At 68.4% G+C, this 50563-nt stretch carries 55 protein-coding genes and 5 pseudogenes; 32 read left to right on the top strand and 28 right to left on the bottom strand.

All coding sequences use genetic code 11. The features are described from left to right. Positions 1-131: 131 nt before the first annotated feature. The 3 genes from AQJ27_RS23750 (at position 132) to AQJ27_RS23760 (ending at position 4003) form a co-directional block, all read left to right on the top strand. A complete protein-coding gene (locus tag AQJ27_RS23750; RefSeq protein WP_067372242.1) occupies positions 132-1520 on the top strand; it encodes a S53 family peptidase in 1389 nt (462 codons plus the stop codon). A 384-nt stretch (positions 1521-1904) separates the two neighbouring features. Next, entirely contained in the window at positions 1905-3401 is a 1497-nt protein-coding gene (locus AQJ27_RS23755) for an FAD-binding oxidoreductase (protein ID WP_067372245.1), read from the top strand. Positions 3402-3514: 113 nt separating this feature from the next. Next, the gene (locus AQJ27_RS23760; RefSeq protein WP_067372505.1) at positions 3515-4003 is read left to right on the top strand and encodes a tautomerase family protein; all 489 of its coding nucleotides are present in this window, start codon (positions 3515-3517) and stop codon (positions 4001-4003) included. Between the two features lie 62 nt (positions 4004-4065). Here AQJ27_RS23760 and AQJ27_RS23765 read toward each other — a convergent pair whose 3' ends face one another. After that, entirely contained in the window at positions 4066-4656 is a 591-nt protein-coding gene (locus AQJ27_RS23765) for a TetR/AcrR family transcriptional regulator (protein ID WP_067372247.1), read from the bottom strand. A gap of 145 nt (positions 4657-4801) precedes the next feature. Between AQJ27_RS23765 and AQJ27_RS23770 the strand changes: the two genes are divergently transcribed. From AQJ27_RS23770 to AQJ27_RS58760, 8 genes are all read left to right on the top strand, one after another. Next, positions 4802-5242 carry a tautomerase family protein gene (locus AQJ27_RS23770; RefSeq protein WP_067372250.1) on the top strand — a complete coding sequence of 147 codons (441 nt, stop codon included), beginning with the start codon at positions 4802-4804 and terminating at the stop codon, positions 5240-5242. Between the two features lie 354 nt (positions 5243-5596). Continuing rightward, on the top strand, positions 5597-6220 hold the full coding sequence (locus tag AQJ27_RS23775) for a thiamine pyrophosphate-dependent enzyme (protein ID WP_067372253.1): 624 nt from the start codon (positions 5597-5599) through the stop codon (positions 6218-6220). 109 nt (positions 6221-6329) lie between these two features. Next, positions 6330-6776, top strand: coding sequence for a DUF7144 family membrane protein (locus tag AQJ27_RS23780; RefSeq protein WP_067372256.1), 447 nt, complete (start codon positions 6330-6332; stop codon positions 6774-6776). Positions 6777-7670: 894 nt separating this feature from the next. Beyond that, on the top strand, positions 7671-8294 hold the full coding sequence (locus AQJ27_RS23785; RefSeq protein ID WP_067372259.1) for a DUF6230 family protein: 624 nt from the start codon (positions 7671-7673) through the stop codon (positions 8292-8294). 110 nt (positions 8295-8404) lie between these two features. Next, on the top strand, positions 8405-8854 hold the full coding sequence (locus AQJ27_RS23790) for a DUF6114 domain-containing protein (protein WP_079065211.1): 450 nt from the start codon (positions 8405-8407) through the stop codon (positions 8852-8854). Further along, on the top strand, positions 8844-9602 hold the full coding sequence (locus tag AQJ27_RS23795; RefSeq protein ID WP_096240062.1) for a hypothetical protein: 759 nt from the start codon (positions 8844-8846) through the stop codon (positions 9600-9602). The genes AQJ27_RS23790 and AQJ27_RS23795 overlap by 11 nt, the downstream gene beginning before the upstream one ends. Before the next feature lie 241 nt (positions 9603-9843). Further along, positions 9844-10602, top strand: a complete 759-nt coding sequence (locus AQJ27_RS23800) for a DUF6928 family protein (RefSeq protein WP_067372268.1) — start codon at positions 9844-9846, stop codon at positions 10600-10602. Positions 10603-10744: 142 nt separating this feature from the next. Next, on the top strand, positions 10745-11167 hold the full coding sequence (locus AQJ27_RS58760) for a hypothetical protein (RefSeq protein ID WP_079065188.1): 423 nt from the start codon (positions 10745-10747) through the stop codon (positions 11165-11167). 184 nt (positions 11168-11351) lie between these two features. Here AQJ27_RS58760 and AQJ27_RS23810 read toward each other — a convergent pair whose 3' ends face one another. Both AQJ27_RS23810 and AQJ27_RS52410 read right to left on the bottom strand, forming a co-directional pair. Beyond that, the gene (locus tag AQJ27_RS23810) at positions 11352-11834 is read right to left on the bottom strand and encodes a GNAT family N-acetyltransferase (RefSeq protein ID WP_235613636.1); all 483 of its coding nucleotides are present in this window, start codon (positions 11832-11834) and stop codon (positions 11352-11354) included. A 332-nt stretch (positions 11835-12166) separates the two neighbouring features. Beyond that, a pseudogene (locus AQJ27_RS52410) lies at positions 12167-12348 on the bottom strand (IS5/IS1182 family transposase); the annotation flags it as partial. A gap of 158 nt (positions 12349-12506) precedes the next feature. On the opposite strand from AQJ27_RS52410, the gene AQJ27_RS23820 reads away from it, so the two are divergent. Then, complete coding sequence (locus AQJ27_RS23820) at positions 12507-13232, top strand: hypothetical protein (protein ID WP_067372508.1); 726 nt, start codon at positions 12507-12509, stop codon at positions 13230-13232. Here the strand turns inward: AQJ27_RS23820 and AQJ27_RS23825 are convergent. Both AQJ27_RS23825 and AQJ27_RS56450 read right to left on the bottom strand, forming a co-directional pair. Further along, positions 13199-13861 carry a hypothetical protein gene (locus tag AQJ27_RS23825; protein ID WP_159064387.1) on the bottom strand — a complete coding sequence of 221 codons (663 nt, stop codon included), beginning with the start codon at positions 13859-13861 and terminating at the stop codon, positions 13199-13201. The genes AQJ27_RS23820 and AQJ27_RS23825 overlap by 34 nt on opposite strands. Before the next feature lie 256 nt (positions 13862-14117). Next, a complete protein-coding gene (locus AQJ27_RS56450; protein ID WP_159064388.1) occupies positions 14118-15245 on the bottom strand; it encodes a hypothetical protein in 1128 nt (375 codons plus the stop codon). 456 nt (positions 15246-15701) lie between these two features. On the opposite strand from AQJ27_RS56450, the gene AQJ27_RS57400 reads away from it, so the two are divergent. Continuing rightward, the gene (locus AQJ27_RS57400) at positions 15702-16028 is read left to right on the top strand and encodes a hypothetical protein (RefSeq protein ID WP_162489351.1); all 327 of its coding nucleotides are present in this window, start codon (positions 15702-15704) and stop codon (positions 16026-16028) included. A 137-nt stretch (positions 16029-16165) separates the two neighbouring features. On the opposite strand, the gene AQJ27_RS23830 is transcribed toward AQJ27_RS57400, so the two are convergent. From AQJ27_RS23830 to AQJ27_RS23885, 13 genes are all read right to left on the bottom strand, one after another. Beyond that, positions 16166-16840 carry a response regulator gene (locus tag AQJ27_RS23830; RefSeq protein WP_067372282.1) on the bottom strand — a complete coding sequence of 225 codons (675 nt, stop codon included), beginning with the start codon at positions 16838-16840 and terminating at the stop codon, positions 16166-16168. A gap of 89 nt (positions 16841-16929) precedes the next feature. Continuing rightward, the gene (mslH, locus tag AQJ27_RS23835; protein WP_079065189.1) at positions 16930-18252 is read right to left on the bottom strand and encodes a lasso peptide C-terminal Trp epimerase; all 1323 of its coding nucleotides are present in this window, start codon (positions 18250-18252) and stop codon (positions 16930-16932) included. Beyond that, entirely contained in the window at positions 18249-18980 is a 732-nt protein-coding gene (locus AQJ27_RS23840) for a DsbA family protein (RefSeq protein WP_067372285.1), read from the bottom strand. The genes mslH and AQJ27_RS23840 overlap by 4 nt, the downstream gene beginning before the upstream one ends. Continuing rightward, positions 18977-19507 (bottom strand): MauE/DoxX family redox-associated membrane protein, encoded by a 531-nt coding sequence (locus AQJ27_RS23845; protein WP_201264357.1) that lies wholly within the window; start codon positions 19505-19507, stop codon positions 18977-18979. Before AQJ27_RS23845 ends, AQJ27_RS23840 begins: the two co-directional genes overlap by 4 nt. 20 nt (positions 19508-19527) lie before the next feature. Further along, a complete protein-coding gene (locus AQJ27_RS23850; RefSeq protein WP_067372288.1) occupies positions 19528-20397 on the bottom strand; it encodes an ABC transporter permease in 870 nt (289 codons plus the stop codon). Then, entirely contained in the window at positions 20394-21359 is a 966-nt protein-coding gene (locus AQJ27_RS23855; protein ID WP_067372292.1) for an ATP-binding cassette domain-containing protein, read from the bottom strand. Before AQJ27_RS23855 ends, AQJ27_RS23850 begins: the two co-directional genes overlap by 4 nt. Further along, a complete protein-coding gene (locus AQJ27_RS23860) occupies positions 21356-21826 on the bottom strand; it encodes a lasso peptide biosynthesis B2 protein (RefSeq protein WP_067372297.1) in 471 nt (156 codons plus the stop codon). Before AQJ27_RS23860 ends, AQJ27_RS23855 begins: the two co-directional genes overlap by 4 nt. After that, positions 21823-22086, bottom strand: coding sequence for a lasso peptide biosynthesis PqqD family chaperone (locus AQJ27_RS23865; protein WP_067372300.1), 264 nt, complete (start codon positions 22084-22086; stop codon positions 21823-21825). Before AQJ27_RS23865 ends, AQJ27_RS23860 begins: the two co-directional genes overlap by 4 nt. Continuing rightward, positions 22083-23924: a lasso peptide isopeptide bond-forming cyclase gene (locus AQJ27_RS23870; RefSeq protein WP_067372303.1), complete on the bottom strand. Its 1842-nt coding sequence runs from the start codon at positions 23922-23924 to the stop codon at positions 22083-22085. The genes AQJ27_RS23865 and AQJ27_RS23870 overlap by 4 nt, the downstream gene beginning before the upstream one ends. 73 nt (positions 23925-23997) lie before the next feature. Continuing rightward, a complete protein-coding gene (locus tag AQJ27_RS55690) occupies positions 23998-24126 on the bottom strand; it encodes an aborycin family tricyclic lasso peptide (RefSeq protein ID WP_103079660.1) in 129 nt (42 codons plus the stop codon). A 116-nt stretch (positions 24127-24242) separates the two neighbouring features. Beyond that, a complete protein-coding gene (locus AQJ27_RS23875) occupies positions 24243-24995 on the bottom strand; it encodes an ABC transporter permease (RefSeq protein ID WP_067372306.1) in 753 nt (250 codons plus the stop codon). Further along, on the bottom strand, positions 24988-25911 hold the full coding sequence (locus AQJ27_RS23880) for an ABC transporter ATP-binding protein (protein ID WP_067372309.1): 924 nt from the start codon (positions 25909-25911) through the stop codon (positions 24988-24990). The genes AQJ27_RS23875 and AQJ27_RS23880 overlap by 8 nt, the downstream gene beginning before the upstream one ends. Positions 25912-26057: 146 nt before the next feature. After that, the gene (locus AQJ27_RS23885; protein ID WP_067372312.1) at positions 26058-27191 is read right to left on the bottom strand and encodes a sensor histidine kinase; all 1134 of its coding nucleotides are present in this window, start codon (positions 27189-27191) and stop codon (positions 26058-26060) included. A 150-nt stretch (positions 27192-27341) separates the two neighbouring features. Between AQJ27_RS23885 and AQJ27_RS23890 the strand changes: the two genes are divergently transcribed. Further along, positions 27342-28034: a LuxR C-terminal-related transcriptional regulator gene (locus AQJ27_RS23890; protein ID WP_067372316.1), complete on the top strand. Its 693-nt coding sequence runs from the start codon at positions 27342-27344 to the stop codon at positions 28032-28034. A gap of 61 nt (positions 28035-28095) precedes the next feature. Then, entirely contained in the window at positions 28096-28422 is a 327-nt protein-coding gene (locus AQJ27_RS23895) for a hypothetical protein (protein WP_067372320.1), read from the top strand. 241 nt (positions 28423-28663) lie between these two features. On the opposite strand, the gene AQJ27_RS23900 is transcribed toward AQJ27_RS23895, so the two are convergent. Genes AQJ27_RS23900 through gad form a run of 3 tightly spaced genes read right to left on the bottom strand, consistent with a single transcriptional unit; the run spans position 28664 to position 31031 of the window. Next, positions 28664-29209 (bottom strand): hypothetical protein, encoded by a 546-nt coding sequence (locus AQJ27_RS23900; protein WP_159064389.1) that lies wholly within the window; start codon positions 29207-29209, stop codon positions 28664-28666. Beyond that, positions 29206-29742: an amidase domain-containing protein gene (locus AQJ27_RS52415; RefSeq protein ID WP_079065191.1), complete on the bottom strand. Its 537-nt coding sequence runs from the start codon at positions 29740-29742 to the stop codon at positions 29206-29208. Before AQJ27_RS52415 ends, AQJ27_RS23900 begins: the two co-directional genes overlap by 4 nt. After that, positions 29667-31031, bottom strand: coding sequence for a glutamate decarboxylase (gene gad / locus AQJ27_RS23905; protein WP_067372325.1), 1365 nt, complete (start codon positions 31029-31031; stop codon positions 29667-29669). Before gad ends, AQJ27_RS52415 begins: the two co-directional genes overlap by 76 nt. Before the next feature lie 287 nt (positions 31032-31318). On the opposite strand from gad, the pseudogene AQJ27_RS23910 reads away from it, so the two are divergent. After that, positions 31319-31654, top strand: a pseudogene (locus tag AQJ27_RS23910) (tyrosine-type recombinase/integrase); the annotation flags it as partial. A 215-nt stretch (positions 31655-31869) separates the two neighbouring features. On the opposite strand, the gene AQJ27_RS23915 reads toward AQJ27_RS23910, so the two are convergent. Then, the gene (locus AQJ27_RS23915; RefSeq protein WP_067372332.1) at positions 31870-33351 is read right to left on the bottom strand and encodes a helix-turn-helix domain-containing protein; all 1482 of its coding nucleotides are present in this window, start codon (positions 33349-33351) and stop codon (positions 31870-31872) included. A gap of 244 nt (positions 33352-33595) precedes the next feature. Between AQJ27_RS23915 and AQJ27_RS56455 the strand changes: the two genes are divergently transcribed. After that, a complete protein-coding gene (locus AQJ27_RS56455; protein ID WP_159064390.1) occupies positions 33596-33748 on the top strand; it encodes a hypothetical protein in 153 nt (50 codons plus the stop codon). 433 nt (positions 33749-34181) lie between these two features. After that, positions 34182-34640: a hypothetical protein gene (locus tag AQJ27_RS23920; RefSeq protein WP_067372335.1), complete on the top strand. Its 459-nt coding sequence runs from the start codon at positions 34182-34184 to the stop codon at positions 34638-34640. Here the strand turns inward: AQJ27_RS23920 and AQJ27_RS52420 are convergent, their stop codons facing one another. Beyond that, entirely contained in the window at positions 34641-34811 is a 171-nt protein-coding gene (locus AQJ27_RS52420) for a glycosyl hydrolase-related protein (RefSeq protein ID WP_159064391.1), read from the bottom strand. It lies immediately after the preceding gene. 343 nt (positions 34812-35154) lie between these two features. On the opposite strand from AQJ27_RS52420, the gene AQJ27_RS58765 reads away from it, so the two are divergent. Then, positions 35155-35685: a transposase family protein gene (locus AQJ27_RS58765; protein ID WP_235613647.1), complete on the top strand. Its 531-nt coding sequence runs from the start codon at positions 35155-35157 to the stop codon at positions 35683-35685. Here AQJ27_RS58765 and AQJ27_RS23930 read toward each other — a convergent pair. Then, the gene (locus AQJ27_RS23930; RefSeq protein ID WP_067372338.1) at positions 35630-36007 is read right to left on the bottom strand and encodes a hypothetical protein; all 378 of its coding nucleotides are present in this window, start codon (positions 36005-36007) and stop codon (positions 35630-35632) included. The two genes, AQJ27_RS58765 and AQJ27_RS23930, sit on opposite strands and share 56 nt — an antisense overlap. A gap of 783 nt (positions 36008-36790) precedes the next feature. Here AQJ27_RS23930 and AQJ27_RS23935 point away from each other — a divergent pair. From AQJ27_RS23935 to AQJ27_RS23975, 8 genes are all read left to right on the top strand, one after another. After that, complete coding sequence (locus AQJ27_RS23935) at positions 36791-37102, top strand: hypothetical protein (protein WP_067372342.1); 312 nt, start codon at positions 36791-36793, stop codon at positions 37100-37102. Then, positions 37099-37740 carry a DUF5819 family protein gene (locus AQJ27_RS23940; RefSeq protein ID WP_067372345.1) on the top strand — a complete coding sequence of 214 codons (642 nt, stop codon included), beginning with the start codon at positions 37099-37101 and terminating at the stop codon, positions 37738-37740. Before AQJ27_RS23935 ends, AQJ27_RS23940 begins: the two co-directional genes overlap by 4 nt. Next, a complete protein-coding gene (locus AQJ27_RS23945; RefSeq protein WP_067372348.1) occupies positions 37737-38732 on the top strand; it encodes an HTTM domain-containing protein in 996 nt (331 codons plus the stop codon). The genes AQJ27_RS23940 and AQJ27_RS23945 overlap by 4 nt, the downstream gene beginning before the upstream one ends. 163 nt (positions 38733-38895) lie before the next feature. Next, complete coding sequence (locus tag AQJ27_RS23950) at positions 38896-39432, top strand: hypothetical protein (RefSeq protein ID WP_067372351.1); 537 nt, start codon at positions 38896-38898, stop codon at positions 39430-39432. 64 nt (positions 39433-39496) lie between these two features. Further along, complete coding sequence (locus AQJ27_RS23955) at positions 39497-39907, top strand: thiol-disulfide oxidoreductase DCC family protein (protein ID WP_067372354.1); 411 nt, start codon at positions 39497-39499, stop codon at positions 39905-39907. Beyond that, the gene (locus tag AQJ27_RS23960; protein WP_235613635.1) at positions 39880-40758 is read left to right on the top strand and encodes a serine hydrolase domain-containing protein; all 879 of its coding nucleotides are present in this window, start codon (positions 39880-39882) and stop codon (positions 40756-40758) included. The genes AQJ27_RS23955 and AQJ27_RS23960 overlap by 28 nt, the downstream gene beginning before the upstream one ends. A gap of 1012 nt (positions 40759-41770) precedes the next feature. Then, complete coding sequence (locus tag AQJ27_RS52430; RefSeq protein ID WP_079065192.1) at positions 41771-42394, top strand: MmpS family transport accessory protein; 624 nt, start codon at positions 41771-41773, stop codon at positions 42392-42394. Positions 42395-42454: 60 nt separating this feature from the next. Then, positions 42455-42985 (top strand): hypothetical protein, encoded by a 531-nt coding sequence (locus AQJ27_RS23975; protein WP_079065193.1) that lies wholly within the window; start codon positions 42455-42457, stop codon positions 42983-42985. A gap of 998 nt (positions 42986-43983) precedes the next feature. Here AQJ27_RS23975 and AQJ27_RS23980 read toward each other — a convergent pair. Continuing rightward, positions 43984-44298, bottom strand: coding sequence for a CPCC family cysteine-rich protein (locus AQJ27_RS23980; RefSeq protein ID WP_067372525.1), 315 nt, complete (start codon positions 44296-44298; stop codon positions 43984-43986). 257 nt (positions 44299-44555) lie between these two features. Between AQJ27_RS23980 and AQJ27_RS23985 the strand changes: the two genes are divergently transcribed. Then, positions 44556-45056 carry a YfbM family protein gene (locus AQJ27_RS23985; protein ID WP_067372363.1) on the top strand — a complete coding sequence of 167 codons (501 nt, stop codon included), beginning with the start codon at positions 44556-44558 and terminating at the stop codon, positions 45054-45056. Positions 45057-45292: 236 nt separating this feature from the next. On the opposite strand, the gene AQJ27_RS23990 is transcribed toward AQJ27_RS23985, so the two are convergent. Then, positions 45293-45640: a hypothetical protein gene (locus tag AQJ27_RS23990; RefSeq protein WP_060897031.1), complete on the bottom strand. Its 348-nt coding sequence runs from the start codon at positions 45638-45640 to the stop codon at positions 45293-45295. A gap of 36 nt (positions 45641-45676) precedes the next feature. Between AQJ27_RS23990 and AQJ27_RS23995 the strand changes: the two are divergent. After that, positions 45677-46810, top strand: a pseudogene (locus AQJ27_RS23995) (trypsin-like serine protease); the annotation flags it as partial. A 308-nt stretch (positions 46811-47118) separates the two neighbouring features. On the opposite strand, the gene AQJ27_RS24000 reads toward AQJ27_RS23995, so the two are convergent. Next, entirely contained in the window at positions 47119-47433 is a 315-nt protein-coding gene (locus tag AQJ27_RS24000; protein WP_067372528.1) for a CPCC family cysteine-rich protein, read from the bottom strand. Between the two features lie 1168 nt (positions 47434-48601). Between AQJ27_RS24000 and AQJ27_RS24005 the strand changes: the two genes are divergently transcribed. The 3 genes and pseudogenes from AQJ27_RS24005 to AQJ27_RS52435 form a co-directional block, all read left to right on the top strand. Then, a complete protein-coding gene (locus AQJ27_RS24005) occupies positions 48602-49372 on the top strand; it encodes a hypothetical protein (protein WP_159064392.1) in 771 nt (256 codons plus the stop codon). Positions 49373-49416: 44 nt separating this feature from the next. After that, positions 49417-49692 carry a hypothetical protein gene (locus tag AQJ27_RS24010; protein ID WP_067372369.1) on the top strand — a complete coding sequence of 92 codons (276 nt, stop codon included), beginning with the start codon at positions 49417-49419 and terminating at the stop codon, positions 49690-49692. A gap of 45 nt (positions 49693-49737) precedes the next feature. Further along, positions 49738-50106: pseudogene (locus AQJ27_RS52435) on the top strand (tyrosine-type recombinase/integrase); the annotation flags it as partial. Positions 50107-50266: 160 nt separating this feature from the next. On the opposite strand, the pseudogene AQJ27_RS57935 reads toward AQJ27_RS52435, so the two are convergent. Next, positions 50267-50563, bottom strand: a pseudogene (locus AQJ27_RS57935) (hypothetical protein); the annotation flags it as partial.

Here is a 50563-nt window from a genome sequence, read left to right on the forward strand (position 1 = left end):
GTTCGCGCCGCAGGTGCTGTTTGGGTAAAGGGTTCGGCATCGACAGTTCAATGCTCTTGTCCTGTGCATGTCTCACTCGATGAGATGCACGGAGACCACTTCGTGCAACTCAGGACCACCCAGGGGGATTCATGTACATATCCCGTACCGGGCGCGGCGTCGCGGCTTCCACGGCCGCCACCGCCGCCCTCGCCGTCGCCGCGCTGGCGACCGCTCCGCTGGCCGGCGTCACCACCGCCGCGCCCGCCGCCGTACCGCACACCAAGGCCGTCCCGGCCATCGCCGGGCACACCCTCGTCCGCGACGTGGCCAGCCCGCTCTCCAGCGAGCAGTGCCAGGCCAAGTGGCACATCGCCTGTTACAACCCGCTCCAGTACCGCACCGCGTACAACCTCAACGCGCTGTACCGGAAGGGCATCACGGGCAAGGGGCGCACCATCGTCATCGTCGACTCGTACGGCTCCCCGACCGTCCAGCACGATCTCGACGTCTACAGCAAGCAGTTCGGCCTGCGCAGCACCAAGGTCAACGTGGTCAAGTGGGGCAAGGTTCCCGTCTTCGATCCCAAGAACGCCGACATGACCGGCTGGGCGGGCGAGACCACCCTGGACGTCGAGATGGCCCACGCCGTGGCGCCGGACGCCAAGATCGTCCTGGTGGAGACGGCGGTCGCCGAGACCGAGGGCACCACCGGTCTGCCGGAGATGATGGACGCCGAGAAGCACCTGATCGACCATGGCGTCGGCGACGTCATCAGCCAGAGCTTCGGCGCCACCGAGGACACCTTCCCCGGTTTCGGCAAGGGCGACTTCTCCAGCATCAAGAAGCTGCGCTACGCCTTCGAGGCCGCGAACCGCAAGCACGTGACCGTCCTCGCCTCCTCGGGTGACGGCGGCGCCACCGACCTGAAGGCGGACGGCAAGACCTACTACGACAAGCGCGTCAACTCCTGGCCCTCCTCGGACCCGTTGGTCACCTCCATCGGCGGCACCCAGCTCCACCTGAACGACAAGGGTCAGCGCGTCAAGCCCGACAGCGTCTACAACGACTACGGCTCGGGCGGCGGCGGCCAGTCCCACGTCTTCTCCCGCCCGGCCTTCCAGAACGGCGTGAAGAACGTCGTCGGCGCCCGCCGCGGCACCCCGGACGTGTCGCTGGCCGCCGCGGTCAACGGCGGTGCCTGGATCTACTCCAGCTTCGACCCGACCGCCACCGGCTGGGACGTCACCGGCGGCACCAGCGAGGCCAGTCCGCTCTTCTCGGGCATCGTCGCCCTCGCCGACCAGGCGGCCGGCCACCGGGTGGGCAACATCAACGAGGCGCTGTACGCCCTCTCCAAGCGTTCCGCCCACCACGACAAGAGCGCCGGCGTCGTCGACGTCAACGACGGTACGAACAACACCTACGAAGGCGTCACCGGCTACAAGGCCGTCAACGGCTACGACATGGCCACCGGCGTGGGAACCGTCGACGCCCTCCGCTTCGTGCCCGCACTCGCCCGAGCCAGCCACCGCGGCTGAGTCGCCCCTGCGGGTTGGCTCCCGAGAGTTTCCCCTGAGAGTTGCCCCTGAGACGGCCCGGGTTTCCGCACCCGGGCCGTCCGTCTGTTTATCTGCAGAAATCAAGTCGGTGGATTCATGCCGCGAGGAACGAAATAATCGAAATCGTCGGCAGACTGATTCATGCCGGCTTGCACATATCCTCCATCAGTGTGCCGTCATCTTCCTCGATTAGCGTGTTGGACAAAACGGCCACGGTCACCCTTGTTACTGTGCGGGCCTCAAGGGCTGTCCATACAAGGGCTGTCCATGCAGGGGCTGTCCATAAAAGATGTCACGCGCCGGCCTGCGGACAGATTCGCCTTTGTCGAATACTGGCGCAGTCCGGTCGAGAGGAAACGGACCATGCACGATTATTCTCGTCGCGGCCTGCTCAAGGCGACGGCGGCCGCGGGCGCCGGCGCGGTGGTTCTCCCGGGTGTCGCGGCCGCGGAAGCCCCGGGCGCGAGTGCCGCGATCGCAGGGGCCGAGGACGCGAAATGCAAGCCGGCGAAGCTGACCGGCCGCATCGTCCGTCCCGCGGATCCCGGGTACGCGGATGCGAGCCTCGGCTGGGACGAGCTCTTCGCTCACTATCCGCTGGTCATCGTCTACGCCCAGAACACCCAGGACGTGGTCAACGCCCTCACGTGGGCGCGGCAGAACAACGTCGCGCTGCGGGTGCGGAGCGGCGGCCACAGCCTTGAGGGCTGGTCGAACGTGGACAACGGCATCGTGATCGACGTCAGCGAGTTGAAGTCGGTCCACATCGACACCGCCACTCGTACCGCGGTCCTCGGCGCCGGGCTCAACCAGTTGGAAGGGGTGACCGCACTCGCGAAGAAGGACCTCGCGGTGACGACCGGAACGGAGGGCACCGTAGGCCTGTCCGGTGCGACGCTCGGCGGCGGCCTCGGCTTCCTCGTCCGCTACCTCGGCATGGCCTGCGACAGCCTGACGGGGGCTGAGGTCGTCGTGCCGTCGGGTGCCGACTGCGCCAAGGTGATCAAGGCGGATCTGAAGAACAACTCGGACCTGCTCTGGGCGCTCCGCGGAGCGGGAAACGGCAACTTCGGCATCGTCACCTCACTCACCTATAAGGCGTCTCCACTGAAGAGCGTCGCCTATCTGCAGGCGACATGGGAAGGCATCGGGGACCTTCATGGGGTCTTCGACGCATGGCAGCGTACGGCGCTGTTCGCCGACAAGCGCCTCGGAACCCAGCTCGAGATCCACAGAAACCAGACCCTGCTGTTCGGTGTTCTCGCGGAAGGGTCGGCGGAAGAGGTGAAGGCGCTGCTGGCTCCGATCCTTTCGGTCGGCAGTCCCAGTGTCTCGGTACAGGTCGGCAACTGGGGCGACGTATACGCGGGATTCCAGATTCCGACCAGCGCCGAGCCAGGGAGCTGGAAGTTCTTCTCGCAGTTCTCCAGCAAACCGTTCCCGAAGAAGGCGATCAGTATTGTCGCCTCATTCATGCGAGACGCCCCCACGGACGACAGCAACTTCTTCACCCAGGCCTTCGGCGGGGCGGTGCGGAAGGAGCCCCGCGGCGGCTCGTCGTTCCCGCACCGCGACACGCTTTTCTATTCCGAGCAAGGCGCCGGCTGGGGGCCTCGTACAGGACAACCAGGCGTCTGCGACCCACTCACCCCGCAGGCCCAGGCCTGGATCGCCGAGTTCAGCCAGGCGATGCGGCCTTACGTGGACGGCGCCTACGTCAACGTGCCGAACATCGGAATGCAGGACTGGGAGACCGCCTACTGGGGGTCCAACTTCGACCGGCTGCGCAAGATCAAGGCGAAGTACGACCCCCGCAACGTCTTCCAGTACGAGCAGAGCATCCCGCCCGCGTTCTGCTGACCGAACCGACGCGAAGGGCCGGCCCGGGAGGAAACCCCTCCCGGGCCGGCCTCTATGACGATCGTTATAGTGCGGGTGGAGTCCCGTTATGACGAACGTTATAGGAGGTGGTCGTGACCATCATCACCGTGAACTCACCCACGGGGCGTCTGGGCCTGGAGCAGCGCCGCACGCTGGCCGAGACGCTGACGGACGCGGTGCTCGTGCCCGAGGTCGGCCGGTTCGCGCCGGCCGCGCGAGTCGGTTTCCAGGTGCACTTCGTGGAGCGCGAGCCGGACATGATGGCCATCGGCGGCCGTCTGTTGGCGGACGCCGGTCAGGGGCTCGACGTCATGGTGATCGACGTGGCGGTCATGGACGGGGACTGGCGCCGGGAGGTCCGGGCCGAGGTCGTCGAGCGCGTCCTGGCCGCGATGGCCGAAGGCTGCGGCCTGTCGAAGCCGTCGCCGGCCTGGTGGGTCAACTTCCGGGTCATCGACGAGGGCAGCTGGGGCTCCAGCGGCGGCGTCCTCTCCGTCCTCTCCCTCCTCGGCAGCGGCGTGTTCACCGAGGAGAAGATCAAGGCGATCCGCGCGGCGGTCGGGGCCTCGGACAGGTCCTAGGGGCCGTCAGTGCCCAGGGCCTGTCCGGGCAGGCATCCTGAATCTCCGGACCGGGACGCCTGTCACGCCGGCCCGTCGAGCGCGCCGAGGATCAGGGCTTCGAGTTGCCGTGCGACCTGGTCCAGGGGCTCCATGGTGCGCTTGGCGCGGCACATGGCGATGGCGCCCTCGACGGATGCCACGATGAGGGTCGCGAGCCCAGGAGCCTGGTCGGGGGCGGCGCCGTGCTCGCGCAGCGCCTCGGCGAGCAACTGCTCCCAGCGGTCGAACGCCTCGGCGGTGGCGACGAGGGCGGGCGGGGTCTCGTCGGCCGGCGGCTCCTCGACGGCGACGGCCAGCACGGGGCATCCCGCGCGGAAGTCGCTCGCGAGGACGATGCCGCGCCACAGTGCGAGGAAGGCGTGCAGCCCGGCGACCGGGCCCGCGTCCAGCTCCTTGCGCAGTACGCGGGCGACTGCCGCATCCGCGTACTGCACCGCCTCGGTGGCCAGTTGCTGCTTGCCCTCGGGGAAGTAGTGGTACGTCGAGCCGAGTGGCGCTTCGGCGTGTTTGGCCAGGTCGCGGATGCTGGTGCCGTTCAGGCCGCGTCTGCTGATCATGTCGGCCGCACCGGCCACGATGCGCTCGCGTGACGGTGCGCTGGGTTTGGCCAAGACCGTGCTCCCTCTGGTTATAACGCTCGTCTTAGTCTAGCGTGGCCTCCGGTTATAACGAGTGTTATAGACGGTTCGCGATCCGCTGATGGATGGTGCGTAAGGCCCACATGGATTGTGCCTAAGACCCAAGGGAGACTTCGTCATGCCGCTGATCCGACTCACCGTTCCGGCCGGTTCGCTCACCGAGGAGGGACGCGAGAGCGTCCGGAGCGACCTCGCCGCCGTACTGCTGCGCTGGGAGGGAGCCCCCGACACGGCGTTCTTCCGGGCCCAGGCGTGGAGCTACCTGGTCGAGCTGCCCGCAGGGGCGCAGACCACCGCCGAGGACGACGAACCCCGCTTCCTCGTGGACGTCACGGTTCCGCAGGGTGCCCTGTCCGAACGACGCAAGGCCGGACTGGTCGAGGACGCCACCAGGACCGTGCTCGAGGCCGCCGGGCTCTCCCGGGCGGAAGCGCTGCGGGTGTGGGTGCTGGTGCACGAGCAGCCCGACGGCACCTGGGGCGCCGGCGGCTCGGTCATCCGCCACGCCGACCTGGTGGCACTGGCCCGGGAGCACCGGGGGCAGCGCGCCGACGCGTGAACCGACGTACGTCGTCCCCTGGTTCATCACCTGCGGCACCTGCGGCACCTGCGGCATCTGCGGCATCTGCCGCTCCGAGTGAACGACTCGTACGCCGTACGCCGCTCACCAACGCGCACTCGCCCGCGATCCTCGTCGACATCGACGCGGACCGCTTCGACGTGACCGGCGAACTGATGTCGCTGGCGGGCAGGATGCAACTGCCGATCGCCGCCGTCAACACCGTCAAGGGGCTCATCGACGAGACCAGCCCGGGAACTGCTCCGCCGGGTCGCCGGCAAGGCTCCGGTCAGGGCCTCCGGACAGTCCCGGCAGCCGCAGGCCGAGACGCCGCGGGAGCCGAGTGCGGGCGTGATGTACGGCCCGCTCACCCAGGCGGCGTACTGGAGCATGGTGCAGGGCTTCATCCGCGAGGGCGACGTACTCGTCGCCGAGGACGGCACCTCCGAGGCAGGCTGCCGGGGGCTGCAACTTCCCTCGAAGTGCTCCATCGTCACCCAGGCCGTCTGGGGCTCGATCGGCTACAGCGTGGGATCGGTCCTCGGCACACTTCTGGCCGCCCCGGAGCGGCGGCACCTGCTCTTCGTGGGTGACGGGTCCTTCCAGCTCACGGCGCAGGAGGTCTCCTCGATGCTCCGGCACGACCTCAAGCCCATCATCTTTCTGATCGACAACGGCGGCTATACGGTCGAGCGCACCATCTGTGGCAAGCAGGGGCAGTTCAACGACGTCGCCAACTGGGCCTATGCCGAGCTGCCGAAGGTCCTGCACCCGGGGACGACCGCCCGGACCTTCGTCGTGAGGACGCCGGCCGAACTGAAGGAGGCGCTGGCGGCCCCGCACGACAACATGATCTTCATCGAGGCGGTCATGGACAAGTACGACGCCCCACAGCTCGTCATCGACTCGGGCCACGGAATGGCGGAGCTCGACTACGGCCCCCGCGGCCCCCAGCACCGGCCCGGTGTCCAGCTCTGACAGGGATCGCTTCGAAATGCCGACGGAGTGCCGTGGTGCCAGGCTGAGAGGTCCCACGCCGCTCCGGGAGCTCGGCTGACCGGATGGCCTGCCCCCCAAGGAGACCGACATGGCCGGTGACGCCGTCCGATCCGGAACGGCCGATGCCAACCCTCGTCCGTGGCATGCGCCCACATCGAACACCACCGTCTTCGCGGCAGCACTGATGATCTTCGGTGGTGCGATGGCGATCTTCGAAGGAATCGCGGCCATCGCCAAGGACGGCCTGTTCATCGCGACGCGCCACTACGCGTTCGAGTTCAGTCTGGTGGGCTGGGGCTGGGTGCACCTCATTCTGGGCATCGTCATCGTCCTTGCGGGGTGCGCCGTGCTCAGCGGAGCGCTGTGGGCGCGCTTCTTCGGCGTGTCCGTGGCAGGGCTAGGCGCGATCGCCAACTTCCTGTGGGTGCCGTACTACCCCCTATGGGCCCTGACACTGGTCGCCGTCAACATCTTCGTCGTCTGGGCCCTGTGCACGGGTATGCGCAGAGAGGCCGACGACGACCGGGAGACCTGAGCCACGTTTCTGTGGGTGTCCATTCAGAAGGCGCACTGCCACCAACGATGTGGTGAATCGCCGTACGGCACGGCGTCGGGACGTTGGAGGATCTTCAGATCGAGAGGCCGCACGATGCTGCGGAGCTCGCGCGAGCTCTTCTTGGGGAGAGCGCGGATCGCCAGCTCCAGTAGATCTCGTTCGTCCGCCGGTTCGGGGCAACAGTCCGTGACGCCGCACCGGTCGCTGAACGGCGAAGGGAGTTGATCCCTTGGTGCCCTTGCGATGGCAGCCCACCGGGTGAGCGCCTGCTCGATCAGGCCGGGCTGGAGCCGCGTCCGTTCCAACACAATGATCTGTGCTTGAGCTGGGCCGGAGAGCCGACCGATCCTTGAGTAGCTTCGATGTGCGGGAAAACGCCTGTTGTCCGCCCTGAGGCGTGAGGGGCGCCTACGCGGCATAGCCCTTTCGGTTGTGAGTCATGGCAGCAGTCTGACACGCGCCTGGTGGCGTACGCAGGTCACTCCAGGAATGGCGGACTCCCCGGTCATGAAGTAATGGCGCCTGCGGCAAGGCGTCGTCGGCCGTGACCGGCCGCACGATGTGGCACGGCGGCGGCAGCCGGTCCCTTGCCCAAGGACGCAGGCCCGCTCGACGCAGGCCCGCCGAACGCAGGCCCGCTGGATCTCATGGGTCTGGTCCACTCGGTGATGCTCGGCAGATCGGGGACACCGACGGCGTCACGGTGTCGTATGTCATCCGGATGCCGCAACGGAAACCGTTTCACCCGTCCGGCCGACCTGGCGTGCCGTCGGCTGACGGGCCGGGAAGCCTAGGATCCGCCACTAGGGAGAGGGGCGTCGCCCACCCCTGTCTGGCATCGGCGAGCCCACGTCATGACCGGAAGGAGACGGGATGCTGCACCGCGCAGGCAGGACCTCCTGGAAACGCTTCGCCGCCGTTCTCGCCCCGAGTGTCATGGCCGCCGCCGCTCTCGGCGTCGGCATGGCCCAAGGAGCACTGGCCGCGTCGTTCCTCATCTCCGGCCAGAAGTTCCAGGTGGCCCTGGACACTTTGGACGTCCGTGGTCTGAGCATCTACAGCCTGGTGGACGTGACCAGGAACGGCACCCTCGTGCCGGTCTTCGTCACCGGGGCCAGCCATGCGGAGATCGGCGGGCTGTGCCAGTCCGTGGTGGTCACGATCCCGGTCCTGGGCCCGTACACGCTGAGGGTCACCGGCGGCGAGCGGAGACGGGTCGAGGCGAAGAACCTGTTCCTCGACGCGACATCGTTGTCGAGCACACAGGCGAACTTCGACGACCTCGACATCGGTGTGGCGGCGGGAGCGGTCAGCAAGGGCCCGATCAGCCGGGAGGACAGGAAGTCCCGGTTCTTCGATCCCAACGGCTTTGCCCAACAGGCGGATTCGGCCTTCCTGACCAACGTGCACTTCACCACGGTCGCAGTCTCGGCCGCCACGTTCAACGTCCCGGACCTCGATGTGCGGCTCAGACAGGGCCACCACGAGTGCTTCTGACCCACCGGCACGAAACACGCACCCTCCGCGCCCGCTCGCCGCGTACTCCCGCCCGCCGAACATCACGGAAAGCCCACGTGTTCTTCGAACGATTCGGCAGGCGCCGGAACTTGCGCGTCGCCGCCACCGCCGCCCGACGCGGATTCAGGACCTGGCGGGACGAACGTCCCTTCTGGGCAGGGCTGTTCACCTTCGCAGCTGGCTTGCCCATCATCTACTTTCCGTACGCGCACCTGAAGTTCGACGCCATCCCACTGGCACTGTCGACCTCGGCCGGCGCGGGGTCGCTGATCATCGGAGTTCTGCTCGTGGCCCTGGCCATCTCCCTCTGGTTCCACCAGCAGGTGCGCGTGTTCGCAGGGATCGCGGTCATTCTGCTTGCCCTCGTCTCGTTCCCCGTCGCCAATTTCGGGGGCCTCCTCATCGGGTTGATTTCCGGACTGATCGGCGGATCCCTGGCCTGTGCCTGGATCCCTCCGACGGGCGCCGCCGAGTCGCAGCCCGCGGCGAACCCCGCGTCGACGACCATTCCCGCGGGCGAGGACCACGGTGGCGAGTGACGCCCTGACCGGCTGTGCGGCAGGCGGGCCGGAGCCCGATCCCTGCCATCCGAGCGGTGCGGTGAAGAGCCGCCCGGAGCCCGATCCCCGCCATCCGAGCGGTGCGGTGAAGAGCCGCCCGGCCGGTCAACTGCTGTGGCCTCTCGTCTGCGCGCTGGCCGTGGCCGGTCTCCCCTTGGTCCTGCAGCTCGCCACCCCAGCGGCCTCGAAGGCGTTGCTCGCCCCCGGCGACATCCGCACGTCCAAGGCACCAGCAGCTTCTGGCACGCCGGTCGCCCGACTGCCGGGCCGTCCGGCGAACGCCCCCTGGGTGTTGCGCGCCGACAGACTCGTACTCCACGGCAGTGCCTTCCGCGGCGTGGTCACCGTCCGGACTGCGGCCGGGTCCACGCGGGTACTGAAGTTCACCGCACGGTCGCTGGACTTCGGCGACCTCGACCTGACGGCGGGCCGCGGCCGGGCGGCGATCCGTCTGCGGACCAAGCCCGCGACCACATCCACGGTCAAGGGCAAGGACGTGGTGACTCTGTACGCCCAGAAGCTGTCCGGCACGCTCGTCGGACTGGGCGGCGCCCCGCTCCCGGCGGACCGCAGTGTCACCGTCACCCCCGACGCGCTGCCCCCGTGGCTCTCCCACCCCGCTGTTCCCACCCGCACCGTCACCTTCGAGAAGGTGACCGTTTCACAGGTCGCCCAGCTCAGCGGCGACATGTCCATCGCCGGACCGGCCCTCAGCGCGAGGCCGTGAGTCCGGCCGTACCCCTGTCCGGCGATCCCGCCGACGGACCCTTTTGCCTGGGCGTGGGCATCATGGCCGGCGGCAACCCGGCCACCACGGAGGACTTCCGTATCGGTGAGGCGGGCCGCCGAGCGATCTCGCGCGGCCCAGGGACGGCCCGGCACGGCACTCTGTCCGAGCCCCGTGGCGCTGTCAGTGCCAGTGGTTATGGTGCGACGGCCATCGAGCGCGACTCATCGGGGGAGGGGCTGTGGGAGCCAAAACGGGACTGCTCGTCTATGCCGACGGCGAGGTGCCGGGCCTGCTGCGACAGGTGAAGGCGGCAGATCTACTGCGGACGTCCGAAATGATGCGGCGCCTATACCCGGGCTGGGGGATCGAGCAGCTCGCAGGCACGGCACTGGGGAGCGGCGTGTACCCCCCGAAAGGAACGGCGTACGCCGCGAGCTGGCCGGGCGTGGAGATGGTCTGCGACCAACGGGTAATGATCGACTTCCCGTCCCGGCTTCCCGAGCACCTCGTCGCGGCAAGCGCCGGCCGACGGCTCGTTCTGCACGCCATGCACAGTGTCGTCGACTGGCTCGCGTTCGCTGTGTGGGAGGACGGGCGCCTGGTCCGCTCCCTGAGTCTGTCGCCGGACAGCGGCATCATCGAGAACATCGGCGAACCGCTCCCCTTCGAGCTGCCCTACTGGGCGGGGGACCGCCCCGCCGACGTCGTCCCCTGGCCGGACGAGGACGAAGAGCCGTACCCGCTGCCCTTCCACCCCCTGGAGCTGGGTGAAGACGCGCTACGCGCGCTCTGCGGCTTCGTCCAGGAGGGCCGCCCCGAACCTGACGACATCGACGCATACGCCATCGACCTCCACGGATTCCACGTGCGGTTCCCCCACGGGCCTGACCCCGCGGAGGAAGAAGCGGAGTCGCAGAGGATCACGGAAATCATGGGCCCGCCGCGCTTCTACGAGCTGGGCCCCGATGGCTCGCTGATCGAGTCCGACGGCCCGTAGCGCACGACCTCCTCGTCCGGGGAGATCTGCCCCGCCACGCAGCGAGCCGGATGCCGGAAGGTCCTCACCCCGAGACCCGCGTCATCCGTCCACAACCTCCCGAACCTCCCGAGACAGAGCGACCAGCGGGCAGGATGGCCTCATGACAAAACTGTCCGTACGGTCGGTCCGTCGCGCCTCCTCTGGTTCAGTGCTGTCGTTGTGGTCACAGGACTCTGTGCTGTCGATCGGCTCAGTGGGTTCGGTGCTGTCCGTGGGGTCCGTCGGTTCGGCCTTGTCGGTGGGCTCGATCGGAAGCGCCCTGTCGGTCGGCTCGATCGGTTCCTCCCTGTCGCTGATCTCGACCGGGTCGTGGCTGAGTACAGGATCGTTGTTTTCCGCGCAGTCGCGGTGGTCGGTGCTGTCCTGGCGTTCCTCTCGCGGTTTCCTGGCCGCGGGAGCGGTAGGGGCAGCGACCGGAGGCGTCCTGCTGTTGGCCCAGATGCTGTACGGAACGTCAGCTTGGGACGCTGTGACCATTCAGGACCGTTTCGGCTGTTGTCCTGGGCGAACAGCTCGGGCGTGACCTCGTCGCGCAGGGCCGCTTCACCGTGATTCCCCGCTGCTCCGTGACAAGGGCGGCAGGGTCGGGTACCGACGACGACCATGAGTGGACTGAGGTCTTGGCGTGGGCCTACGGCCTGATAGCACCGGACCCCGCTGAGCGCGCTGCTGCCCTTGGACGAGCTGCGAGACAGGCTCCACAGGGCTCATCGCTCGGAGAGCCCTGCGGGGAAAGTGAGCCGCAGAACGATCTCACCGTCGTCCATCTCCCCGGTGGGCTCGAACCCGAACTTCTGGTAGAAGGGCCACGGTTCACCGTCGCCGGGTTCGTAGCTGGTCAACAACTCGGTGGCACCGTCCGCGCGAACCAGAGCGGCGATCTGCGCGAGCGCCTCTTCGCCGATACCTCGTCGCTGGTACCGCTTGTCGACGAGGAGGCGCCAGATGAAGTGCCGTCCTTTGAAAAGACCGGTCGGGGGCTTCCACGACAGCATCACGAAGCCGACTGGCTCGTCGCCGCGGTACACGGCGCGGTACCAGGGATTGGCCTCCGGTTTCTTTGCCGCGTCCTTGAGCGACTTGGACACGGAGGCGACGAACTGCTTCTGATCACGTCGGACCCGGAGGGCACGTACGGCATCCCGGTTTACGTCGGTGATCTCCCGTAGGTGCACACCTGAGGACCTCATGCCACACCCCTTCCGCGTCCGGCAGCCGCGCCATCCGAACCGATGCGAACCAGGCTGGACGTCTTCGCAGCGTATGCGACACGACCGATCCGGAGCGGGACAGGCACGCCGGACTGCGCCCGCGTCCGAGGCAGCTCCTGGTGGAGAGCAATTCGGCCTGACGTGGCGATGCTCGTGCCCAGAGCCCAGAGCCCCTTGCCAGGGGTGGGACACCGCACCAGTTTGGAAGATCGCGTACGCGGATCGGGGCTGACCTGGCGAGGGCCCCTATGGTCTCTGGGCTGCCCCGGACGTGGTGGGCCGCGAGGGATCCTGGCCTATCCAGCGAGCTAAGTGCCCAGACAACCGCCGTCGGCGACGGTCGTGGTCTTGCCGACGTGGCCTTCGCGCCGGACTCCTCCCGCGCCATGCAGTCGTTGCGGTTGCCAGGCAGGGGGCGCCCGACCACCACGACCAGGCGGGTGTCGGCGTCGATGACGACCTGGTGGTTGGTGGAGTACCGATAGCTTGCCGAACAAGCGAGGACTCAGCCCGGTGAACGGGGCTATCCAGACGGCTCCGACGCCGTGATCACACCAGCCACATCAAGACCATCTCGTCCGCGACCAGCTGTCACAGGACAGTTATTAGGCTGAGAGGGTGTTCGAACGCAATACGAGGAGGATGCGGACGGTGCTGCCTGCGTACACGGTCGAGGTTGGAACCGAACCGCTGGTCCGTCCGGCGCGGAACTCGGTGGGAGGCTGGCCCTTCCTCGACCAGGCCCAGGACTGGCCCGAGTGCTTCTGTGGTGAGCGGATGGCTCTGTTCTTCCAGTTCGACATCCCCTGGGATCTGGAGCCTTTCGGCGGAGACCACCTCCTTGTCTTTCACTGCCGTGCGCACAACGACGCGTCCGACCCCCAGCTTGCTGATGGCCGGCTCGTACCGAAGTACTGGGACGCTCCGCAGCCGCCCTACCCGGCTCCGTTCTGGCGTGTACTGATCCAGAGCCGCGCGGCGCTGCCGCACCCGGAAGCCGAGCCGTCCTTGTGCGCGCTGCCGCTGGATCTGCGGCCCTTCGTGGATACCCCCGACGGGGAGGACATAGGGGCCCAGACTTTCAAGGTGGGCGGTACCCCGTCCTGGGCGCAGTATCCCGAGTACTACAGGTGCGCGTGCGGCGCGGACTTGGTGTACGTCTGCCAGGTTCCTGAGGGTATGGACTTCGCTGTCCACCCCGGCCGGCCAGAACAGCCCTACAGCGTCAGGGCCGACACCTACTTGCTGTTCCTGGGCAACGAGGTCTACCTGCTTGCGTGCCCGGCCCGCTGCGATCCGGCGGCCATCTGGCCGGTTAACCAGCACCGACGCGTCAGCAGCACTCAGGCGGCTTGTTCAAGTGCCACATGGCTGTGAATGGGAGTGGCCCGCCACATGGCTGCCAGCTGTGGGTACGACTCCACGAAGCGTCGCATCTTCCCCAGTGCGATAGTCCTGGGTATGCCAATCTCGTCATAGTCGAACCCGGTGTCTTGAAAGCCGAGACTGTCGACGTCGGACCACGCCGGATCGTCTGCGAAGCACAACTGGAGCTCCACCTTCCAGTACTCCGGCTGCCAGTGTGGATCGTCGCGTTCTTGGCCACCATTGACGGCGAGCAGTCGACCGAAGGACAGAGCCGGCCGCTCTTCGTCGCAACTCCATCTCCCCCACTCGACGATGAAGCCGTCGCCGTCGTTCTCGGGGCCCTCCGCACCTTCGATTTCGTTCTGAAGAAACTCACCGAACGCGTCCCACGCCGCAGTGACGTCACGTACGGCATCCGGTTCGACACCTTGCTGTCGCAAGGCCTGCTTGAACGCCTCGGCGCTGGACCGCCATGGGATGGGCATGCGGGATGCTAGCGCGTTGTCGGGGGTGAGGGTACGGAGGCGTACGACAATGCCATGGCTGAGGTGCTCAACAGCATCTTCCATGGTGGCTTCAACGCCGGTTGCGTCGGCGTGGGCGCCACGGAAGCCAGTTGGCAGCCGCTTCCAAGACATCCACGATGTCCCGTCTGTCAGCACGAAGCAATGCGATCACTACGGTCACCAACAAAGTGGAGAGGAAGAGCAGAAAGGCGATGCCCAGCCATGGCATCGCATTCGTTGGAAGCTGTAACAGGCTGCTGACCACGGCCGGATTCTCCAAACGAAGATCTAGGGCTGTCTGCGGGCCCTCGAGAGTTGCGAATAAACGAGAAGCCATCACTCTGAGCAGGCAGAGACTCTCGCAGGATTGAGGAGGCGAGAGACTCAGTCAGGGCAGAGCGCGGTCAGCGGTCGTAGCCTGGTTCGCGGCATTGGTGATGGCTCTGAAGGCCTGACCCCTGGCGGGTCCCCGGGGAGCTGGTTCTGGGGCATGCCGGAGTGCCGACGAGACCCGGGCTCGCGGAGAGAATCGAGCAGGCACGCGGACGGCGACGCGACGATGGGCGTCGTAGGCCTGTGGGCTGGCGAGCAGCCGGGCGGAGCGCTCGGCGGATCGGCGAGGGAATCGGAGTTGTAGCTCACCGGCCTGTTCGAGTTGAGGCCGCCCGTTGAAGGTGCACTGGTTTGAGTACTCGGTCTCGCAACTACAGTGCGAGTCTGTCCAGTCGAGTCTGAGTCCCCAGACCTCATTGTTGAGGAGATGGAGGAATGTCTCGTGGTGAGACGAGGCACGCGTAGCCAGCGGCTGGTACTGCGTCTCCAGGATCCATTGCTCCCCAACATCGGCTGGGTTGGTCCACGCCGTGGTGTACAGGGGGATGCCCATGGTTCGCAGAAGCCCGATGCGCCGGAGTAGGCCGCTGGCAAGCCAAGCGGTGCTCCCGTCCGCACAGCGGTGGACGGCTCTATGACCGGGGTGCCCGGTGTAGGCGAGTTCCGCGGCGGTCCACTCGTGGGGCCGTTCGTGACTGCACAGCCGCAGTCCTGCGCGACACATCTCCTTATCCGTCTCAGCAAGGCGGCTACGCCACGCTTTTCGGTGGATGCCGGTGATGTGGATCGTGGCGTCCGTATCGAGGAGGTGCAGGACAAGCCCGTCTCGGCCCGTCTCGGTGATACGGCAACCCGGCACTCCGTAGACATCGCCGGTGGTTGGGTCGTATCGGGGTACGAGGGCGTTGGCCAACTCGGAGGCCATGTTGTCACCCTCGACTGCAATCGAGAGGCCGTCAGGTCGTGGATAGACGTACTTGATACCCCAAGGGTGGATGGGGCTGTTCGACGGCCAGCAGATCCGTCGGACCACCCATTGCTCCAACAAGCGCTGGTCGGCGTTGGCCTCCGGGATGAGGAACTCGCCTTCGCTTGAACGTACGGCCTCGTTGGCCAACTCAAGCGGCATGCCGGTAAAGAGGGAAAGAGCTTTGGCGTCACGCGCTCGACTCGTCTGCCGCACGGAGGATCCCTTTCGGCCGCAGCGCCAACCCGACCGTGACGCTCGGCGGTTGAGTGGGAGTCCCGCAAGCGCAATTCGTTTCCAGCGACGGTGTCAGTTCGACTGTCTTCTGCACCCTCTCGCGCTCCGTCGGGTCGGGGTGAGCGCTGGCGCACGGCATCCGTAATGCCTCAATGCGCATGTTACGGCAAGCAAGTCGGTCCCGGGCAACCTCGCGTGGCCTCGGCTGAGATGAGGCTGTATCGACGGCGGCGTTCCTGCTCATGCCCAGGACCCCTTCACCGAGTCCGGGGAAGGGGAGCAACTTGCGATCCTGGGCCTTCCTCTGGAGCAGGAGATCTGCGCCTGCGTGAACGGCACGGTTTCGGCGCCCTGCGGCTGTGGGACCTTGGTCGGCCTCACTGTCGAGCTGTATTCGCGAGCAAGGAGGGCGCGGAGACGGAGCGCAAGGTCGGTGTGCGCGTCGACTACGAAGGTCATCGCACCCGTGGCAGCTATGACCGGGATACGAAGCGGATCGACATCACATCGGGGCCGCTTGCGGGGCAAAGCCTCAAGACACCCACTGGGGCGGCCCGGGCGGTGGTGGCGCACTACAAGCCGGACGTCAATCCAAACCGCAACGGCACGGCACTGCCTGCTTGGTTCAGCTTCGCGCTCTTCGTGTCCGTCTTCGCTGCCGTACTGCTCTTCACTTACGGACATAACGGAGCTGCCGCTCGCATCGCTCCTGTACGTGACACGCTGAGCGTGATGCCCCATGGCGGGGGCGGGGCGTCATGATGTTGAAGCCTTCGGCTTGGAGGCGTCGCTTTCAGCCTGGGCGGCGGGTCGCGTGTCCCGGTTGCTCGGTCCCGTGCGAGCTCGTCGGCACCCGGGTCCGGGCCCGCTTCCACGGCGACGAACTGACGTCGCCGCGGTCACGTCGGCATTCCCCGCTCGGCCAGGCCGCTCTCGTACGCGATGATGACCAGTTGTGCGCGGTCCCGGGCGTGCAGTTTGGCCAGGAGGCTGCCGATGTGGGTCTTCACGGTCGGCATGCTGATGACCAGGCGTTCGGAGATCTCCGCGTTGGACAGGCCGTTGGCGATCTGGACGAGGACTTCGTGTTCCCGCTTGGTGAGACCGACGAGTCGTGGAGCGGGGCGGGGCGTTTCGCCGCGCCGGGAGAAGTTGGCGATGACGCGCCGGGTGACCGTCGGGGCCAGTACGCCCTCGCCCGTGGCGATGACCCGGATGCCGTCGACCAGGTCGGACGGCGAGGCGTCCTTCAGCATGAAGCCACTGGCGCCCGCCTGAAGGGCCGGGTAGACGTACTCGTCCATGTCGAACATGGTCAGGGCCAGCACCCGGACACCGGTCAGTGTCTCGTCGGAGCAGATCTCCCGGGTGGCCGCGATGCCGTCGAGAACCGGCATCCGGAGGTCCATCAGGACGACGTCCGGGGCGAGTTCGCGGGCGAGCCGGACCGCCGTGGCGCCGTCGCCCGCCTCGCCGACGACCTCCATGCCGGGCGTGGAGTCGACGAGGACCCGGAAGCTCCCGCGCAGCAGTGCCTGGTCGTCCGCGATCAGTACCCGGACCGACTCGGCCATGCGTGTTCCCCGGTTCCTCGTCCGCTCGAAGGTGACATATGGCATTTTAGCAAGGTCTTGTCGTCAACTCGGCTGCCACGTAGAGCACTTCACGCCCCGTCCAGAAGCAGCTCCGCCGTGCCGTCGACCCCCGCCCCGACCGTCGTACCGTACGACTCCGACAGCCGGGTGACATCGGTGAGGATCTCTTTGGCCTCGGCCTGGTCGGCCAGGCGGGGGCGGCCCCTGCGGTGCACCGGCAGGCCGAAGCCGAGGTCGACCGGGTGGAGGCGGGCCGTCACGAGGGTGCCGTCGTCGAAGGTGAGGACCGGCAGGAGCGACTGCCAGTAGCGGCGGTGCGGGGCGAACAGCCGGGTGCCGTGGCCGCCCAGTCGGTCGTAGTAGCGGCCCGGGGTGGGCGGCCGGTCGGTGGTGACCTTGGCGTAGTCCTCGGCGGAGACGCGGTCGGCCAGTTCGATCTGGCTGACGATGTTGCCGAGGCTGTAGAAGATCGGCCTGTTCCGGTACAGCTCGACGCCGCGCAGGAAATGCGGGCCGTGCCCGACCACGACGTCCGCGCCCTCGTCGATCATCCGGTGGGCGAAAGCGCGCAGGAACTCGCCCGGTGTCTCGGGCGTCGGGCCCGGCTCGTGGGAGTGCACGCTCACCACGACGAGGTCCGCGCGCAGGCGGGCCTCACCGACCCAGCGGGAGATCTCGTCGAGGTCGCGCGGATCGCACTCGGTCGTGAAGCCCGGTTCGTCCGCCGTCAGGAAGCGGGTGCCGAAGAGACTGAGCCGGTCGGGTCCGAGGATGGCGGGGTCGATCCCGAGGAGGGTGCGGGCCTCGGCCCGGCGGGCGCGCAGGCCCGTCTCGGCGTCGATCGTCCGCAGCACGTCCATCTGAGGAGCCGTCACCCGCAGGGTTGCCGAGTGGCGCAGCGGGTTGAGGCCCGGTCGGCCAGGCAGTTCCGGCGACGGGTCGGCCGCCTCCTGGCCGGGCAGGAACGTCGTGGTGCAGGCGAGCAGCGCCAGGCTGCCGCCCGGCCGGTCGACGTAGACGGGCCGGCGTGCGGTGGTGAGGTCGGGGCCGATGCCGGCGAACGGGATCCCCCTGGACCGGAGTTGGTCCACGGTGCCGAGGACGCCCTCCGTGCCCAGGTCCATGGCGTGGTTGTTGGCGCAGCCCAGCACGGTGAACCCGGCCGCCGTGATCTCGTCCAGTACGCCGGAGTCCGCGATCAGGCAGCCGCCGCCGGCCGCGTTGTGCACCGGGTGTCCGCGTCCGTCGTAGGGGACCACCTCCAGGTTGGTGACGGCGAAGTCGGCGCCTTGGAGGAGTTCCTGGAGCCGTCCGGCGGCCGGGTCGGAGCCGATCACCGCTCCCCGGGTCGCCATGCAGTCGCCGGAGAGCGCCACGGTCAGCCGGGTCACCGCCGGGCCTCCGTGACCGCGCGGGTCAGCGCGCCGCCCGGATCGGAGCCGGTGACGTCGACGCGGCGGCCCTCCACCATGACGGTCGGTGTCAGCGCAACCTTGCGGGAGGCGGCGATGTCGGAGACGTACCGCACCCAGGGCAGGTACGGGGCGTCCTCGACGCAGCGCGCGAAGGACGCCCCGGTGATGCCGGCGTCCCGGCCCGCCGCGATCAGCTGGGTCTCGCTGAGCCCGGGGCCCTGTTCGGCGGGCTGCTTCGAGAAGAGGACCGTGGAGTACTGCTCGAACCTCCCGGCGTCCGCCGCGCAGACCGCCGCGGAGGCCGCCCGGGTCGAGTAGCCCGCGGGTGCGCTGCGGTCGTCGAGGAAGGCGACCGGGTGGTAGACGACGCCCACCCCGCCGTGCGACCTCAGACCGTCCAGGGCGGCGGTCAGGGCCCGTTCAGTACGACGACATTCCGGGCAGAGGTAGTCGAGGTACACGTCGACCCGTACGGCGCCGGTGGAGGCGGCCACGCCCGACTTGTCGGCGGCGAGCCCGGCCGGTACGCGGCTCGGTGCCTTGCCGGGGGCCGTGTTGTTCGCCCGGACCAGGCCCGCGCCGACCAGCGCGGCGGCGGCGACCACCAGGACGGCCACCAGTGACACGATCACCGTGCGCCGTCGCCGGTGCCGTTGGTGCACCATCTCGCGCACCTCGGCGTCCATCGTCCGTGTGCCGGTCATGCTCCTCGCTCCTTCGGGTCCAGGACCCAGCTGTCCAGCGCGTATCGGGTGCGCGGATTCCGGATCAGGAGGGCGGCCGCGCCGAGCAGCACCAGGTCGCGCGCGATGTCGAGCGCGTAGCCGCGTGCGGCGCCACCGCTGAGCGTGCCCCCGCCGCCGAAACAGCCGCAGTCGATGGACATGCCCCGTGCCCACACCGAGGCGATGGCCGCCGCATACGCGACCAGCAGGACCGCCGCGCCCACCGCCGCCGCCCTGGTGGCCAGCCCGGCCACGAGCAGCAGCGCGAGCGCCACCTCGACGAACGGCAGTACACCACCCACTAGTTGGGCCGAGTCGTCGGGCACGATGCGGTAGAGCGCGACCGTCCGTCCGGCTTCCGTGAGATCTCCGATCTTCACCAGACCGGCGTAGGCCAGGACCACCGTCAGGAGCAGCCGGGCCGCGAGCCGCACCGCCCCCGCCCAGTGCCCTGACGCGGCCCGGACGGCGGCCGCTGTGGTGACCTCTGTCGTGCTCGCGTCCACCGTGCTCTGTCCTCCCCGGTTCATGAAGTACGGGAGAACCGGTAGCCGGCGAGGCCCAGTGCGACCGCCGTGAGGGCGGCCAGGAATCCGAGTTCGGCGGCCATGGGTGGGTGCCAGTCGCCGAGCATCAGCCGGGTCTGTTCCGAGGTGAGCACGCTCGGTCCTGGCAGGGTTCGGCGGACCGCGTCGACGCCGTACGTCAGCGGGTTGAGTTTGACGACGGTGTTGAGCCAGCCGGGCAGCCCGCCCGGTGGGAACATCGCGCCGGAGAAGAACATCAGCGGCATCAGGCTCAGGTTCACCACGACCTGGAAGGTGTCGACCTGTCGGATGGTGACGGCGGCGAGCAGCCCGAGCGAGGTGAACATGAGGGAGACCAGCAGGAGTTCGAGCAGGACGACCAGCAGCATCGGCGTGTAGCGGATGCTCGCGATCCCGCCGACGGACAGCACCATGAGGCCGTAGACCGCGCCGGTGGTGGCGCCGCCGAGGGCCAGTCCGAACACGATGGACGCGCGCGGGAACGGCGCCACGAGCATCTGGCGCAGCACCCCCAGCCTGCGGTCCCACACCAGCGAGATGCCCACCGCGATCGCCGGGGCCTGCACGGACATGACGAGCGTGCCGGGGAACAAGTAGGCCCGGTAGTCGTTCAGTTGGGCCTTGCCGAGGCTGGACGACGCCGCGTCGAGGCCGGTGCCGAGGACGACGAGGAACAGCAGGGGTGTCACCAGTCCCATGGCCAGGCGCACGGGGTTGTGCCGCAGCCGGGTCATCTCCCGCCGCCAGAGCAGCAGGACGGGGCGGGCCGGGTTGCGGGACCGGTCGGTCGGTGCTGGTGCGGCGGTGATGTCGCCGAGTGCGGCGGGTGCGGTGTCGGTCCGGCTCATCGCAGTCCTTCCCCGAGGTTGCCGAGCGTGCGCGGGCCGGTCGGGCTCTCCCGGATGGCGAGACCGGTGTGGTGCAGGAAGACGTCGTCGAGGGTGGGCGGGGCGATGGCGACCTCGCGTACGGTTACGCCGAGTTCGGTGCACAGGCGGGGCACCAGGGCAGCCGCCCGCTCGACCCGGAGCAGCAGCCCGTCCGGAGTGGGCTCCGCCGGGAGGCCGAACCGGTCGACGAGAGCGTCGGCGGCTCGCTGGTCGTCGTCGGTGCGCAGGACGACGAGGTCGGCCCCGATGACGGACTTGAGATCCGCGGGCGTGCCCTCCGTGACGACCTTGCCCCGGTCGATGATCGCGATCCGGTCGCAGTGCTCGGCCTCGTCCAGTTGGTGGGTGGTGACGAAGACCGTGATGCCCCGCTCCCGCCGCAGCCGCTCCAGGTGGTCCCAGACGGCGGCGCGGGTCTGGGCGTCCAGTCCGGTCGTCGGCTCGTCGAGGAACAGCACGCTGGGCTCGGCGAGCAGACCACGCGCGATCTCCAGACGACGGCGCAGTCCGGTGGAGAACTGCCGTACGGGCACCCTGCGGCGCTCGGAGAGGTCCATCAGGTCGAGCATCGAGCCGATCGCCTCGCGGGACGCGCGGCGGGACAGGCCGCACAGGTCGGCCTGGAAACGGAGGTTCTCGGCGGCGGTGAGGTCCAGGTCGAGGGTCGACTCCTGGAACACGATGCCGATACGGCGGCGGACCTCGGCGGGCTTGGCGGCGACGTCGAAGCCGGCCACCTCCGCGCGGCCCGCGGTGGGCCGCAGCAGGGTGGTCAGCATGTTGATGGTGGTGGTCTTGCCCGCGCCGTTCGGCCCGAGGAAGCCGTACACGCTGCCCGTGGGCACGGTCAGGTCGAGTCCGTTCACGGCCGGCGCGGTGCCGTAGTACGCGTAGAGGCCCTCGGCCCGGATCGCCGTCATGAGCGGCTCCCTTCGGAGGGGCGGAGGGGACGGTCGGAGGTGCTCCGGCGTGCGTCCGGGCGGCGGACCGCCAGGACCGTGCGGAACACGCTGAGTTCGCCGGGCTCGTCCACCGGCCGCCCGTCGGCCTCCACCCAGGCGTGCGCGCCGAACGGTTCGGTTCTGAATCCCGTGCACCAGTCGGCCCACCTGCCGTGGGCCCGGCACAGCAGGACGGTGGCCACGGAACGCTGGAGGCAGCCGAGGCCCGCGCAGCGGGTGCTGACCGAGACGACGGACCGGCGGGCGTACGCCACCTCGGCGTATCCGGCGGGGCGGGACCCCTTGCTGACCACGCCCAGCACGCGGTGCAGCCGGGCCGGGGGCAGCCGGACCAGCAGCCGGGCCGCCCCGGCGGCGCACCGAGGAGCGAGCTGTCGGTACCAGGGCAGCCGCGGGGCCTGTTCGGCCACGGCGGGGGTGGTCACGAGGCCACCTCCACCAGTTGGGCCGCGCTGAGCGCGTCGATGAGGGCCTGGACGTCCTGCCGCGCCTGGTCGTCGCTGACCGGGGCCGCGGCGCACAGGCCGGCGGCGGCAGCGTCGGGCGCCGTTCCGTCGAGCAGCTGGCGCAGGACGCCCGCGCCGGAGTGGTTCAGCTGCCAGTAGCGGCCGCGGCGCCCGTCGAGGAGTACGGCCCCGGAGTCGATGTCGGTGAGAGTGACGTCGCGGGCGAGGGTCAGCTTCATCGGAGTTCTCCCGTGTGCGTGTTCCGGGCGGGTGGCGTGGGGTACGTCTCCGGGTGCGTCCGCAGCCAGCTCTCGCAGGCCACGGTGGTGTCGATCGGCTGGAGATGGTGGGACATCGGCCCCGGGTTCAGCACCGCGGACCGGAAGGCCGCCGGGTCGATGAGGCCGAGCCGGGCGAGTTGGGAGTCCTCGCACAGCTCCAGGATCCGGGCCCGGTTGCGGGCCAGGCCGCGGAACGCCTCCGCGCTGAACTCGCCCTTGTCGCGGCGGCCCAGGATGTCCGCGGGGACGAGACCCTGTGCGGCCGAGGTGAGCAGCGGCTTGAACCGCCCGCCGAGCAGGCGCTGGTCGATCCGGGTGGCCAGGGCCGCCTCCACCACCCGGTCGTCGAGGAAGGGCGCGTCCCAGGTGACGCCGCTGTCCCCGAGGGCGGTGTTGACCTGGCGGACGGTGGTCCCCTCGAAGACGAGCGAGGCGAGTGCCTGGTGCCGGGCCCGGTCGGCGTCCAGGGGCCCGGGTCCCTCGGTGGCGGCGTCGGTGAGAAGGGCGCGGACCGCGGCCACGGCGTCGGGGGTGGCCCAGGCCGGCATGCGGGGCGCGAACACCCAGCCGAAGTCGGGCTCGTCGACGGGCGGGGGCGGGGCGTCGATGCGGGCGGCGACCCGACCGAGGTTCTGCCCGAACGTCGACCGGTCGAGCAGCGAGCGTACGGTCGCCCGCCACGGCCAGCGGTTGGCCAGCCGGTAGCGGTTGACCAGCCGCAGCCCGCCGACCGGTGTGGCCCGGGCCAGGGACCAGGCGCAGGCGGGCATCCGGCCGAACAGCTCGTCACCGCCGAAGCCGGTCAGGTGCAGGCGGGCGCCCTCGGCCGTGGCCCGCTTGGCCAGGTCCTGGATGTGGGCGAGTCCGGAGGCCCAGGTCGAGGGACCTTCCGGGGCCGCGCCGACTAGGTCGGCGGTGTAGCCAACGTCGAAGAGGTTCTCGGCACGGTCGGCGGACAGCGTGTGGTGCCGGGCTGCCGGCAGGCACTCCGCGGCCCGGTGGGCCCACATCGTGTCCGCGTTGGCGCTGTCGATCGGCATCACGTGGTAGGTGACCAGGTCGGCGCCGGCCGCGTGGGCGAGGAAGCACAGTGAGGTGGAGTCCAGGCCGCCGGAGAGGTCGGCGCTGAGGGTGCCGCCCGCGGTGACCCGGGTCGTGATCGCGTCGTCCAGCGCGGAGCGGACGGCGGCCGCGCCCTGCGCGAGCGTGAGGGACGGCTCCGGGAGTTCCCACCAGCGGATCTGGCGGGCCCTGCCGTCGGTGTCCAGTTCCAGCCAGTGGCCGGTGGTGAGCGCCTCGACGCCCCGGCGGACGGGGCGCTGGGCGAGCGGCCAGGGCGGTCCGCCCGGCGCCAGCAGACGGGCGGCGAGCACGGTCTCGTCGAGGTCGGCGCCGGTCAGCCGCAGCAGGGGTGCCACCCCGCTCGCGGCGACGGTCACCCCGTCGACGGCGGCAGTGAAGATCTGTCGTACGCCGACGGCCGAACCCTGCACCCTGGTCCTGCCGCCCAGTGACACCGCCAGGTGGACGGCGCCCGGCAGCCGGGACGCGATCGCGTCCACGTCGTGCAGCGAGTGCAGCCGGCCGAGCGCTGCGGTCGCGGCGGCCGTGTCGAGCCGGGTGTGTCCCAGTACGGCCATCCGCCGCGGGCCCGCCTCGACGACCACGACCTCGGTCTCGGGCCAGTCGCCGACGATCCAGGGCCGCCCCGACGCGTGGTCGATACGCCGTGCCGCCCGCAGCCGGCCGGCCGTCGCGGCACCGGCCGGGCAGTCCGGAAGAACCACGAATTCCATGTCGCCTCGTTCCCCGTCTCCTCGTTGCCCCGGGTGGTGCCGGTGCGTGGACACGCACCGGCACCGGACGTGATCACCAGAAGCAGACGATCGCGTAGCCGCAGCCGGCGAAGTCGTTGCAGCTTCCGACGCCGAGGCACTTCGTGAGCTCCTCGAAGTCGCCGACTTCCTGGAGCATGGGGGGTTCGTAGATCGCGGACATGGGGGTCCTCCCGTATCGGATCGGTCAGGCCGACCTTGTTCGGCCTGTGATCTGTCACGGAAGTTACGTGGCGGAATGTCCCACCGGCATGGGGCAGTTGTCCCACGCCGGTCCTGTCAGCTGTCCCACCGGCGCTGGCGCACCCAGCCCCAGCCGAGGGCGGCGACGGTCCAGGCCAGCAGCACCGTGAAGCCGAAGGCGGTGTGCGGGGAGCGGACGGTGAGCAGTTCGTTTCCCGCCTGGTCGGGGAAGTACCGGGCCATCTCCTTGGTCGCCCCGATGAGGGACAGGATGTGCGTCCCGGCGAGCACCATCGGCAGCAGTACGGCCAGCGGTACGACGGCGTTGCGGGCGATCGCCGCGATACCGGCCGCGAACAGGCACATCAGGGTCAGATAGACGACCGCCCCGGCCAGGGCGCGCGGGACACCGCTCGCGCCGAGCGAGGAACCGTGGGACCCGAGGGCCGCCTGCGTGGCCAGATAGCCGAGGACGGTGACGGGGACGGACACGGCGACCGCCGCCAGGGCGGTGACGGCCGTCTTCGCCACGTAGAGCCGTCCGCGCCGGGGTACGGCGAGCAGCGAGACACGGATCATGCCGGACGTGTACTCGCTGGTGACGACGAGCACGCCGAACACGATCAGCGCCAACTGGCCGTAGAGGATGCCGTCGAGACCGGCCTGTTCCGGGGTGAAGTCGGAACGCAGGCTCGGGTTGTCGGACTCCAGCGCGTTCTTCGCGGACCAGCCGTCGAGGGCGGCGATGAGAACGCTGACCGCGGCGAACAGCAGCAGCGAGATCCGGGTGCCGCGGATGCCGCGCAGCTTGGTGGTCTCGGCGCGGACGGCCGCGAGGGTCTCAGACATGCGTGTTCCTGCCTTCCTGGCCGGGGACCCGTTGGCCTTCTCCGATGACGTCGAGGAAGGTCTCCTCCAACGAACCGGCGTGGGTGCCGAGTTCGTCGAGCGGGAAGCCGCCCGCCGCGGCGATCCGGCTGACGTCCGCGGCCGCCATGCCCACGACGTCCAGGCCGCCGCCGGGGACACGGGTCACGGTGGCGCCGCCGCCTTCCAACTCCCTGCCGAGCCGGTCGGGTTCGGGGGTGCGGACGCGGACGTAGGACCGTCCGTGGCGCTCGATGAAGTCCGACATCCCGGTGTCCGCGAGGAGCCGGCCCCGGCTGATGACGACCAGGTGATCGGCGACCAGGGCCATCTCGGTCATCAGATGGCTGGAGATGAGGACGGTACGGCCCTCGGCGGCCATCGAGCGCAGCAGCTCGCGCAGCCAGCGGATGCCCTCGGTGTCCAGGCCGTTGACCGGTTCGTCGAGCACCAGCACGGGCGGGTCGCCGAGGAGCGCGGCGGCCAGGCCCAGCCGCTGGCCCATGCCGAGGGAGAAGGTGCCGGTCCGGCGCCGGGCCGCGTCCGTGAGCCCGACCGCCTCCAGGACCTCGGCGACCCGGCCGGTGGCGATCCGGTTGCTCTGGGCGAGCCAGCGCAGATGGTCGCGCGCGGTCAGGCCGCGGTGCGGGGCCGAGGTCTCCAGCAGGGCGCCGATGTGGCGCAGGGGGTAGGCCAGGTCGCCGTAGGCGTGCCCGTCGATCCGCGCGGTTCCGGTGTCGGGGCGGGTCAGGCCCAGCATCATCCGCAGGGTGGTCGACTTCCCGGCGCCGTTGGGGCCGAGGAAGCCGGTGACGGCTCCGGGCCGCACCGTGAAGGTCAGGCCGTCCACGACGGTGGCCGGCCCGTACCGCTTGGTCAGGTTCTGGACGTCAATCACGCCACGAGTCTGGCCGCGGCGGCCGCAGCGCACATCGGACCGGGGTCGGGACGGTGCGGGCCGGTTCCGCGGACCGGACCCATACCGGGGTATGAGACCGTTTCAGCCATATGCGGTGGGCGGGACGTAGGGCGGTTGGCGTGGCACTAGTACGGCAGTGTCGCGAGGATCCCGAAGCCCGCGCCGGGGCGGGGGCCCGCCGTGAGGGTCCCACCGTGCGCGACGGCCCGTTCCCTCATCCCGACGAGCCCCATCTCGCCGCCGGGCACGGTCGGCCGGTGCCCGGCTCCGGGGCCGTCGTCGGTGACGCCGATCGTCAGCACCCCGTCCTGCGCGGTGACGCTGACCAGGCAGCGGGTCGGGGCAGCGTGTTTGACGACGTTGGTCAGCGCCTCCTGGACGATCCGGAACGCGGTCAGCGCGACTCCGTCGGGTGGTTCCTCCGCGCAGTCGGAGCGCAGGTCGACGCTGACGCCCGCCGCCTCGGCCGTACGGACCAGGGAGGGCAGGTCCGACAGTCCGGGGACCGGCTGGAGGTCCTGCTGCTGGTCGACGTGTTCCCGGCGCAGCACCTTGAGGGTGGCCCGCATGTCGCGCAGCGCCCTGCGGCTGATGTCCTCGATGACGGTGAGGGCCTCTCTGGCCTCCTCGGGGTGGGTGGCGATGACGTGGTTGGCGACCCCGGCCTTGATCGCGATCAGGCCCACGCTGTGGGTGACGACGTCGTGGATGTCCCGGGCGATCCGCATGCGTTCTTCGACCTTGGCCTGCTCGGCCGCCTGCATGATGGTCCGCCGCAGGCTCTCGCGTCGCTCCCGTACGGCCGTCCCCGCGGCCCACGTCGCCCCCAGCACCAAGAGCCCGAACAGCAGTTGCACCGCCAGGGTGCCGCCCGTGTAGTGCTGCCCGCCCGTCACCGTCAGCAGGGCCGCGCCCGCCGTGCTCGCCCCGCCGACGATCACGGCCGACCGCCCCAGTTGTCGTCGCCGTGTCGTCGCGACCAGGTACAGGGCGTAGGCCGCGGAGAGGAAGACGGCAGGGCCGAGACCGGCGGCCAGCGCCACGCAGGACGCGGTGAGGACGATCGCGAACACCGGGACGGGCCACAGCCGCCGTACAGCGAGCGGCAGCGCGGTGGCGAGCGAGAGCAGCGATACCGCGAGCCCACCGGGCGCGCCGCCGCTGTCGGGCCGTACCAGCGTCAGTTGGGGAAGCAGGGCGAACCCGAGGGCCGCCGCCCCGTCGAGGAGGATCAGGCGTCGGCGCGAGACATCTCCCATGTCCCGAACCTATGCGCCTGATCAGCCGGACGTCCAACGCGGCCGGAACAGGACCATGACCGCTCAAGTCGGTGCGGTCCGTCCGTTTCGTCTGCTTAGGCTGTCACCGTCTTTGCGGGCGTTCAACGCTTACCACGGGGGTGCAAAGCTATGCGGATCAACCTGTTCATCCTCAGTGAGGACCCGGTGTCCCTGGCCGGACTCGAGGCGATCGTCGAACAGGACGACAGCGTCAACCTCATCGGCACGGCGGTCGACGAGTCCCACGGCCTTCGATGTCTGGAGAACAACCCGCTCCGCCCGGACGTCGTGCTTCTCGGTGAGCCACCGTCAAAACGCGCCATATGCAGGAATGTTGAGTGGATCGTCTCCCTGTACCGCCGGGAGAAGTCACGGCCACAGATCGTCGTGGTGTCGCAGAACGACTACGACGACGTGATCGTCTCCGCCCTCCGCCTCGGCGTGAACGGGTATCTCGCGCGGATCGCGTCCCCGGAGGAACTGTTTCAGTCCCTGCACATCGTGGCGCGTGGGGGTGCCGCGTTCAGCCCGACGATCGCGGCTCGCTTCAGCAGGTTCTTCGCCACCGTGCAAAGACTTCCCGAGCTGTCCGAGTTCTCCCGACTGACCAGCAGGGAGACGGAGATACTGGAGCTGCTCGCGGACGGCATGAACAACCGTCAGATCGCCCGGCGCCTCTTTCTCGCGGAGAAGACCGTACGCAACTACGTCTCCCGCATCTTCACCAAACTGGAGGTGCACGACCGGGCCGCCGCCGTACTGCGCGCACGCGACGCCGGTTTCGGCGAACAGCCCGACACCGTACTGCCCCAACACGCCTGACAGCACCAGGAGATCGAGCGCACGACCCTCTGGCCGGCGGGCTCGCGGTGCCGGCGACTTCGTGGGCGGCCGGATCGCCGTGGAACCGGCGGCACCGGGCAGCGACCGGATCAGCAGCGTGACCCGGGTCAAGGCGGTCGGCATCGACGTCCCCAGTGGCCCGGTTGCCGACACCTTCGGCGGTCCGGTTGCCGCCACGTTCGGCCGTCCGATTGCCGACACATTCGGCCGTCCGGTTGCCGACACGTTCGGCCCGACGCCCGTCGAGCTGTCCCGCCTCTCCTTCCACGATTCCTCGAAGTTCCGCTTCGGTCCCGGCAAGGTCAACCAGGCCGTGGACGCCGAGGTGCATGAAGGCAGTCGGCTCATGACCTCCGACCGTCGGTAGTAGTCCTGCCCGTTCGAGCGCCGGGACGAGGGAAAGTCGCTCTCCTGCTTCTCCCAGCCGGTTACGGTCGGTCGGCTGACCCCGGCCGGCGCGGCGATCTGTGCTCGTCCGAGCAGCCGATCGTCACCCGTCGGCACCCGCACCACCTCGGCGGCCCCGCGCGTCCTGACCGGCGGCCCGGACACGCCGCGGCGCCCTGCGCGGTACGGGTGCGAGGGCGCCGTGGCGGTACGGGGGCGGGTCAGCGGGTGCGAGAGGATCCTGAGCCGCCCGGGGTTCGGGGCGCCCAGGTCGGCTCTGCCGTGGCCTCCTTCATGGACGGTTCGTCCATGAGGACGTGCCAGCCGTCGTCGCCCGCGTTCCCGTCCAGGCGCACGCTGATCTCCTTCGTCTGCCCGGTGTCCTGGAAGTACAGGACGACGGTCTGACGCTCGGAGCCTTCGTCGTAGAAGTCGGCTGCGACCTTCCCGCCCGCTCCCTTTCCGAATGCCTTGATCCAGTTCTCGGCCGTGCTGCGCGCGGCGTCCTTGCCGCCGTCACCGGTGGCGAGTGCCGCGAGCCGGTCGGCGGAATCGTCCGCGATCCGCCAGACGAGCTGTTGCGTGACGCCGAGTGAGCCGGTGGAGGGGTAGCCGAGCACGTGCAGGGGTTCATGGCCGGTGTAGTCCTTGGCGTAGCCGGTGCCCGCGGTGTCGTCCGTGGACGAGCACCCGGTCAGCGCCGCGAACAGCACACTGGCTGCCAGCGCTCCGGTTATCGGGCCGCGTGCTGCGGTCCCTGCCCTCATGTGGCACTCCTGGGTCGGATGATCAGGACTCGTTGGATCGGGTTGCTGGTGCCGCGGTAACGCGCCGGCACGTCGTCGAGCGTGGTGTGGTTCTTGATGCCGTGCTGGGAGAGTCCCAGATGTCCCTGCACCTTGGAGGTCACCACCGTGGCGTGGTCGTAGCGCCGTTCCTTCTTCCATTTGAAGAAGACGATGTCGCCCAGCTGGGCGTTGTGCGTCTTGGAGATGCGGGTCGCGGGACGGTGACCGGAGAAGTGACGGCGCAGGTTGTCGGCGCCCGACCAGGTGTAGCTCTTGTTCTTGACCGAACCGAAGAGGTAGTACTGCTGCCACCACGCGCCGTCCGTCTTGCGGCCGCCCCACCGGAATTCATGCCGCCACCGTGGTAGAGGGCCTTGGAGGGTCCGCGGTGGAGACGCCCTCAGAGCGAGCAGGTGTGTGCAACCGGGGGGGGGCGTCAGTAGCCGGTGCCGCGCTTGACCTGGGCCCGCTCGCTCCCATGGGTCGCACCCTTGTCGTCCAAAGTGCGACACGCGTCGGAAATGTCCTGGCTCAGGCGATCGATCTGCTCGCGGCTCAGGGTCTCCTTGACCAGGGCACGCATGATCTTCACCCGCTCCGCGTTGGGCGGGAGCGTGTACGCCGGCACCATCCAGCCGCGCTCGGCCGAGAGTTGCCAGGCGACGTCGGACTCATCGTAGGCGTGCTCGCCGACGAGACGGAAAGCGACCAGCGGCAACTGCTCGAGGTCGCTCCCGATCACTTCGAAGCGGCCGCTGCTACGCAGGTTGTCCGCCAACACGTGGGCGTTCTCCTGCAACATCTTCATGACGTAGGTGTAGCCCTGGCGACCGAGCCGGACGAAGTTGTAGTACTGCGCGAGCACCATCGACGCGCCGGTGGAGAAGTTCAGGGTGAACGTCGCGTCGGTCTTGCCCAAGTAGTTCTCGTGGAACACGAGGTCCTTGGGCAGGTCGGACTCCTCGCGGAAGACCAGCCAGCCGATGCCGGGGTAGACCAGGCCGTACTTGTGTCCCGAGACGTTGATCGAACGGACCTGCTCGAGCCGGAAGTCCCATTTCGAGTCCGGGTAGAGGAAGGGCCACACGAATGCGCCGCTGGCTCCGTCAACGTGGATCGGGATGTCGAGGTCCCGCTCCTTGCGGACGTCCCGCAGGAGCTTGTCGATCCCGACGATGTCGTCCTTGTGGCCGGTGAACGTGGTGCCGAGGACGGCGACGACGCCGATCGTGTTCCCGTCGAGGTGAGGCTCCACGTCCTCCGGGCCGATCGTGTACTTGCCCTCGGCAAGCGGCACGATCCGCGGCTCGACGTCGAAGTAGCGGCAGAACTTCTCCCACACGACGTGGACGTCTCCGCCGAAGATCAAGTTGGGCCGGTCGACCGACAGATGGGCCGCCTGGCGGCGCTCCCGCCACTTCCACTTCAGCGACAGCGCCCCGAGCATGATTGCCTCGGACGAGCCCTGGGTCCGACATCCGGTTGTCTTGCCCGGCGCGTTGAAGAGGTCGGCGAGCATGCGCACGCAACGCTGCTCGATCTCGGCGGAAATCGGGTACTCCGCGTGGTCGATGAAATTGCGGTGGAGATTCTCGGCGATGATCCGTTGCGCCTCCGGCTCCATCCAAGTGGTGACAAACGTGGCGAGGTTGCGCTGCGGGTCCCCCTCCATGGCGAGGTCCACATCCAGCAGCCTCATTGCGTCCGTCGCAGCCATGCCTTCCTCGGGGAAGGTCTCCGAGGGAGCGGGCATGGTCAAGAATCGGTTGCCGAACAGAGCCGCGTCGTCACGCTTAGTCATATGACCATTCAAACAGCAGCCGGTGCCTGCCTCGGCGAGGGACACGCCGAGGCAGAATGGCGAGGCTCCGAACCGGCTGCGGCCCTGCGCGCTACGGAACAGCCCCTTCTTTGGGGAAAGGCGCCGACCAGCCTCTCAAAGTTCGTCGGCTCGTCTGACCCCCACACCGACCCCGACTCCCATCCCGTCTGCTCGGCTCTGCCTGGGTCGATGGCAGACGGGATGGGAGCATCCGCACGCTCGCCACGATGTGCCGGACTCGCGAACGGCGCCTCCGCCGCCAGCTCCGGCAACGCGAGGCGTTCGCGCGCACCGGTGTTGCCTGGTCGGAGAACGGCCACGTCTTCGCGACGAGGAACGGCCGACCGGTGGAGCCGCGGAACATCTACCGGTCCTTCGCTCGGGTTGCCGCAGACGCCGGGCTGCGGGTGGTTCGGCTGCACGATGCACGGCACGGCTGCGCCACGCTGCCGACTGCGGCAGGGGTCGCCCCGCGGGTCATCATGGAGATCCTCGGCCACAGCCAGATCAGCATCACCATGGACGTCTACACGCACGTCGTGCACGACACGCAGCGGGAGGCGATCAGCCACATGGTCCGCCTGCTCAAGCGCCGTCTGCCGTCTGCCGTCTGCCTGCTGCCGTCTGCCTGCTGCCTGGGAGGCGACTGCCGTCAAATGCTGCCGTCAAAGGCCCCGGACCATGATCGGTCCGGGGCCTTTCCCCATGTGCCCCCGGCGGGATTCGAACCTGCGACACCCGCTTGAGGAATTCGATGCACCCCCGGCAAGGTGAAGCCTTCCTTTCCGCACTGGCGTCGTTGGCCGTGTGGCGTACGTCAAGAGTCGGTGGGCACCCACTGACGCACACCGTGTCCGTTCGTGCCGTACCAGTAGTGGGACAGGCCCTTGATGCTGCTGGTGCGGAACGGGCGGCCGTGGTCGTCGATGCGGACCGTGCCGGTGCGGCCCTGGGAGGACCAGTCGAGTTCCAGGTACCACTTGCAGTCGTAGGTCTCGGTCGTCGCGGTGACCAGCAGCACCTCCGGGTCCTCGGCGGAGACGCGGTAGGGGAACCGCACGGCGCGCGCGTGGGGGATCGGGCGGTTGATGTCCAGGTTCACCGAGAAGTCACGGGGCGTCAGGCCGCCGCCGCACCCCTGGCCCATGGCGTACGCGGTGCCGGTGACCGGGGTGCCGCGGCTGACGATACGGACCCGGAGGGCCTCCAGGACCACGGCCGTGGACGACTTCCCCTGCACCGAGATCTGCACCATCGTCTGCCGCCCGGGCACCGCCCCCTGCGTCGCCGCCCACACTCCGGCGTCCTGCTCCACCGGCGGCGGGGGCACCTGGGTCGGCTCCTTGTCGATGACGTAGTCGTACCCGCAACCTCCGTCCCAGATCTGAGAGTCGACGGTCCAGGCGAGCGGCACGCCGGTCGGCGTGGGAGCGGCGCTCTTCGTGCCCGCCGACGGTCCGCCCTTTGCCTCGGGACTCCCCGTAGCCCGTGCTCCTGCGGACGGCGAGGCCGACGCAGGACTGGGGGAGGGGCTGGTCGCTGTGGCCGAGGGGTGGTGTGACGTACCGGTTTCTGTCGTACGGGACCGACCGGTGGCCTTTGCCGAGTCGTCGTGAGACCGGTCGGCCGACAGCGCCGCCAGACTGCCCAGCGTCACCAGCAGCACGGTCGCCGTGGCGGCGCCGACGGCGGTGCGGCGACGGCGGTACCAGGGCCGTCCGGTCGAGCGGGTGGCCTCCCACTGGACCGTCGGCTCGGGACTGCCTGGTCCGGGAGCATCGGAAGCGGGCAGCCCGGCGTCAGATGCGCCCGCGTCGGATGCGCCCGCGTCGAGTCGCCGTGGTGCACCGCTCGTGCCGCCCCCGCCACCACCGATGCCGTCCGCGCTGCCACCCGCGCCCAGCGCCGTCCGGCTGTCCGGACCCGAAGCCCGCCGGCCACCTGCCGGCTCCGGCACCGCCTCGGCGTTCGTCGGCTCTGTTGCCTCCTCGGCCGTTGCCTCCTCGGCCGTTGCCGGCTCCGCCGCCCTCTCACCCGCCCTCGACCGCTGTCGTGCCGTCACCGCGAGCAGCCACAGGCGGTGCAGTTCGAGGCGTTCCTCCGGTGTCGCTCCGCAGAAGGCGGCCAGGCGCTCCACCGGGGCATAGTCCTGCGGGACCGCCTCGCCCGCGCAGTAGCGGTGAAGCGTGGAGGTGTTCATGTTGAGGCGCCGGGCCAGGGAGCCGTAGCTCCGGTCCGTGCGGTCCTTCAGCCGGCGCAGCAGCGCCGCGAACTGCTCGACGTCGTCCCCGGTCGACACTGTGCCCCCGTCCTCCCCCGTATTCCCGTATTCCCCGTATCCCTGTATCCCCGTATCCCAGGCGGTCCTTATACCTGCACGTCAGATGGGCTGGGATGGTTCCACCGTCGCCGGACGGGCGTCCGGCGTTGCGCCGGGCCGCCGTGACGGCCGATGCTCTTGGTGTCGCACCGACCAGGGCCGGCCCGACCAGCCGGAGGCGGGCGACAGCCGACACCCATCCACTCATCCACGGGGGACACCCATGCCCAAGCGCACCCGAGCAGGCGCGCTCCTCACACTCACCGTCACGGGCCTCGCCCCCGGCACGACGCTCGCCACACCGGCGAACGCCTCGGCCAAGGCGCCCGGCTTCCTCGCGGCGACCGATCTCCCGCCGCACCCGAACTCCTCCTGAACGACCGGCAAGGTCGCCGCGGGCGTACCGGAGGCGCTGGAACAGGACCGCTGTCCGAGCATGCCGGGCGGCGACGGCTCGGCTCGCGGCTGACCAAGAACATCAAGTCCTGTGCGGCATCCATCGAGAAGGCCGACCCGGAGACCGAGGCCGCGCCGAAGGACTACAGCACGCTGCCTGTCGAGGTGAGCACCCAAGTCCACGGCCTGCACACGGTGATCTCCTGGGGCGCCTGCGACATCCGTCTGTTCTGCGTCTGTTGTGCGTCTGCTCTCCGTCGGCTGGGACGGCAGGACCGTCACGGCCGCGAACAAGCTCCACTGACCACATGACCGGGGCCGCCCTCCGCCACGGGGGTGGGGAGGGCGGCCCATTGCCCACCGACAGCGCCATTCGGCGCGATTCGTCACGACTCGAAAAGCAGGGAACACACATGAGCAGCAAGACCCGCACCGTCCTGACCGCCGGCGTCCTCGCCGTCGCTCTCGGCCTCGGCGCCACCGCCCAGGCATCCGCCGGCGCCCCGCGCAGCGTCAGCGGCAAGCCGTCCGACAACATCACCCGCATCGCCGACTTCTACGGCGCCTACAGCGACGCGGTGCTCGGCGAGGACCGCGGCCACCTCGGACAGGCCCTGCGCAGCCACTACCTCACCCCCGCCTTCCAGAAGGAGCTGGCGGCCTGGGAGAAGAGGGAGCACGCCGACGGCGTCCTGCGCGCCCAGAACGTCCCGCTCGCCTGGAAGGTCACCGACAACGGCACCACCCGCACTTACACGGAGGCCGTCGTCACCCTCACCTGGGGCACCACCACCACCAAGCTTGTCGTCGACATGGCCCGCGACAGCCACAGGATCTTCCACATCGGCGACAAGGGCGTGGGACGCAAGTAGTCACTCCGGGCGCAGGCTCCGAGTGAGGATCTGGAACGGTCGTAGCCCGAAGGCCGAGTCGCTCTCGTGCAGCCGCCGTTCCAGCAGGTCTGACACCTCGGCCCGGCCCACCGGGAACCCCGGACCCAGGTGGGCCCGCGCCCGCCCCGGGGACTCGTACAGCCGCACCATCAGATCCCCTCCGCCGACTTCACCGACTCGACGGTCACGGCCGGCTGGTCAAAGGCCACCTATGGAGATCCGTAGGTGGCCTTCTCCTTGGTGCCCCCGGCAGGATTCGAACCTGCGACACCCGCTTCAGGAGAGGGCTCCAAGCCTGCCCTCGGGCTCACTATGGGACCAGCTCGTACAAGACGCTCGGGTCTGGTGCACGATCGGGTGACATCTTGAACTGACTTGCTCTGTAGGGCAGGTGGGAAGGATGCCGCTGTGCCCAAGCCCTATCCGGAAGAGTTCCGCGAGGACGTCGCCCGGCGTGCCGGCCGAAGTCGTCGAGTACCTGGGGGCCGGCGGGATGACCGGCATCATCGACGGCACCGAGATCCGAGTCCGGTGCCCCGCCATCGGGCGCAAGGACCGGGACACGTTCATCTCCGGAAAGAGCAAGCAGAACGCCACCAAGACCATGGCCGTCACGGATGGCGACGGCCACGTGCTCTTCTGCAGTGCGGCCAGTCCCGGCAGCTGCGCGGACATCACCCATGCCCGCCAGTCAGGGATGGCCAAGCTCCTGGAGACGCGTGGATGCCGGCTGCCAGGGTCGAGGTCCGCGGACCGGCGGGCGGGTGGTGACCCCGCCGCACTGCAAGTTCAAGCAGAACGCGCCGGACTGGTCCGCGGCGGCCCCGAGCCGCTGCGCCCCCTCCGATACGGATCACCAGGAGCCAACGAAGGTCCGGCCCACTATGGGCGAGTGGGGGAAGATCTCGTACGACGCGTGAGGTGGAGGAGGAGCGGGCGGCCGGCGGCCCGGTCCGTGGGTCCGTGGGTCAGGCGTCCATGTGGAACTTGTCGATGTCCCAGTGCTGGTTGCCCCGCTCGGTGAAGACCAGGACGTTCAGCCGACCGCTGTTGAAGTTGAAGTCGCAGGTCTTGGACTTGCCCTTGCCGCCCACCTTGCACACGCGGACGTTGTCTGAGGCGGGCCCGAAGAGACTGACGGCGAAGGTGCGGCCGTCTGCCTTGAGGTCCTTGACCGTGACAGTGTCGTTGGCAGGGTTGTACGACATGGAGCCCTGGGCGTACTGCTCGCTGACATTGTGAGGGGCGGCCGAACTCGTGCCCGCGCCGATAGTGAAGGCGAGGCCGAGGCCGACGACGGCGGAAACGGGGGCGGTGATCAGTGCCCGGCGTACGGACTTATGCATGCGCGCTGCTCTCTCCATTTGAATGACCGCGAAACAGTGGTTTCTGCGCAGATGCTAATCGCACGGGGTGACTTGGCCGCCCCAGGGGGCGTCCCGATGGCATGCATCACGCCGTCCAGTTACCGGGCCTGACACCTCATCACCAAAGAAGGTGTGGATTCCGCCCCGTCGGCCTTCGACGCCTGGCGGTGCCTACCGCGATCGCGTCCTGGGTATGCGCGGGGCCTGAGGTACACCGTCGCCCGGTGCGCCGTGGGACGTTCTTACCTGCGGCGGAGAGGGTACGGCCGGGTCCGTAGCCGGTCGTACCGGGCTTGCTCCCGTATGCCCCGCTGGCAGGCTCTTCAGACGCCCTCCAGCTGGGGCCAGATGCTGCTGCTTCTCCGATCCTGGCCGACTCTGGTTGCGTCTGTTTTCGGCCAACCCGTCCGGCGAGCGCCGGAGGGGCATCCGCCTCTGATTGACAGGAACCACCTCGGGTGTGTCCCCATTTGTTCGGAATTAGCCGTGAAGTAAAGGTTCAATTTTTGATCATTTGGGGGCATATCTCGCCTCGCCGGTGATCGTTTTCGGTCGCTCGGTTGTTACTGGCGAGAAACATGGGCTCCGGGTGTGGAAGCATTCAAGCCAACGGGGATACGGCGTGCTGACCACATGCCGACAGTGCCCCCGTGTCAACAGGGGGAAATTCGAGGCGGCGTGCTTTCGTGCTGCCGATATTCCATCCCTCTTCTATCCCTCGGATAATCCTGTCCGAAATTCGGCAGGCATAAAGGAGAGAAGATGAAGAAGAAGCTGTTCACTGTCGCGGGCATCGCCACGGCCGGTGTCGCGGCCGTGCTGAGCATGCAAGGAACGGCGCAGGCCGCTGCGCCGCAGGTGCATGCCGCTCCGGCGGTCGTCAAGCCGGGCGTCGCGAGGACGCCCGCCGGCTTCGGCAGCCTGCTGGGCAAGGCCGTGGTGCACGGCCGCGCGGCCTGCCCGCACGTGGCGAAGGGGCTCGGCCAGGTGGCCAACGACGTCTTTGGGACTCATCTGAAGTCCGCCGGGGGCGTCGGCGGTGCCAAGGCGGTCGAGACGGTCTTCGACAAGTGACGGAGCACGTCGTACTCAGGAGGGCGGTCCTCGTTTCCGGGGCCGCCCTCCTGGGCGCCTACCTCGCCGCCGCCGCACTGACCCAGGCGCCGCTGAACCCTGTCAAGCTGCGCTACTACGACGAGATCAATTCCGTGACGGAGCCCTATCTGTCGCAGAACTGGATGCTTTTCGCTCCGGACCCCTTGTCGGACGATCGTGGCATTGTCGCGCGGGCCAAGTGCGGAGATGGCCGGGTGACCGAATTCTATGACGTCACCCGGCCCTATGTGGCCAGGGTTCAACACGACCGGTTCTTTCCGTCTCGCATGAGCCGGCTCGTCAGCGGGGCCATCACTCAGATGGCCACTCCGGATCCGGTTCTGGCGCGCTTGCGGAACAAGGAAGTGGAGAAGAAGAAGCGGCCGGTTCCTCTCCTTTCCGACGAGAAGGCATCCCGGAACAAGTCGGAGATCTTCCTGGCGCGGTATTCACTGTCCCAGTTGCCGAAGGTCTGTGACGGCTCGGCGCCTTCCGCCGTGCAGGTGCGCACGTACGTGCACGAACTGCCCTCGTGGTCGCAGCGCAAGGATTCCTCCGCCAAAGGAACGACCAGCTTCGAGGACCTCAAGTGGCGTAACGCGGAGGCCGTCGGATGAAAAAGCTCATCTCCGTCGTCGACAGGTGGAGTTCGGTGCCGCTCGGCGTCGTCGGCGTGTCCGGAACTCGTGCCCTGCTGGGGTTCGTCGGGCTGATGTTCTACGTAAGCCAGTACGCCGACCGGGATTATCTCTTCGGGCCCACCGCCGTTCTTCCATGGCGTGAATTCGTCGCACAGCTGCACGAGGACGGTTCCTTCAGCCTGTATGCCTGGAGTTCCTCCGAGGCATGGTTCCAACTGGTCTTCCATCTCGGCCTGATCACCGCCCTGATGGTGACCCTGGGCATCGGCGGCAGGGCCGTACTCGCCTGCCACTGGGTGCTCCTGTGGTCCCTCTACGAGCGCCAGCCGGTCCTGCTCGACGGCGGCGACAACCTGGCCTACCTGGTCATTCTCATGCTCCTTGCCACACGCTGCTACGACCGGTTCTCCCTGCCCTCCGGCCTCGCGGACAGACTCGCCCGGCGCCTGCCGGCGCAGCTGCGCTCGCTGACCACGCCGCTGCACAATCTCGGCGTCGTGGCCGTCGCCGCCCAGATGTGCCTGGTGTACGTCGTCAGTGGCCTGTACAAGGTGCAGGGGCAGATGTGGCAGGACGGGACCGCCCTGTTCTATGTGCTCCGGGTTCCGGAGTTCTCGCTCCCCGGCGTCTCGAACCTGGTCTACGGCAACGACTTCCTGGTCGTGGCCGGGACGTACGTCACCGTCTTCTTCCTCGTCTATTTCCCCATGGGCGTGCTGGTACCGGCGCTGCGTCCCTGGGCCGCCGCGATGTCGATCAGCTTCCACCTCGCCATCGCGGTGTGCATGGGTCTGACCGGCTTCGCCTTGACGATGATCGCCTGTGACCTCGTCTTCCTCGACAAGGAACTCGGCAAGGCCGTCTCCATGGCGCGCGAGCTGGCCGTACGGCTGAGCCGGTGGGCCCGGAAGACGCAGCAGCGCACCGAGCACGCCCGCGAAGGAGCGCTCACTGAGGAGTCCGTATAACGGAGTCCGTACAACAGAGTCCGTACAACAGAGGGGCCCGGGCGCCTGCACAGAGGGGTCCGCACAGCCTTCCCTGCGCCCTTGGCCGAAAAAACGGCGCATCAGCGTCGGGTGCCAGGCAAGCTCTCAGTTTCACCGGGTCGACCAAGGAGACCGACAGGACATGGAAGAAACCCCGCCTCTTCACCCCGCCGAGGACGGCGCCACGGTGGGACTGTTCTGGGTCTCGGCGGACGCCGTGTACATGGGAGCCCCGGCAACAGCACCGGCCCCCAACATGGTGCTCAGGACAGCGGGGCCCCGCGTCACCGGTCCGCACCCACGGGAGTGGACATGGTCCGACCTCGCCGGCCTGGAGATCACCGAAGTCCCGACCCGCTCCGCTCCGCAACGCTGGGCGACCCACGCCGCGAGTTTCGTCGCAGCAGCCCTGGACGCCTGGGTGCCGAGCAGCCCGACCGAGATGACCGTCTCCGTCATCGCGCCCGACGGCACCTACCGGACGCCGGTCTACTCCAGCGTCTCCGTCGCCTACTCCCCGCGCGAGGTCGCTCTCTCACGGCGGTTGCTCAGCGACTTCACCCAGGGCACCGCCACGCCCGCCGTCATGACCGAATGGTGGGAACAGACCCGGCCGACCAAGATCCTGCGGTCGCGCGAGCGGGAGGCCGTGCTTGAACTCTGGCTCACACGCGCCTGACCGGCTCTTCAGGGGCGGCCCATGCCGGCCCTGGCCCACGAACCCTGCACAGGAGGACAAGCCCGTGCGCACAGACCTCTCGGCAGCCGTCGGTCCCGACGCGCCCACGCTCGCCTTCGACGGCGACTGCGGTTTCTGCCAGGCGACCATCACCCGTCTGCAACGCCATGCCAGGCCACGGATGCGCGCCACGCCGTGGCATGCCCTGCCCGACCACGTCACCCGGCCGCACCGGGAACGCCTCGACCGAGAAGTCCTCGTCTTCCGCGGGGCCCACGTGGGCGATTCCGGAGCGCAGGCGCTTGGCGCCTACCTCGCGACGTCACCCCGTTTCCGATACCGAACCACGGCACTGCTCCTGCGCGCGCCCGTCATCAGGCAGGCCGCTCGACTCGTCTATCGCCAGGTAGCCATCCACCGGCACCGCATGCCTGGAGGCACGGCGGCATGCGCGCTGCCCCGGACGCACGACTGAAGGCCAACATGATCCGAGTTCCCACCTGCATACTCAGCAGCTTCGAGCCGCCACGGGTACACAACGGCCACAGCCTGGACCTGTTCGTGCAGATCGGGTCCCTGACCAAAACGCTCACCGCAACCGTCCTGACCGCCTTGGCCGGCCGCGGTGTTCTGAGCCTCGACGACCCGCTGGAGTCGTTCCTGCCCGCGCCCGGGGGCACCGGCATCACCCTGCGCCACCTCGCCGAGCACACCTCGGGCCTGCCACGGCTGCCCCCTGGAATCGGCGGCCGCGACCCCTACGCGGCCTTCGACACCCAGGCCCTGGACGCGGTCGTACGGCAGCTGAACACCCTGGTCACGGCTCCCGCAGGCTCCACCGAGGAGTACTCCAACCTCGGATACGCCCTGCTGGGCGCCGCCCTGGTCGCGGCCACCCGCACCCCGTACGAGGAACTCCTGCACCGGCATGTCCTCGACCCCCTGGGCGTCACCGACGTCGCCGTCGGCCCGCCGCCCGGCAGACGGCTGTGCCGCCGGGGGCTCTTCGGACGACCGGAGCGGCCCTGGACCATGACTGGCGCGATCCTGCCCGCCGGCGGCCTGTGGGCCACGCCCGAAGCCACCGCCCGCCTCGTCACCAGCCTGCTGGTCGACCGCAGGCTCGGCGAGCCTGCACCGGCCTGGCAGAAAGCGGGACGCCTGCTCTGGCACAACGGCGCAACGGGTGGCGCCTCGGTCTTCGCGGGCGCCGCACCCCAGGGCTGGGTCCTCGTCCATCGTCTGTCCGGCCGGAGCGCCGCGACGGACCGGCTGGCCCTGGAGACATTCAGACGTTTCGTCGATGTCCCGTCCCAGCAGAGGTGAGCCACTCCGGATCACGACCTGACGCATGTGGCCTGAGGAGGAGCAGTTCGCTGAGGCTGCCAAGCTCCGCGACAGCGCCCGATGAGCCGCGGCCCTGACGTTCGCTCCGCCGAGGGGAGGCGCTTGGGCTCCACTGGGAAGACGTGCCGTGGCCCGGGCGCTGCGGCTGGACGAGGCTGAGCGGGCACACCTGTTCGATCTGGCGTGTGCGGCCAACAGCGACACGGTGGTACGCCGGCGCCCGGCGGTGCAGCGGGTACGTCCGGGCAGCCAGGCGATCTTGGACGCCGGCCCGCGCGGCCGGCGCCGACCTGAAGGACATCCAGGAGATGCTCGGTCACTCCTCGATCACCGTCACGGCCGACACGTACACGAGCCTGTTCCCCGAGGCCGATCTGGCGAGAGCCGAGGCCGCGGCCCGGCTCGTACCGCGCGCACGCACCGCCTCCGAAGCAGAGGCTCAGCCCGGCAGCGGTGATAGGCCCGGCACGGAGTCCGTGCCGGATGCTGCTGATCCGTCGGGAGATATTTCGGAGATCAACTCTCCGTCCGCCCACGCACCGCCCACGCAAACGGCCCCGGACGAGACGTCCGAGCCGAGCAGGAGCCCTCTCTGGGGGATAGGCCCCAGGTCAGAGCGGTAACGCGTGGTGCCCCCGGCAGGATTCGAACCTGCGACACCTGCTTTAGGAGTTCCTTGGGCGGAGCTGTGACCTGCGGAAACGTCGATTGCGTGGCGTCTGGTCTGGGAAACACCCCTCTGTAGTTATCGCGTCTTCACGGGATTTCCCGTCCCCATGTGTGCTGACCGTTCTGGCGAGGACTGTTGGCGAGGCTGCCAGGGGCCCTTCCCAGCAATCCGCCCAGTCGGGGCCTTCATTGCGTGGCAGCCAGCCGTGCACGCCTGGCCGGTTTACCACGATTGGGTGAATCCCGCAGGTAAGCGGCAACCGCACGCCATCTTCACATGTCACACATCTTGCTTTCGGCAGCAGACACCTCAGGGGGACCCATGAGTAACCAGCAGCCGCAGCATCCCGGATGGGCCGGCCCACAGCAGCCTTACGGCCAGGCCCCCCATGGCCAGCAGCCGTACGGGCAGCCGCCGTTCCAGCCGCAGCCGCCGAAAAAGGGACCCGGCGCAGGGAAGGTCGTCGGTCTCGGCTGCCTCGGCCTCGTCGGCGTGGCCGTCGTCTTTGGCATCGCCGCCGCGGCCGTCAGCGGCAGCGGCTCGAACGACTCCAGCGGCAGCGCCTCGAAGTCCACGTCCACCACCACGCCCGGCAACAAGACGGCCGCCGGCGCCAAGGACGACAGCAAGAAGGCCAGCGCCCCGAAGACCGTCGTCTTCAAAGTCTGGGGGACCGCCCCGGCCGGAGCGCTCGGCGGTCTCGATATCAACTACGGCTCCGACAGCGACACCCGCAAGGGCGTGTTCAAAGACGGCAAGTTCGAGGCCACTCTGCCCCTCAAGAAGGGGGCGATGTACTACACGCTGAACGCCCAGCTGCAGGGTTCGGGGGACATCAACTGCAGCGTGACCGTGGACGGGCAAACGAAGTCCGGGCACGCCTCGGGCGGCTACAACATCTGCGACGCCCAGCTCAGCAGCGACTTCACCGGCGGCTGGCAGTAAGAGCGGCGGCGGATTCCCGGCCGCCCATCCTCGAACCGAGCAACTGCCCCTGGGGGAACCATGACCGACGCCAGCCCACCGCCGATGCCGTCGTACAGCCCGACACCACAGGTGAAGAAGTCCCGCACCAACCTGATCACCGCCGCTTCAGCCGCTGCCGTCATCGCGGCGGTCGTCGGCACCGGAATGGTCGTCGTGCACTCCAGCTACGGCAGTAAGCTGACCGCGACCGCCAAGCCGACGGGCAGCGCCACGGAGACACCGACCCCCACGCCGTCGTACGACGAGGTGACCGCCGACAGCTTCACCATCGAGCTGAGAACCACGAAGCGGCAGTGTTTCGGGACGGCCGGCTGCAATGTGACGGTCGAGCCGGACCTCACCTACCTGGGGGACAGCGAGGGTATCGACCCGGACACCGTGTACGAGATCACTTACGAGATCCACGGCGACGAGTCCGGCCCGGTTATCGAGACGGCCCAGTTGTCGGACCGGACGAGCCTGAACTACACGCCGTCCATGATCAGCACTGCTTCGGCGGGCACGAATGTGTCCGTGGAGATCACCGACGTCACAGCCCAGGGAGGATGAGGCGTCGAAGGCCGGGTGTGTAGGACCTTGCTTCCCGAGGTGCTCGATGCCGTCAACCCCGGCCCGGCCCTCTCCGGCTGCATGGACATTCGCAGTCGCCCCATGGAACAACGTCGGCCTTGAAAACCCCAACCCGGTCTTGGAGGCCGACGTCACGCAAGGTCCCGAAGTAACCAACAGCGCCACTGACGGCGTGCGGGGTGGGGCCCGGGTCTGGAGTGACCTGCGGGTTTCCCTCTGATCGTTTAGGCGATGTTCAGTAGGTCGGCACTCGTGGTGAGGGTGCATCCACCCGTGAAGAAGAAGATGCAGTGAGGGTGGGGCAGCGACCCAAGAAAAAGGGCCCCGGACCCTCCCTGACCTGGGAGTTCCGGAGCCTCAGCCCTGCTCAATACTGTGCCCCCGGCAGGATTCGAACCTGCGACACCCGCTTTAGGAGTTCGATCCGAGTACGGCCCGGCAGGGTCCCTGCTCGATCGGGGCGTATGTGCTGGCCCGTGCATGGGTGCCCACGTCCGGTGCCGTTGATATCACCTGTGGATGTCAGCCACGGTCAGCGCTTCTTGCGGATAGAGCGCTTCTTCGCCTTGGCTTCCTTCTCCTTGCGCTGGGCCACGCCGTATGCGGACCAGGGCCCTTGATGAACCGGACACCGAGACGTGCCGGTCACCACCTTCCGCCGGCACCGCCCCCCTGACTTGTTCGGTGCGCCACACGTCGCCACGCCGCTGCCTCCTCCGGGTCTCGCCCCGCAGTTCCTGAAGCTTCTAGGAACCGTGGCCGGTCTCCTGCCGACAGACAAGGCGCAGACGGCCCCTGTTGGTGCACGTGGGCGCACTCCGGCGCGCTATCAGCTTCGGAAGCTGCGTCCCTTTGAGGCCTGGTAGGGCGCTGACCTGAATGAACGCTTGGTGGCCGGCCTCGTCGGCTTTCACCGTGGTTCCCCATTGTTCCCCGCTCGATCCGGTGCGCGTGTGGTGCGGCTCAAGCTCGGGGAGTCAGGACCCCGAGTAGAGGGTGCCGATTCCGTAGGGTGTGCCGCTTGCAGGGTGCTCTTCTGGCAGCGGAGCGCGAGCGAACTGGGCACTGCGCTCGTCGCACGCGCCGAACACGTGGAAGTTCCGCCGAGCTTGGCGCAGGCTGAGGCCGCGATTGGGGCCGCCGTGCACCTCGCTGGCGTCGTGCTCGTCCTGGCCGTCGTCCTCCCAGCGGCAGACGGTGCAGATCTCGAAGACTCCACGCTCGGCCAGGGTGATGAAGCCGCAGCAGGGGCAGCGGTACGGCCCGCACTCGGCGCTTCCGCGAGCCACCATGAAGGTCACGTCTGCATCCTGATCTGCTGACACAGCGCGATCAAGGGCTTTTGACTCTGGTGTGCACGCTTTCCAACTGTGGTGGTGGGGTGGTGGGCCGCGTGCAGAGGCGTTCACCTGGGTTCATTGGTGGCCCGTCACCAGGCTGGGATCGGCTCCGGGTCTCGGCTGAACGCCGGTGAACCGGGCTGAATGAGACGGAAACTGAGACGGCCCGTCCGACGGCCGGCGTCAGTGGTCTCGCCTAGTCTCCGGCCATGAGCATGATCGGTGAGTACCCGCGCGTCACGGCTGCTGAGCTTGATCGAGCGATCCAAGATCCCGACTGGGCTTTGGACTTCGTCGAAGAGGTCCAGGACGCCGAGGAGAAAACGGAGCCTGCGCCGGCCGAAGCGCGCCACTTCAGCACGTACAAGATCTGGGACGTACTCCGCTTCCTGCTGGCGCGTGCTGAGTTCCCCGTGAACGTGATCCACGGTGAGGAGCCGTTCGCCGAGGATGAGGACTGGGGGTACGGGCCTCCGAGGTACCTGCGGCCCGAGAGGGTCCGGCTCGCGGCAGAAGCTCTCCGGGCTACCAGCTATGCCCAGCTCATCAGCGGCGTGAATCCTGCTGAACTGACCAGCGCCGAGGTGTATCCGCTCGGATGGAGCGAGCCCGGCGCGCTGGAGTGGGTGCGTCCTTGGTACGACGACCTCACGCAGTTCTTCGAGGCTGCTGCCAGGGCGGGCGACGCGATGCTTGTCTGGCTGGACTGACAGACCACGACAGCGGTGAGACCTCAGCTTGGGAAGCTTGGGTTTTCTGGGGGCGACTACCGCACTGACCTGTGGCGGAGCGCCGTCGGCGCCTGGTGGGTGGTCGACTGGTTCCCCCGTGTTCCCCGTGGTTCCCTGCATGATCTGGCACAGGTCTGGCACGGGCTTCTTCGCCCCGAGGCCGCGGCTGAAGGGCGCACCGAAGGTAAGGCCTCCCACCTCGGCCTGTAGGTCGATCAATCCCGCTCTTCGAGTTGGGCCTTCCACGCGAAGGCTCCCGCAGTGAGAGTGGCGCGTGATCCGGTCCGCCACCTGTCAGTGATGTCGGTCCAGCCGTGAAGGGAGGCGCTCCGGGCGCCGTCCTCTGATGCGCGGTCGTAGAAGAGGCTGAACTTGAAGACTCGGCCGTCGTCGGAGATGACTTGGCCATCTTCGTGGTCGGGGCCCTCTGGCAGGAGGTCGACGACAACCGTCCGGTCCGGATCGAGCCCCTGGCCCCTCAGAACCTCCCGCAACCTCTCCCAGAGGTCGTACTCGCTGGTGCGTAGGAGATCGGTGCACTGAACGACGATGCTTGACACCATGACCTGATGATCGGTCCTGGCTGCGGCGAAGGGAACGACACCTCCTCCTACACGGCGGGCACCAACGCCACCCTGTACGGCTGGGGCCGCACCAGCTCCACCAGCGGCGACATCGCGCAGACGCTGCGCACCGCGACCCTGCCCATGGTCGCGGACGCCACCTGCTCCAGCACCTACACCACCGACTTCGTCGCCGGGCACATGGTCTGCGCAGGCACCCCGGCCACCGGATCGGACAGCGGCACCGTCGCCGCCTGCAACGGTGACTCGGGTGGCCCGCTGATCGTCGGCGGCAAGATAGTCGGCGTGGTCTCCTGGGGCGTCGAGGACTGCGTGGCCTCCGGCTCGTACAGCGTCTTCACGAAGGTGAGCACGTACGTCGGCGCGACCTACCCGCGCCTCGACGACACCAACCTGAGCGGCGACGCCATGGCCGACCCGTTCGTGCGCCGCGCATCCGACAACACCGGCTTCGAGTACGACTCCAAGGGCACGTCGTTCGCCACGCGGATCTCCTGGGGCTCCTACACCGACAAGAACGTCATCCTGCAGACCGACCTCAACCGGGACGGCTACCAGGACCAGATCATCCGCCGCGCCTCCACCGGCGCCGTCTACTGGCGGCACTACATCCCGGCGAGCGACAGCTGGACCACCACCCTGGTCTTCGGCAACTGGTCCACCCGTACGAAGATCGTCGCACCCGGCGACGTCACCGGCGACGCCCTGCCCGACCTGCTCTCGGTGACGGCGAGCGGAATCCTCTACATCTACCCGGGCCTTGGCAACGGCACCTTCGGTTCGCCGGTCGCGGTCAGTAGCGGCTGGAACCAGTACAACGTGCTGCTCGGCCACGGCGACTTCACCGGCGACGGCAAGGCCGACCTGATCGCCCGCAGCAGCAGCAACTCCTACGTCTACCTCTACCCGGGCACCGGCAAGTCCGGTTCGGGGGCGTTCGGCGCCCGGATCCAGGTCCGTACGTGGGGCCAGTTCAACGCGTTCGACGCCGTCGGCGACATCACCGGGGACGGCAGGGCCGACCTCGTCGCCCGCACCTCGGCCGGCACGCTCTATCTGTACCCGGGCACGGGCAAGGCCACGTCCGACATCTTCGGCACGCCTGTGACGATCGGCACCGGCTGGCAGCAGTACAACCTCTTCGGCTGACGGCCGACCGTCGCTGAACGGCCCCCGGCGCGTCCTTGGGACATGCCGGGGACCGCGTTCACACGGGCTGGCCATGGGTCGAATGGGACAGAGTTGCTACCGCTTGACGCCATACGGCTCCGACTCCGCCGAACGACCGGGACGATCCGGGCGCATCAGCTTGGGAAGCTGCGAGCACTGGAGGCCTGTTCGGGCGCTGGCCTGGGCGAACGGTGGGCCATGGCCTTGTCCTCGGTGCCTGCTTTCACCGTGATTCCCCGCCGTTCCCCGCTCGATCTGGTGCGCGTGTGGTGCGGCTCAAGCTCGGGTCATTCCCCCGAGTAGAGGGTGCCGATTCCGTAGGGTGTGCCGCTGGCTGGGTGCTCTTCTGGCAGCGGAGTGCGTGACAACTGGACGCTGCGCTCGTCGCACGCGCCGAACACGTGGAAGTTCCGGCGAGCTTGGCGCAGGCTGAGGCCGCGATTGGGGCCGCCGTGTACCTCGCTGGCGTCGTGCTCGTCCTGGCCGTCGTCCTCCCAGCGGCAGACGGTGCAGATCTCGAAGACTCCACGCTCGGCCAGGGTGATGAAGCCGCAGCAGGGACAGCGGTACGGCCCGCACTCGGCGCTTCCGCGAACCACCATGAAGGTCACGTCTGCATCCTGATCTGCTGACACAGCGCGATCAAGGGCTTTTGACTCTGGTGTGCACGCTTTCCAACTGCGTTGGTGGGGCGGCGGGGTGTGTGTGCAGGGGTGTTCACCTACGTTCAAGTGCGGCTGGTCACCGGGATGGAGTGGCCTCCCGGTCCCCGCTGAACGGTCGTGAACGTGGCTGAATGAGACGGAATCTGAGACGGCCGGACTCGTCATCTCGGCATGTCAGCGCGCCCGGTGTTCGGGTCCACCGCGACCTGAGGGGAGGCCAGGAACGCTGCCACGTGTGGCCTTGGGGAGGTCGGAACTCGAAGATGAGAGCCCGCCCTTTGTCGGGGCGCGTTGCGGCCGGCCTTGAGGGGGCGCGGACTTCCCAGAGGTAGGCGTCGTGTACGCGACTCGCGAAGAAGCTGATGGCTACCTACTGAGCTTCGGCGAGATCCATGCTTGGCACGCTAGTGCACTCGCCGCTGGGCGCTGCTTTAGGAGTTCGAGCGGGGCCTACAACGGCTATACCGCCAGTGGGCACGACGGCCGGACAGAGACGCTGGTGTATGCCCCCGTCCGGCGTCGTTGATGTCAGCCACGGATGTTAAAGGCCCTCTGATCCGTAGCTCTGGAGAGATCGGTCAACGAGGGTCACAGAGGTCGCCGCGAGGTCCCTCAGAGTGACTGTCGGTCATGGTCGTCGGAATGCTGCCCCGGAGTAATCACCTGGGAAGAGCCGACCGAACACAAACGGTCTCCCCGCATCGGCCGGGGCGCAGACAGGCCGAGCACTTACTGACTCTGTGCGCATGATTTCGGTCAAGTGGCTGACTTCACATGGGCCGTTCGCCCTGTGCGGGGAGTGCGCGTCAAAATGGGGCAAATTGGCCAAGGTTCACCATGAGAGTGTCATATGCAGGTAATGAGTCACGTATGCCTCTAGTGCGAAGGTGGCAGCCAAGAAAAGTTGATCTTGTGAGCCTCTGATCAACTGTGTGAAGATCCCCCGGCCGACGAGGTCGGCTCAGACCAAAACACTGGGGGAACTGCTTTGCGTAGATCACGAGTTAGAAACCTGACCCTCGTTGCTGGGGCGGCGGCACTGACCATGTTCACTGCGCCCGGCGCCATGGCTGACGCGCCATCGCACACCGCGACACCATCGACGGTGATTGAGAAGGCGACGGGCACGCAGGAGATTCTCAAGGGCTCAGGCACTGTGGCCGCAGAAGGGGCTCAGGTATCCCTTCCGACCCGCGCTGACGATCCGATCAGTGCGACCAAGGGAGAGGACACCATCAAGCTCGCCCTTCCCGGAGTTGGCGAGAAGGAAGCCTCAAGCACGAGCGGCACGTCCGTCTTCGCCGGCCGCGATGACTCGGTCTCCACTGCCGCGCAGGCGACGACAGACGGCGGCTTCCGCGCGCTCTTCACCCTGGAAGACGCCAACGCTCCACGGCGACAGTCGTTCAAGTTGACTCTGCCGGAGGGCGCCACGATACGGCAGACCGCCGAGGGCGGCTTGGTCGTCTTCGATGCCTCCGGAAAGATCATCGGTGGGCTGGAGACGCCTTGGGCGAAGGACGCGAACGGCGCCCCGGTGCCTACCGCTTACCAGGTCGAGGGGGACACCGTCACCCAGACCGTAAAAACCGATGCGAACGCCGCGTACCCCATCGTTGCCGACCCGAAGTGGACGTGGGGAATCATCAGCGGAACGGTCTACTTCAACAAGAAGGAGACAGCCCACCTTGCTTCCAATGCGGGGTTCGTGGCCGTGTTGTTCGCGGCCGCTCCGCCGCCGTTCGATGCGTACGGCATCCTGAACGCGGCGAATATATCCCGGGTGGCTTGGAACGCAAGCTCTGACGGCAAGTGCGTTGAGGTGAAGGTGCCGACCTTCCTTCCGTACGAGTACAAGGGCGGATACTGCAAGTAGGTCCGCCGTACGCTGCGGAGAAACAGAGAGGGCATACGTAGGTTATGGACAGCTTTGCAGGACCGACCATCCTGGTGCTGGTTGCCGCGGTTATCGTCGTACTCAAGTACCGTCGGCGCATGGCTGGGCAAGCTCCACTGCTTGCGGTCAGCGGAACTCCCGGGCGCATCGCCGTAGCCGTGGCCTTCGCGGTCGGCTGCGCTTGGGCCTGGTCTCAAGGTCCCTCGGTCATCAACGCAGGTGTCTTGGGCTTGAGCCTTGCCCTGCTGGCCGGGGCCGCCGCCGAATTCCTGGCGCGCAGGAGCGCCCGGCGCATGTGATGAGCGCGGGCGCCTGAAGGCCAACCTGGCGAGTTCGCCGGACGCGGTCCGCAGAGTGGTCAGCTTCGGCGGAGCAACTTCCGGGACGACTGGGGCAAGGCCAGGAAGGCGGCGGGCGTCACGGCTGAGCTGCACTTTCACGATCTGCCGCACACCGGCAATACGCTGGCCTCGACTGCCGGGGCCAGCACCCGGGAGCTGATGACGCGGATGGGCCACAGCAGCTCGCTGGCCGCGCTGATCTATCAGCACATGACCAGCGACCGTGATCGGGCCATCGCCGACCGCCTTGGCGCGATGATCCGCGACGGCGGGGGAGACCCCTCGGACAACGGCGACAAGGGCTCCGCACGGACGCAGTGGCACGCGTGTGGCACGGCGCCTGAAACGGTGAAGGGCCAGCCTGGGAGGTGAATCCTCCTGAGCTGGCCCTTCTCGCTGTGCCCCCGGCAGGATTCGAACCTGCGACACCCGCTTTAGGAGTTCGATCCGGAGTCCCGAATGGAACCAAGCTCCCTGTATCGGAACGCCGCTTGCGGCTGCTCAAGGTTGCTTGTGTCCGCCGTCGTTGATGTCAGCTGGTGATGTCAGGAGCCGGGGCGCTCCTGACGTGCGCCCGCATCGCGAGGCGTAGGGCTTCGAGTTCGGTTCGAGGGAACGGACGGCCCCACTGAGCCTCGTAAGTCTCCTCACCGAGCTCGTGAGTGATCTGGTCGAAGGCGCGGACGGCCGAGTGGGCCAGTGTCGCGATCGTGTGGCGACCTGACCAGAGAACAGTTCCCGAGCTGTCCGGTGCCCGGTCGTCCTCAGCCGCGACGAGACGGAAGTCGACCTCAGATCCGTCCCGATGGAAGAACCATCGGTAGACCTG

The sequence above is a fragment of the Streptomyces olivochromogenes genome (genome assembly GCF_001514115.1).
Lineage (GTDB): Bacteria > Actinomycetota > Actinomycetes > Streptomycetales > Streptomycetaceae > Streptomyces > Streptomyces olivochromogenes.

Excerpts from the sequence above, each read along its gene's own strand:
- AQJ27_RS23750 (WP_067372242.1), top strand. The coding sequence starts at position 132 with ATGTACATATCCCGTACCGGGCGCGGCGTCGCGGCTTCCACGGCCGCC.
- AQJ27_RS23755 (WP_067372245.1), top strand. The coding sequence starts at position 1,905 with ATGCACGATTATTCTCGTCGCGGCCTGCTCAAGGCGACGGCGGCCGCG.
- AQJ27_RS23770 (WP_067372250.1), top strand. The coding sequence starts at position 4,802 with ATGCCGCTGATCCGACTCACCGTTCCGGCCGGTTCGCTCACCGAGGAG.
- AQJ27_RS23775 (WP_067372253.1), top strand. The coding sequence starts at position 5,597 with ATGTACGGCCCGCTCACCCAGGCGGCGTACTGGAGCATGGTGCAGGGC.
- AQJ27_RS23780 (WP_067372256.1), top strand. The coding sequence starts at position 6,330 with ATGGCCGGTGACGCCGTCCGATCCGGAACGGCCGATGCCAACCCTCGT.
- AQJ27_RS23785 (WP_067372259.1), top strand. The coding sequence starts at position 7,671 with ATGCTGCACCGCGCAGGCAGGACCTCCTGGAAACGCTTCGCCGCCGTT.
- AQJ27_RS58760 (WP_079065188.1), top strand. The coding sequence starts at position 10,745 with ATGACAAAACTGTCCGTACGGTCGGTCCGTCGCGCCTCCTCTGGTTCA.
- AQJ27_RS23810 (WP_235613636.1), bottom strand. The coding sequence starts at position 11,834 with ATGAGGTCCTCAGGTGTGCACCTACGGGAGATCACCGACGTAAACCGG.
- AQJ27_RS23825 (WP_159064387.1), bottom strand. The coding sequence starts at position 13,861 with ATGTCTTGGAAGCGGCTGCCAACTGGCTTCCGTGGCGCCCACGCCGAC.
- AQJ27_RS23830 (WP_067372282.1), bottom strand. The coding sequence starts at position 16,840 with ATGGCCGAGTCGGTCCGGGTACTGATCGCGGACGACCAGGCACTGCTG.
- AQJ27_RS23840 (WP_067372285.1), bottom strand. The coding sequence starts at position 18,980 with ATGACCGGCACACGGACGATGGACGCCGAGGTGCGCGAGATGGTGCAC.
- AQJ27_RS23850 (WP_067372288.1), bottom strand. The coding sequence starts at position 20,397 with ATGAGCCGGACCGACACCGCACCCGCCGCACTCGGCGACATCACCGCC.
- AQJ27_RS23855 (WP_067372292.1), bottom strand. The coding sequence starts at position 21,359 with ATGACGGCGATCCGGGCCGAGGGCCTCTACGCGTACTACGGCACCGCG.
- AQJ27_RS23865 (WP_067372300.1), bottom strand. The coding sequence starts at position 22,086 with ATGAAGCTGACCCTCGCCCGCGACGTCACTCTCACCGACATCGACTCC.
- AQJ27_RS23870 (WP_067372303.1), bottom strand. The coding sequence starts at position 23,924 with ATGGAATTCGTGGTTCTTCCGGACTGCCCGGCCGGTGCCGCGACGGCC.
- AQJ27_RS55690 (WP_103079660.1), bottom strand. The coding sequence starts at position 24,126 with ATGTCCGCGATCTACGAACCCCCCATGCTCCAGGAAGTCGGCGACTTC.
- AQJ27_RS23875 (WP_067372306.1), bottom strand. The coding sequence starts at position 24,995 with ATGTCTGAGACCCTCGCGGCCGTCCGCGCCGAGACCACCAAGCTGCGC.
- AQJ27_RS23885 (WP_067372312.1), bottom strand. The coding sequence starts at position 27,191 with ATGGGAGATGTCTCGCGCCGACGCCTGATCCTCCTCGACGGGGCGGCG.
- AQJ27_RS23890 (WP_067372316.1), top strand. The coding sequence starts at position 27,342 with ATGCGGATCAACCTGTTCATCCTCAGTGAGGACCCGGTGTCCCTGGCC.
- AQJ27_RS23900 (WP_159064389.1), bottom strand. The coding sequence starts at position 29,209 with ATGAGGGCAGGGACCGCAGCACGCGGCCCGATAACCGGAGCGCTGGCA.
- gad (WP_067372325.1), bottom strand. The coding sequence starts at position 31,031 with ATGACTAAGCGTGACGACGCGGCTCTGTTCGGCAACCGATTCTTGACC.
- AQJ27_RS56455 (WP_159064390.1), top strand. The coding sequence starts at position 33,596 with ATGCCCAAGCGCACCCGAGCAGGCGCGCTCCTCACACTCACCGTCACG.
- AQJ27_RS23920 (WP_067372335.1), top strand. The coding sequence starts at position 34,182 with ATGAGCAGCAAGACCCGCACCGTCCTGACCGCCGGCGTCCTCGCCGTC.
- AQJ27_RS52420 (WP_159064391.1), bottom strand. The coding sequence starts at position 34,811 with ATGGTGCGGCTGTACGAGTCCCCGGGGCGGGCGCGGGCCCACCTGGGT.
- AQJ27_RS58765 (WP_235613647.1), top strand. The coding sequence starts at position 35,155 with ATGACCGGCATCATCGACGGCACCGAGATCCGAGTCCGGTGCCCCGCC.
- AQJ27_RS23930 (WP_067372338.1), bottom strand. The coding sequence starts at position 36,007 with ATGCATAAGTCCGTACGCCGGGCACTGATCACCGCCCCCGTTTCCGCC.
- AQJ27_RS23935 (WP_067372342.1), top strand. The coding sequence starts at position 36,791 with ATGAAGAAGAAGCTGTTCACTGTCGCGGGCATCGCCACGGCCGGTGTC.
- AQJ27_RS23945 (WP_067372348.1), top strand. The coding sequence starts at position 37,737 with ATGAAAAAGCTCATCTCCGTCGTCGACAGGTGGAGTTCGGTGCCGCTC.
- AQJ27_RS23950 (WP_067372351.1), top strand. The coding sequence starts at position 38,896 with ATGGAAGAAACCCCGCCTCTTCACCCCGCCGAGGACGGCGCCACGGTG.
- AQJ27_RS23960 (WP_235613635.1), top strand. The coding sequence starts at position 39,880 with ATGCGCGCTGCCCCGGACGCACGACTGAAGGCCAACATGATCCGAGTT.
- AQJ27_RS52430 (WP_079065192.1), top strand. The coding sequence starts at position 41,771 with ATGAGTAACCAGCAGCCGCAGCATCCCGGATGGGCCGGCCCACAGCAG.
- AQJ27_RS23975 (WP_079065193.1), top strand. The coding sequence starts at position 42,455 with ATGACCGACGCCAGCCCACCGCCGATGCCGTCGTACAGCCCGACACCA.
- AQJ27_RS23980 (WP_067372525.1), bottom strand. The coding sequence starts at position 44,298 with ATGGTGGCTCGCGGAAGCGCCGAGTGCGGGCCGTACCGCTGCCCCTGC.
- AQJ27_RS23985 (WP_067372363.1), top strand. The coding sequence starts at position 44,556 with ATGAGCATGATCGGTGAGTACCCGCGCGTCACGGCTGCTGAGCTTGAT.
- AQJ27_RS23990 (WP_060897031.1), bottom strand. The coding sequence starts at position 45,640 with ATGGTGTCAAGCATCGTCGTTCAGTGCACCGATCTCCTACGCACCAGC.
- AQJ27_RS24000 (WP_067372528.1), bottom strand. The coding sequence starts at position 47,433 with ATGGTGGTTCGCGGAAGCGCCGAGTGCGGGCCGTACCGCTGTCCCTGC.
- AQJ27_RS24010 (WP_067372369.1), top strand. The coding sequence starts at position 49,417 with ATGGACAGCTTTGCAGGACCGACCATCCTGGTGCTGGTTGCCGCGGTT.